The 57,671-nt window shown below is 33.3% G+C and carries 54 protein-coding genes, 1 tRNA gene and 8 pseudogenes (1 of these 63 running past the window's edge); 40 read left to right on the forward strand and 23 right to left on the reverse strand.

Annotation, left to right across the window (positions count from 1 at the left end):
* The first annotated feature begins 683 nt into the window (after positions 1 to 683).
* The 3 genes and pseudogenes from OR571_RS16195 (at position 684) to OR571_RS16205 (ending at position 2,991) form a co-directional block, all read left to right on the forward strand.
* Positions 684 to 1,235, forward strand: a complete 552-nt coding sequence (locus OR571_RS16195) for a sigma-70 family RNA polymerase sigma factor (protein WP_282244241.1) — start codon at positions 684 to 686, stop codon at positions 1,233 to 1,235.
* A gap of 3 nt (positions 1,236 to 1,238) precedes the next feature.
* Complete coding sequence (locus OR571_RS16200; RefSeq protein WP_282244243.1) at positions 1,239 to 1,661, forward strand: PadR family transcriptional regulator; 423 nt, start codon at positions 1,239 to 1,241, stop codon at positions 1,659 to 1,661.
* Positions 1,658 to 2,991, forward strand: a pseudogene (locus tag OR571_RS16205) (FtsW/RodA/SpoVE family cell cycle protein). Before OR571_RS16200 ends, OR571_RS16205 begins: the two are co-directional and overlap by 4 nt.
* A 235-nt stretch (positions 2,992 to 3,226) precedes the next feature.
* Here OR571_RS16205 and OR571_RS16210 read toward each other — a convergent pair.
* Positions 3,227 to 4,066, reverse strand: a complete 840-nt coding sequence (locus tag OR571_RS16210) for an STAS domain-containing protein (RefSeq protein ID WP_282244245.1) — start codon at positions 4,064 to 4,066, stop codon at positions 3,227 to 3,229.
* A 757-nt stretch (positions 4,067 to 4,823) separates the two neighbouring features.
* On the opposite strand from OR571_RS16210, the gene OR571_RS16215 reads away from it, so the two are divergent.
* A complete protein-coding gene (locus OR571_RS16215; protein ID WP_282244247.1) occupies positions 4,824 to 4,967 on the forward strand; it encodes a hypothetical protein in 144 nt (47 codons plus the stop codon).
* Positions 4,968 to 5,282: 315 nt separating this feature from the next.
* Here the strand turns inward: OR571_RS16215 and OR571_RS16220 are convergent.
* Positions 5,283 to 5,354 (reverse strand) — tRNA-Asn (locus OR571_RS16220).
* 129 nt (positions 5,355 to 5,483) lie between these two features.
* Positions 5,484 to 5,678 carry a histidinol-phosphatase gene (locus tag OR571_RS16225; RefSeq protein WP_282244249.1) on the reverse strand — a complete coding sequence of 65 codons (195 nt, stop codon included), beginning with the start codon at positions 5,676 to 5,678 and terminating at the stop codon, positions 5,484 to 5,486.
* A 209-nt stretch (positions 5,679 to 5,887) separates the two neighbouring features.
* Here OR571_RS16225 and OR571_RS16230 point away from each other — a divergent pair, with 209 nt between their 5' ends.
* Positions 5,888 to 6,151: a hypothetical protein gene (locus OR571_RS16230; RefSeq protein WP_282244251.1), complete on the forward strand. Its 264-nt coding sequence runs from the start codon at positions 5,888 to 5,890 to the stop codon at positions 6,149 to 6,151.
* A 132-nt stretch (positions 6,152 to 6,283) separates the two neighbouring features.
* On the opposite strand, the gene OR571_RS16235 is transcribed toward OR571_RS16230, so the two are convergent.
* Entirely contained in the window at positions 6,284 to 6,796 is a 513-nt protein-coding gene (locus tag OR571_RS16235) for a DUF3231 family protein (protein ID WP_282244253.1), read from the reverse strand.
* Between the two features lie 295 nt (positions 6,797 to 7,091).
* Between OR571_RS16235 and OR571_RS16240 the strand changes: the two are divergent.
* A pseudogene (locus tag OR571_RS16240) lies at positions 7,092 to 7,456 on the forward strand (transposase); the annotation flags it as partial.
* Positions 7,457 to 7,579: 123 nt separating this feature from the next.
* On the opposite strand, the gene OR571_RS16245 reads toward OR571_RS16240, so the two are convergent.
* The gene (locus tag OR571_RS16245; protein WP_282244255.1) at positions 7,580 to 8,734 is read right to left on the reverse strand and encodes an MFS transporter; all 1,155 of its coding nucleotides are present in this window, start codon (positions 8,732 to 8,734) and stop codon (positions 7,580 to 7,582) included.
* An 82-nt stretch (positions 8,735 to 8,816) separates the two neighbouring features.
* Here OR571_RS16245 and yeiL point away from each other — a divergent pair, with 82 nt between their 5' ends.
* The gene (yeiL, locus tag OR571_RS16250; protein ID WP_282244257.1) at positions 8,817 to 9,488 is read left to right on the forward strand and encodes a transcriptional regulator YeiL; all 672 of its coding nucleotides are present in this window, start codon (positions 8,817 to 8,819) and stop codon (positions 9,486 to 9,488) included.
* A gap of 1,118 nt (positions 9,489 to 10,606) precedes the next feature.
* On the opposite strand, the gene OR571_RS16255 is transcribed toward yeiL, so the two are convergent.
* A complete protein-coding gene (locus OR571_RS16255) occupies positions 10,607 to 11,254 on the reverse strand; it encodes an FMN-dependent NADH-azoreductase (protein ID WP_282244259.1) in 648 nt (215 codons plus the stop codon).
* A 196-nt stretch (positions 11,255 to 11,450) separates the two neighbouring features.
* On the opposite strand from OR571_RS16255, the gene OR571_RS16260 reads away from it, so the two are divergent.
* The gene (locus tag OR571_RS16260) at positions 11,451 to 11,960 is read left to right on the forward strand and encodes an RrF2 family transcriptional regulator (RefSeq protein ID WP_282244261.1); all 510 of its coding nucleotides are present in this window, start codon (positions 11,451 to 11,453) and stop codon (positions 11,958 to 11,960) included.
* 630 nt (positions 11,961 to 12,590) lie between these two features.
* Positions 12,591 to 13,439 (forward strand): DUF2935 domain-containing protein, encoded by an 849-nt coding sequence (locus tag OR571_RS16265; RefSeq protein WP_282244263.1) that lies wholly within the window; start codon positions 12,591 to 12,593, stop codon positions 13,437 to 13,439.
* 907 nt (positions 13,440 to 14,346) lie between these two features.
* Here the strand turns inward: OR571_RS16265 and OR571_RS16275 are convergent.
* Entirely contained in the window at positions 14,347 to 14,679 is a 333-nt protein-coding gene (locus OR571_RS16275; RefSeq protein ID WP_282244266.1) for a D-alanyl-D-alanine carboxypeptidase family protein, read from the reverse strand.
* Complete coding sequence (locus OR571_RS16280) at positions 14,649 to 15,221, reverse strand: D-alanyl-D-alanine carboxypeptidase family protein (protein WP_282244268.1); 573 nt, start codon at positions 15,219 to 15,221, stop codon at positions 14,649 to 14,651. Before OR571_RS16280 ends, OR571_RS16275 begins: the two co-directional genes overlap by 31 nt.
* Before the next feature lie 183 nt (positions 15,222 to 15,404).
* Here OR571_RS16280 and OR571_RS16285 point away from each other — a divergent pair, with 183 nt between their 5' ends.
* The 7 genes and pseudogenes from OR571_RS16285 (at position 15,405) to OR571_RS16315 (ending at position 21,199) form a co-directional block, all read left to right on the forward strand.
* The gene (locus OR571_RS16285; protein ID WP_282244270.1) at positions 15,405 to 16,100 is read left to right on the forward strand and encodes a response regulator transcription factor; all 696 of its coding nucleotides are present in this window, start codon (positions 15,405 to 15,407) and stop codon (positions 16,098 to 16,100) included.
* Complete coding sequence (locus OR571_RS16290; RefSeq protein WP_282244272.1) at positions 16,090 to 17,250, forward strand: sensor histidine kinase; 1,161 nt, start codon at positions 16,090 to 16,092, stop codon at positions 17,248 to 17,250. Before OR571_RS16285 ends, OR571_RS16290 begins: the two co-directional genes overlap by 11 nt.
* A 325-nt stretch (positions 17,251 to 17,575) precedes the next feature.
* Positions 17,576 to 17,842 (forward strand): CD3324 family protein, encoded by a 267-nt coding sequence (locus OR571_RS16295; RefSeq protein WP_282244274.1) that lies wholly within the window; start codon positions 17,576 to 17,578, stop codon positions 17,840 to 17,842.
* 135 nt (positions 17,843 to 17,977) lie between these two features.
* Positions 17,978 to 18,465, forward strand: a pseudogene (locus OR571_RS16300) (GNAT family N-acetyltransferase).
* Between the two features lie 327 nt (positions 18,466 to 18,792).
* Complete coding sequence (locus OR571_RS16305; protein ID WP_282246252.1) at positions 18,793 to 19,203, forward strand: VOC family protein; 411 nt, start codon at positions 18,793 to 18,795, stop codon at positions 19,201 to 19,203.
* Between the two features lie 643 nt (positions 19,204 to 19,846).
* Complete coding sequence (locus OR571_RS16310; protein ID WP_282244275.1) at positions 19,847 to 20,071, forward strand: DUF3953 domain-containing protein; 225 nt, start codon at positions 19,847 to 19,849, stop codon at positions 20,069 to 20,071.
* Positions 20,072 to 20,530: 459 nt separating this feature from the next.
* On the forward strand, positions 20,531 to 21,199 hold the full coding sequence (locus OR571_RS16315; RefSeq protein WP_282244278.1) for a DNA alkylation repair protein: 669 nt from the start codon (positions 20,531 to 20,533) through the stop codon (positions 21,197 to 21,199).
* 397 nt (positions 21,200 to 21,596) lie between these two features.
* Here the strand turns inward: OR571_RS16315 and arr are convergent.
* Positions 21,597 to 21,965: pseudogene (gene arr, locus OR571_RS16320) on the reverse strand (NAD(+)--rifampin ADP-ribosyltransferase); the annotation flags it as partial.
* A 585-nt stretch (positions 21,966 to 22,550) separates the two neighbouring features.
* Here arr and OR571_RS16325 point away from each other — a divergent pair.
* From OR571_RS16325 to OR571_RS16345, 5 genes are all read left to right on the forward strand, one after another.
* On the forward strand, positions 22,551 to 23,480 hold the full coding sequence (locus OR571_RS16325) for a bifunctional helix-turn-helix transcriptional regulator/GNAT family N-acetyltransferase (RefSeq protein WP_282244280.1): 930 nt from the start codon (positions 22,551 to 22,553) through the stop codon (positions 23,478 to 23,480).
* 469 nt (positions 23,481 to 23,949) lie between these two features.
* Positions 23,950 to 25,137 carry a VanZ family protein gene (locus OR571_RS16330; protein WP_282244282.1) on the forward strand — a complete coding sequence of 396 codons (1,188 nt, stop codon included), beginning with the start codon at positions 23,950 to 23,952 and terminating at the stop codon, positions 25,135 to 25,137.
* 127 nt (positions 25,138 to 25,264) lie between these two features.
* On the forward strand, positions 25,265 to 26,032 hold the full coding sequence (locus OR571_RS16335; RefSeq protein WP_142540968.1) for an ABC transporter ATP-binding protein: 768 nt from the start codon (positions 25,265 to 25,267) through the stop codon (positions 26,030 to 26,032).
* Entirely contained in the window at positions 26,019 to 27,932 is a 1,914-nt protein-coding gene (locus OR571_RS16340) for an ABC transporter permease (protein WP_282244284.1), read from the forward strand. Before OR571_RS16335 ends, OR571_RS16340 begins: the two co-directional genes overlap by 14 nt.
* Positions 27,933 to 27,937: 5 nt before the next feature.
* Positions 27,938 to 28,297, forward strand: coding sequence for a YxeA family protein (locus OR571_RS16345; RefSeq protein WP_142540966.1), 360 nt, complete (start codon positions 27,938 to 27,940; stop codon positions 28,295 to 28,297).
* A 41-nt stretch (positions 28,298 to 28,338) separates the two neighbouring features.
* Here the strand turns inward: OR571_RS16345 and OR571_RS16350 are convergent, their stop codons facing one another.
* Positions 28,339 to 29,778 carry a sensor histidine kinase gene (locus OR571_RS16350; RefSeq protein ID WP_282244286.1) on the reverse strand — a complete coding sequence of 480 codons (1,440 nt, stop codon included), beginning with the start codon at positions 29,776 to 29,778 and terminating at the stop codon, positions 28,339 to 28,341.
* Between the two features lie 5 nt (positions 29,779 to 29,783).
* Positions 29,784 to 30,485, reverse strand: a complete 702-nt coding sequence (locus tag OR571_RS16355; RefSeq protein WP_142540964.1) for a response regulator transcription factor — start codon at positions 30,483 to 30,485, stop codon at positions 29,784 to 29,786.
* 560 nt (positions 30,486 to 31,045) lie between these two features.
* On the opposite strand from OR571_RS16355, the gene OR571_RS16360 reads away from it, so the two are divergent.
* Complete coding sequence (locus OR571_RS16360; RefSeq protein ID WP_282244291.1) at positions 31,046 to 32,443, forward strand: DUF1565 domain-containing protein; 1,398 nt, start codon at positions 31,046 to 31,048, stop codon at positions 32,441 to 32,443.
* Between the two features lie 368 nt (positions 32,444 to 32,811).
* On the opposite strand, the gene OR571_RS16365 is transcribed toward OR571_RS16360, so the two are convergent.
* The 5 genes from OR571_RS16365 to blaOXA all read right to left on the reverse strand — a co-directional run bounded on the left by OR571_RS16365 (position 32,812) and on the right by blaOXA (position 35,347).
* The gene (locus tag OR571_RS16365) at positions 32,812 to 32,994 is read right to left on the reverse strand and encodes a DUF1272 domain-containing protein (RefSeq protein ID WP_282244294.1); all 183 of its coding nucleotides are present in this window, start codon (positions 32,992 to 32,994) and stop codon (positions 32,812 to 32,814) included.
* A gap of 33 nt (positions 32,995 to 33,027) precedes the next feature.
* A complete protein-coding gene (locus OR571_RS16370; protein ID WP_282244296.1) occupies positions 33,028 to 33,585 on the reverse strand; it encodes a cysteine hydrolase family protein in 558 nt (185 codons plus the stop codon).
* A 403-nt stretch (positions 33,586 to 33,988) separates the two neighbouring features.
* The gene (locus OR571_RS16375; RefSeq protein WP_282244297.1) at positions 33,989 to 34,252 is read right to left on the reverse strand and encodes a hypothetical protein; all 264 of its coding nucleotides are present in this window, start codon (positions 34,250 to 34,252) and stop codon (positions 33,989 to 33,991) included.
* The gene (locus OR571_RS16380; protein WP_282244298.1) at positions 34,249 to 34,380 is read right to left on the reverse strand and encodes a VOC family protein; all 132 of its coding nucleotides are present in this window, start codon (positions 34,378 to 34,380) and stop codon (positions 34,249 to 34,251) included. Before OR571_RS16380 ends, OR571_RS16375 begins: the two co-directional genes overlap by 4 nt.
* 181 nt (positions 34,381 to 34,561) lie before the next feature.
* A complete protein-coding gene (gene blaOXA, locus OR571_RS16385; RefSeq protein ID WP_481900418.1) occupies positions 34,562 to 35,347 on the reverse strand; it encodes a class D beta-lactamase in 786 nt (261 codons plus the stop codon).
* Between the two features lie 134 nt (positions 35,348 to 35,481).
* Here blaOXA and OR571_RS16390 point away from each other — a divergent pair, with 134 nt between their 5' ends.
* The 9 genes and pseudogenes from OR571_RS16390 to OR571_RS16430 all read left to right on the forward strand — a co-directional run bounded on the left by OR571_RS16390 (position 35,482) and on the right by OR571_RS16430 (position 45,575).
* Positions 35,482 to 36,831, forward strand: a complete 1,350-nt coding sequence (locus OR571_RS16390; protein ID WP_282244300.1) for an aminotransferase-like domain-containing protein — start codon at positions 35,482 to 35,484, stop codon at positions 36,829 to 36,831.
* A gap of 201 nt (positions 36,832 to 37,032) precedes the next feature.
* A complete protein-coding gene (locus tag OR571_RS16395; protein WP_282244301.1) occupies positions 37,033 to 37,689 on the forward strand; it encodes a nucleoside/nucleotide kinase family protein in 657 nt (218 codons plus the stop codon).
* Positions 37,690 to 37,913: 224 nt separating this feature from the next.
* Positions 37,914 to 38,645: a class I SAM-dependent methyltransferase gene (locus OR571_RS16400; protein WP_282246256.1), complete on the forward strand. Its 732-nt coding sequence runs from the start codon at positions 37,914 to 37,916 to the stop codon at positions 38,643 to 38,645.
* A gap of 132 nt (positions 38,646 to 38,777) precedes the next feature.
* Positions 38,778 to 39,650, forward strand: a complete 873-nt coding sequence (locus OR571_RS16405) for a GNAT family N-acetyltransferase (RefSeq protein ID WP_282244302.1) — start codon at positions 38,778 to 38,780, stop codon at positions 39,648 to 39,650.
* A gap of 211 nt (positions 39,651 to 39,861) precedes the next feature.
* Positions 39,862 to 40,845: an alpha/beta fold hydrolase gene (locus tag OR571_RS16410; RefSeq protein ID WP_282244303.1), complete on the forward strand. Its 984-nt coding sequence runs from the start codon at positions 39,862 to 39,864 to the stop codon at positions 40,843 to 40,845.
* A 776-nt stretch (positions 40,846 to 41,621) separates the two neighbouring features.
* Positions 41,622 to 41,828, forward strand: a complete 207-nt coding sequence (locus OR571_RS16415; protein WP_282244304.1) for a S16 family serine protease — start codon at positions 41,622 to 41,624, stop codon at positions 41,826 to 41,828.
* Between the two features lie 292 nt (positions 41,829 to 42,120).
* Positions 42,121 to 42,654, forward strand: a pseudogene (locus OR571_RS16420) (DMT family transporter); the annotation flags it as partial.
* A 365-nt stretch (positions 42,655 to 43,019) separates the two neighbouring features.
* A complete protein-coding gene (locus OR571_RS16425) occupies positions 43,020 to 44,015 on the forward strand; it encodes a glutaminase (protein ID WP_282244305.1) in 996 nt (331 codons plus the stop codon).
* Between the two features lie 684 nt (positions 44,016 to 44,699).
* The gene (locus OR571_RS16430) at positions 44,700 to 45,575 is read left to right on the forward strand and encodes a GNAT family N-acetyltransferase (RefSeq protein ID WP_282244306.1); all 876 of its coding nucleotides are present in this window, start codon (positions 44,700 to 44,702) and stop codon (positions 45,573 to 45,575) included.
* Between the two features lie 273 nt (positions 45,576 to 45,848).
* Here OR571_RS16430 and OR571_RS16435 read toward each other — a convergent pair whose 3' ends face one another.
* From OR571_RS16435 to OR571_RS16450, 4 genes and pseudogenes are all read right to left on the reverse strand, one after another.
* On the reverse strand, positions 45,849 to 47,156 hold the full coding sequence (locus OR571_RS16435) for a hemolysin family protein (protein ID WP_282244307.1): 1,308 nt from the start codon (positions 47,154 to 47,156) through the stop codon (positions 45,849 to 45,851).
* A gap of 97 nt (positions 47,157 to 47,253) precedes the next feature.
* Positions 47,254 to 47,658, reverse strand: a complete 405-nt coding sequence (locus OR571_RS16440) for a MerR family transcriptional regulator (protein ID WP_348775082.1) — start codon at positions 47,656 to 47,658, stop codon at positions 47,254 to 47,256.
* A gap of 875 nt (positions 47,659 to 48,533) precedes the next feature.
* Positions 48,534 to 48,996: pseudogene (locus OR571_RS16445) on the reverse strand (STAS/SEC14 domain-containing protein).
* A 1,251-nt stretch (positions 48,997 to 50,247) separates the two neighbouring features.
* Complete coding sequence (locus OR571_RS16450) at positions 50,248 to 50,646, reverse strand: multidrug DMT transporter permease (protein WP_142540503.1); 399 nt, start codon at positions 50,644 to 50,646, stop codon at positions 50,248 to 50,250.
* A 785-nt stretch (positions 50,647 to 51,431) separates the two neighbouring features.
* On the opposite strand from OR571_RS16450, the gene OR571_RS16455 reads away from it, so the two are divergent.
* The 5 genes and pseudogenes from OR571_RS16455 to OR571_RS22985 all read left to right on the forward strand — a co-directional run.
* Complete coding sequence (locus OR571_RS16455) at positions 51,432 to 52,046, forward strand: CPBP family intramembrane glutamic endopeptidase (RefSeq protein WP_282244308.1); 615 nt, start codon at positions 51,432 to 51,434, stop codon at positions 52,044 to 52,046.
* Between the two features lie 159 nt (positions 52,047 to 52,205).
* The gene (locus OR571_RS16460; RefSeq protein ID WP_282244309.1) at positions 52,206 to 52,454 is read left to right on the forward strand and encodes a helix-turn-helix domain-containing protein; all 249 of its coding nucleotides are present in this window, start codon (positions 52,206 to 52,208) and stop codon (positions 52,452 to 52,454) included.
* Between the two features lie 193 nt (positions 52,455 to 52,647).
* Positions 52,648 to 52,863 carry a hypothetical protein gene (locus tag OR571_RS16465; RefSeq protein WP_282244311.1) on the forward strand — a complete coding sequence of 72 codons (216 nt, stop codon included), beginning with the start codon at positions 52,648 to 52,650 and terminating at the stop codon, positions 52,861 to 52,863.
* A 41-nt stretch (positions 52,864 to 52,904) separates the two neighbouring features.
* Positions 52,905 to 53,132 (forward strand): annotated as a pseudogene (locus tag OR571_RS22980) (IS3 family transposase); the annotation flags it as partial.
* Positions 53,030 to 53,245, forward strand: a pseudogene (locus OR571_RS22985) (IS3 family transposase); the annotation flags it as partial. The pseudogenes OR571_RS22980 and OR571_RS22985, both read left to right, overlap by 103 nt.
* A 133-nt stretch (positions 53,246 to 53,378) precedes the next feature.
* On the opposite strand, the gene OR571_RS16470 reads toward OR571_RS22985, so the two are convergent.
* Positions 53,379 to 53,744 carry a hypothetical protein gene (locus OR571_RS16470; RefSeq protein ID WP_282244313.1) on the reverse strand — a complete coding sequence of 122 codons (366 nt, stop codon included), beginning with the start codon at positions 53,742 to 53,744 and terminating at the stop codon, positions 53,379 to 53,381.
* Between the two features lie 85 nt (positions 53,745 to 53,829).
* Positions 53,830 to 54,117 carry a hypothetical protein gene (locus OR571_RS16475; protein ID WP_282244315.1) on the reverse strand — a complete coding sequence of 96 codons (288 nt, stop codon included), beginning with the start codon at positions 54,115 to 54,117 and terminating at the stop codon, positions 53,830 to 53,832.
* Positions 54,118 to 54,656: 539 nt separating this feature from the next.
* Between OR571_RS16475 and OR571_RS16480 the strand changes: the two genes are divergently transcribed.
* The 4 genes from OR571_RS16480 (at position 54,657) to OR571_RS16495 (ending at position 56,851) form a co-directional block, all read left to right on the forward strand.
* Positions 54,657 to 54,842 carry a hypothetical protein gene (locus OR571_RS16480; RefSeq protein ID WP_282244317.1) on the forward strand — a complete coding sequence of 62 codons (186 nt, stop codon included), beginning with the start codon at positions 54,657 to 54,659 and terminating at the stop codon, positions 54,840 to 54,842.
* Positions 54,843 to 55,334: 492 nt separating this feature from the next.
* Entirely contained in the window at positions 55,335 to 56,117 is a 783-nt protein-coding gene (locus tag OR571_RS16485) for a hypothetical protein (RefSeq protein ID WP_282244318.1), read from the forward strand.
* A gap of 47 nt (positions 56,118 to 56,164) precedes the next feature.
* A complete protein-coding gene (locus tag OR571_RS16490) occupies positions 56,165 to 56,332 on the forward strand; it encodes a hypothetical protein (protein ID WP_282244320.1) in 168 nt (55 codons plus the stop codon).
* A 54-nt stretch (positions 56,333 to 56,386) separates the two neighbouring features.
* The gene (locus tag OR571_RS16495) at positions 56,387 to 56,851 is read left to right on the forward strand and encodes a GNAT family N-acetyltransferase (RefSeq protein WP_282244322.1); all 465 of its coding nucleotides are present in this window, start codon (positions 56,387 to 56,389) and stop codon (positions 56,849 to 56,851) included.
* 257 nt (positions 56,852 to 57,108) lie between these two features.
* Here OR571_RS16495 and OR571_RS16500 read toward each other — a convergent pair whose 3' ends face one another.
* Positions 57,109 to 57,671, reverse strand: partial view of a hypothetical protein gene (locus tag OR571_RS16500; RefSeq protein WP_282244324.1) — the 3' portion only. The gene runs 16 nt beyond the window's last position; only the last 563 of its 579 coding nucleotides appear in the window; its start codon lies beyond the right edge, outside the window; its stop codon occupies positions 57,109 to 57,111.

Genomic DNA, 57,671 nt, shown 5'->3' on the forward strand with positions numbered 1-57,671 from the left:
TATCACTAAGTTCAATGTTGGCTAGTATAGCATTATTCATATACAGTCTTATATTTGAAGATAAAGTTATCGAAGCACTTTCTCTCCTAATAAGTGTATCCATAATCATTCTACATCGACAAAATATAAAGAGAATTGTAAATGGAACAGAGAACAAAATAGTTAAAAATTAATGTTACTTGTCAAGCTAACGGGTGCTTTAGCAAAATCTGGCCATCAATTCGATGGTCTATTTTTATGTTCAAAACATTAAGTTGATCGCAGATATGTATTGTGAAATGTTACACTTAAACTAAAGGTGCAGGTTAGTTGAAGAGTGTTGTTTAACTTGTGTTAAACAATAGGGCCATATTGTTTAATAACAATTATTATACAAAGTAAGTATTGTGGAGGTTTACACCTTAACTATTTGGTAACGGTAAATGCAGATTTACAACAATATGCAATTTTGGTTAGAACTGTTGTAATTACATTTCCTTCTGAGAAATTAGGGATCATTAGTCGAATAAGTAGTCTTAAAAGCGACCTGACCTACCTACAAAATTTTTTGGAACAATCTGATAAGAGATTGTTCCTTTTTCTACGTATACTCTAGAATACAGACGGTCATAAAAAAATATATTTTTTTCAAACCGAATGAAGGATAGCCTCGTCTAAGATATATGAGGGGGTGACACAACGAGATGAATGAACTAAACCAATTGGCGGTGACAGATGAAATGATGCTGGATGAGCGTGAGCAGATCATTGATCAATTAATGCGTGAATATAGCGATGATATCCTGCATCTTGTATATACATATGTAAAAAACCGAACTATTGCAGAAGATTTAGCACAAGAGATATTTATAAAGTGTTTTGAAAAATTAAATCAATTTAATCAGCAGTCAACAATAAAAACTTGGCTATATCGCATTGCGAGCAATCATTGCAAGGACTATTTAAAAAGCTGGCATTATCGCAAAATAATGCTTAACAATAAAATATTTGACCATATCCCTTCTAAGTTGAAACAGGTGGAAGAGGAGGTTATCAAGCATAGTGAAGAAAATAGCTTAACGAATGCCGTCATGAATTTGCCTATAAAGTACAGAGAAGTCGTATTTCTCCATTATTATGAAGAACTGTCTTTAAAAGAGATAAGCAAAATTACTTCAGTAAATATAAATACATTAAAAACGAGATTAAAGCGTGCGAAGGAATTATTAAAAGACAAGATGATAGAGGAGGTATAGAAGATGAATGATCCGTTAAAGAACCTGAAGAGTTCGATGGAAAAATCAATTTTCAAGGATTTTTCTTTTTCTAATGAAAGAAAAAATGCAGTGCGAGAAACCATTCGTACGAATCAGCAAGCACAATTTCATATAGAGACCATAATAGCTATATTAGAATCTGTTCAGTATGAATCAAAGGATGGCTACAATATTTCCGTTCAACTTTTTCAAAAAGATGAACGTACTTTCCAAAAAAATGAAGGGCAGCTTTATACACTGCTGCATCTATTAGAAAATAAAGAAATACTTACTTCAAATTGGTTAAATAACAAGAAATATTATTCCCTAAACTCTAAAGGAAAAAAATACTTAGCTACTTATAAAAAAGATACCGATAAACAGGGGTTATCCCTTAATCCCTTCATAACGGAGGCGTCCTTATGAGCTCAATCAAATTTGAAGAATTTTTAAGTAAAGTCACTTCCAAAGTCAAATCTACGGAAGCCCACAACAGGATAAAAAAAGAGCTTACTCATCATCTGCGAGAGTTAAGTCAATCTTATAAAAAAAGAGGATGTTCTGAAGAAGATTCAGCTGAAAAGGCCATTCAAGAAATGGGAAATCCATTTATCATTGGAGAGAAATTAAATCAACTTCATAAACCAAAAATGGATTGGATGCTTATTGTTTTATTTGTTATCTTTGCTAGTATCAGTTTTCTCCCGCTAGTTGGTGGAATTCCTGAGATTTCATCATCAATCACCCAAATTATGGGGCGACAGGCTATCTGGTACTCCTTAGCTGCACCTGTAATTATTGGGTTTCTTTTCTTTAATTATCAAAAATCAAAGAATTGGTGGATGTACTTTTATGCTATCGGCTTGTTCATTCACTTATATCTCTATTTATTTGGATATACGGTCAGCGGTGCTAAAAGATGGATTTCACTTCCAGGCCTAACGGTCGATGGCACTATATTAAGCTTATTCTTCTTTTTCCTGGCTTGGGCCGGTATTTTCAACAAAATAAATGAGTTTCATAGTTGGAAAAAACAAGGTTTTCTTCTTGTTTTATTTTGGATTCCCATCTTGCTCTACACGATGGTGCCAAACTTTATCGTTGGGGTCAGTTACTTTTTTTGTATACTAGGAATGTTTACATTTGCCCGAGTCCATAAGAAATTAGCAATCAACCTAGTCGTATCGAATCTAGTGGCTGGTATCGTCTTCATCATTATGATTATTACTACGACCTCACACCAAAGTTATTTTCTTTCAAGATTATCTACTTTTTTAAACCCAGATGCCGATCCAAATGGAGCCGGATATATGTATATGGTCGTTAGGAATATCCTTGCAGAGGCCGGATGGTTCGGTAACGGACTTAATAATGATTTGAAATTTCAATTGTTGCCAGAATCACATACAGATTTTGCTTTCCCCTTCCTCGTCTATTCTCTTGGTTGGACATTCGGGATCGGTCTTTGTTTGGTACTGCTGATATTTATTTCAAGAATCTCAAAAATGCATTTAAAACAAAAAATCTTTATGGGAGATTAATCGTAATCGGTGGTGCTGTATTATTTGCCGTTCCTACAACTTGGAATATATTGATGGTCTTTGGAATCGTGCCCATCATGGAAGTTTCCCTGCCGTTTATTAGTTATGGAGGCAGTGCAATCCTCTTTTACGCTGCTGTTTTAGGGTTCATTTTAAATGTTTATCGAAGAAAGGATATTGTAGAATCCACGATAGCAGATGATATAAACATTTAAAGTCAAAAATCTGAATGATGATAAAAAAAGGGCGACAGCTAAATAATAGTTGTCGCCTTTTTCTTAATCTCGAAGTACCGGTAAGTTTATGAAATAATTGGTTTTATTGAGAAGAAATTTAGTTATACCATAAAAGGGCACGATTGTGGAATAAAGTTTTTACAATATATTGTAAAAAATTCCAATAAACAAAATTCCAATAAATCTATTGTTTATCCTAATTAGATAAGCTTCTTCAATAGTTAATTTTATTATCTATTAAAAATTCATTTAAAGCTTGTTGTAAAGTACCAAAAGTTTTTGTTTCTTTATCGAATTTAATACCTAAATTAATCGTTTGTCTAACAACATCGGGCCGCAAGCCTGTAATAATTGTGCGACATCCCATCATTGAAGTACCGTAAATAGTTTTCATTAGGTGTTCAATTACTTTGTTTTCCATTTCGGCTATACCCGATAAATCAATAATTAATGTTTGAATATGAAGTCTATTAATCTCTGTTAAAACCTTTTCCTCTAAAACAGTTGTTCTAAATGAGTCCATTGTTCCAATTAAGGGCAGTATACATATGGTTGGAGTTATAGGGATAATTGGAACTGATAACTTTTCAACCACTTCTCTTTGAGCTAGAATCAAAGAATCCTTAAAGGTAGAATAGTTTATAAAGAACGAATTTAAAAAGTCATCAATTTTATTATTTACGTGTTTTTCCAATAAGAATATCGCTTCTAAATTAAACTTTTGTGTTTGGTTGTTAAATTTCTGCAAGAAGTTCCAAAGGGTCCTGCGAATCGCTTGTACCCATTCCAGTTTAAAGGATAAAGTTAAAGAATGTGTAGCCCACGCTATTCCTTCTTGTTTAGCAAATAAACGAAGTTCTGTCTGTTTATCACCATCAATTATGAAATTAATGAGTTTGTGTGCATTATTAATGAGGTCAATTTCTCCAACCCTTAGGATATCATCTATTTTATCTCTAACATTCACAGCTTGATTTAATAAATGATTTTCAAAATCTTGTTTATGACTCTTAAAATAATGTTGAAAATCCTCATCTAAAAATACCTTGTCCAAAATATTTCCCCCTTGAATTATTTATATCCTCAACGATTCTTTATTCCCATTATAAATCTTCTTTAAACATAAATAAAAAAGCTCATTTAACAGGCGAGCCTCTCTTTGAATTATAATAATTTTGTTAAGTTTGATTGAAGTCTGCCGTTTCCTTCTATAACTTCAAATTAACTTTATATCCCAAATACCCTTCATATGATTAAATAGACGCAAATGCTCAAAATAGTATTGATGAAAATATTATTATTGCAGATACAGACTATAATATTATTTGGTTAAATTCATACGCTAGACAATCACTTAATTAAATAGCTCCTTTATATGGCTTTTCCAACTCAGATGACTTAAATGGCTTGAGCTAGGATTTCTTTCATAAAGAACCTTCTTACCAGCGCAATGAGATAATCCTAACTGCACTTTATTCTAGTATTTTTTATTCAACTAACGGGTGCTTTAGCAAAACATGGCCATCATTTCGATGGTCTATTTTTTTGTTCAAAACATTAAGTTGATCTCTGATTTACAAGTAGAGACAGAACACTAAAAATGTTTAAATTATATCCTACAGGTATTCTTTATATCGTATGGGGAGAATATGAAGAATTAAAACTTAAAAGGAGAACTAATAGATAGTCTTCTTCAACTAACGGGTGATTTCTTCAAGAAGGGGTAAAGCCATAAAGGGGCAGGTTAGTGAAGAAGATATTATCTATTAACGAAATACTATCAGCAAGTAAACAAGGAGGTTATAAGTTTTATGGCACATCCGTATGAAATATTTGAAGGAACACCTTTATGGGACATTATTCATAAAGGAATTAAAGACCTTGTAGAAAATAATGACATAGAAGAAACGACAAAGAGAATATATCGTTGGCTATCTTTGCAAGTTAATAAATGAATTAGAAGCAGAAAAATGAGTGGTCCTTCTTCAACTAACGGGTGCTTGAGCAAAACATGGCCATCATCTTGATGGTCTATTTTTATATCGAAAACATTAAGTTGATCACAGATATGCCTTGTGAAATGTTACACTTAAACTAAAGCAGCAGTTTAGTTGAATAAGAAGGTTTTTTGGCGATTTTGTTGTAAAAGTTAATATATGCAAATTATTGTACAAAAGAGCTAGAAAATGTTTGGATATATAATTGCCGATTAATAAAAAGAATGGTTGATCGTGAATATTTCACGATCAACCATTCTTTTTTGTTAATAACTCCGGAGGTAGGACTTGAACCTACGACCAACCGGTTAACAGCCGGTTGCTCTACCACTGAGCTACTTCGGAATAGAGATATCTTACAAAGCTTATTATGAACTGATAGTTTTTAAAATATACAACACCTTAATAATGTAAAGGGAACAGTCATCCCTAAAGTAATAATTAGGAATGACTGTATCAACCCATTAAGTATTACTAGTTATTATTATTGTTGTTGTTGTTGCGTTTATTGTTTCGCTCATTATTATTTTTGTTGAGATTTTGCTCATTATTGATTTGTTCGTTTAAATTGTCAAAGTTGAAATCCTCACCGAATTCAGCTGAATTATTTTGGTTGTTGTTATTATTTCGATTTTTATCGTTATTGCGGTTGTTGTTGTTATGCACCATTACTGTTCACCTCCTTGACCATATTAGTGTTGCCTAAAAGGCTAGAAAAATACTCGATAGTTATAAAAAACAACTAACACAAACGGATGGCGAACTGCAATTTTGAAATTGTATATCTAGACAAAAAATAAATTGGATACTTCCACACTTTTATTATCAAGCTAATCAGTATAGAAGTCAGAGGCTTTTGGAATATGAGGAGTGTTCACATGACAACAAAACCATACGGTAAATCAGCAAACAACCTAGTCCATATTAATCGAATGACGATTGCTGAGTTAGAGATAGCAATTGCTGATTTAGAAGCGAGAGGTTATGAGCTTGTAAAACGTGATGATATAGAAACGGTTAGCGATGTGAAGGATTATCATTACCGCGATAATATCGGTGCTAAATGGAAATTTAGTGGTAGCTCAGAAAGTTTGAAACGATGTAGTGCGACGATGAAACGGGCTGTACCTTATGTGAAGTAGTTTTATGAAGAATGCAAAACGAAAATTTGAAAGCCGCTGTTAAATTAAAAGTGGATGGAGTACAACAGAAACATATAAAGTGTAATAAGAAAATTAAAAAGGGCATTCAAATATAGAATGCCCAGTGAATTATTACTCTTTATTTGGTGAATTTAAATGTAGTGGTGGTGGAACAAGCCAACCCTTCTCCTTGTTTAGTCGCAATAGTTTTGCACCTAATTGTGCTTTGTTCAAATGGAATTGACCGTACATCAAAGCAATATCTTCTCTGATGCATTGTCCCATTGCCTGACTACATGCGACTAAACCAGCCGCGCTATCAATCGAGAGAGCAGCACTGATTTCAGGATCGTTAAATCGTGCGCCAACAGGTATGTCTTCTAGATTTGCAAGTGGACGTTCTGGAGGTGAGGGTGGTAGTCCTATACCATCAGTTTTTAATATCCCTTCAATCTGTTTATTTTCGTCTTTCATACATTGAATCGATTCTTCAATAATCTTTTCTAGATCTTTATCTCCAGTGTGATTAGCGAAGGTTTGATATGCAGCTATTAACCCGTTGTTTGTAGCTAGATTAGTCCATAATGCAAATACTTCGCCGTAATGTAACGGATTGTCCTTTGGATTACCATTTAAAATTCCCATAATTGAACTCCTTATCATCAATAATATTTTCTTAAACAAAACTATTATGCGTGAAAGTAAGAAAAGTATTCGTATTCGGGTGGCTGTAAACAATAATTAATGTACCGCCATCGAAAAAGCGACGTTATCAAAAAAGACCTTTTTCAAGGTCTAGTTAGTCTTATTTCACTATTCACATATTCGCGTATGATAAGTAACTCAATTATATCTTGAGATGAATTTGAATGAGGGGAATGATCAGGAAGAAGATCATTAAACTGCCTAACTAAGTCATTAGGGGTTTCCACATAAAATTGAATTAGAAGATTACAAGATTGTCCATTCGATTCCAGGAATCGGAGAAAAAATCGCTGCCACGATCATCTCTGAGATTGGTGAAATCGATCGGTTTAGTCATCCGAAAAAGCTAGTTGCTTTTGTCAGAGAGTGGATCCTAGTGTCATCCGGAAAGTTTACTGCAACAAGCAAACGTATTTACTAAAAAGAGGTTCAAATAGATTACGCCATGCTTTGTATCTTGCCGTATGGTTCGGTATCAGAAGTACATGAAACAAGAAACTGAAAGAATTCTATGATAAAAAGAAATCAGAAAGAAAGCCTGCAAAAGTGGCGATAGTAGCCTGCATTAACAAACTGCTTCATTGGATTTATGTAACATAGAATTAATTATAATTTTAAATAAAAAGACTGACATCCTATTAGCTAGTTTAGTAAGAGAAAAGCATCAAAATACATGGAGCTTGGAGAAACATTTCCTCGCTCATTTTTTATATGCTTTTTAAATTAACCTTTACGTTCTAGTTTTCGATATACAAGCGCAATTAACATTGCTGGCAGGGTACAAACTATCATGCCGATAAAGGCATATCTTGGCTCAACTTCGTATAAATAGCCTCCTAAAATGGTAAACAGTGCTGTACTCCAGCTAAGTGCAAGCGTTGAATATATGCCTTGGGCTTTCGAAACTTGTGCTTGTGAGATGTTGTTGATAATGTATCTCATAAAGGCATAATGCGCCATAGCAAACGAGAATGCATGCAAAATTTGTGCGACACTGAAAACAATTACATTTGGAAAGGCAAACACTAATATCCAGCGAATGGAAGAACCAATAGCTGCTAATGTTAATAAAGTGCCAACTGAAAATTTGCTAAATCGTTTATCTGCTATTGAGAAGAATACAATTTCTGAAATCACAGCAATGTTAATAATGAGACCAATTAGGTATATTGGTGCGTGAATATCTTGTAGAAAAATATAGCCATAATTGTAATAAGTGGCATGTGCTGCTTGCAGTAAAACGACAATCATGAGTACTAAACCAAAATGTTTGATACGGAATAAATGTAACATGCCGACTTCTTGTGTTTGGTCTACTTGCGGTTTTTCAGATAAAATACCAGGTGCACTCATAAAACCAAGATACACAAAACCAATTATCCCAAGAAATAGTGCCCAAAAAATAACTCCATCCCCAAACATCCCCGTAAAAATGGTTAAAATCAAGCCGACTGAGACAAAACCAATAGATCCCCATTGACGACTTCTTCCATAGTGTCTTAGTTGTTTACTTTGCAAAAGGACACTGGCAGCACTTTCTAAAGTAGGCATCAGAGCTGGATAAAATAAGTGTAAAAAGATGGTTACTATTAGTAGACCAGCAAAGGAGCTTGTCGGAATATAACAAAGAAGTGCAACCAGTGTGCCGATTCCAGCCATTATTAATAAGATTTTACTGCTAAATCTCCCCGATAAATAAGGAAATGCAAATAATGTGGACATGCCTCTTGCAATTAAACCGAAACTCATAATCAAGCTAGCTTGTGACACGGTAATTCCTTTTGTATAAATCATCCACCCTGACCAAAAAGGTAGAAAAATGCCCCATGTCAGAAAAAAACTAAAAAAACGTATACTCATCCAGCGTTGTGCGTTCATTTTTATTCCCCCTCGTTGAATACATGGTATCATGTAAAGAAATATGAATAATATGAGATATCTCATATTTTCGAGGTGGAATATGGAAGTTTACAAAGATGAAAAAAAAAGAATATATTTGGAAAATAACTCAATAGCATATTTATTTGGTTTTCAAGTTGATGAATTTATAGAGGTACATGAATATCAACGAGGTGAATGGATTATTCAAGAGGGAATGAGACCGGATTTTTTATTTTATGTAATGGAAGGAGCAGCTAAAATATATATAACACATCAAAATGGGAAAGTATCCTTAATTAATTTTATCAGTGCCAATGATTACATTGGGGAAATGGAATTATTAAATGATGTGTATTATACAAAGGGGATTCAAGCATCAACGAAGACCATTTGTTTTGCACTTCCATTTTATCGATATCGCACACAATTAATGGAAGATGCAAAATTTTTACGTGAATTAACCAAATTTTTAAGTGTAAAAGCTACACTTAGGGCAGCAAAGTATTCGCAAAGCCTTGCTTTCCCGCTTGAAAATCGGCTTGCGGATTTTATATTGCAAACTGCAGATGAAGGGATATATAAGGAGAAACACATAACTGTTTGTGATTATTTAGGTGTATCCTATCGCCACTTATTGCATGTACTTAAGCAATTTTGCGATAAAAATTACTTGCAAAAGGAAGGGCGTAACTATCAAATTATACATTACGATTCCTTGTATAAACTTGCCGAGGTTTTGAAGCATAATTGACTATTAAACATAATTACTATAGGTTCTTCTTCAACAAACGCGTTGCATTGATTCAACAAGAGATTAATGCCCATTTTGTTGCAGTTATTGAACTAACGTCCTGCATATCATATTAGCGAGAGTATCTTAATGGAGAATCCATCATTCGAATTGATAATGAAATTTCGAACAAGAAGACCGGATATATCACTTATAAAATATTCAATACAAATCTTTTATCAAGTGCTGAATATTTATATGATGTAGCAGACTCAATTTCAGGTGACGAAGTATATATCATAGAGAAATTTCTAGAATGCTCGGAAAAAAATAAATTAAGTTTAAAAAACAAAAAGATTTTATCTTTGATACAATTAAGGTTCAAAGAAAGTACCGTGGCCAAGGGTATGGTCGTTCGGCAATGACCGACTTGATTAAATTATGCATAGTATTAGAAGGATTATATTGTCTTAAAACCAGCACCTATTGAAGGGAAACTAGGATCTCGGAATAGGAAAGCAATGATTCGATGACTAATAGGCTTTTATAGTTTGCTTGGCTTTCAAAATTACCAAATAGAAGATGAGGAGTCGATTATGTACCTCGCACTTGAAGAAATTGATTATCCTAATTATTAATGAGAATAAATTGAGATAGCTAAAGGCTTTCATTAGATTCAACTATTTGTAAAAGAATTAGAAAAGGACGGAATGAGTATACAAATTTATTGTTACATTTAATTATATTCTTTATGTTTTAGTGTCCAACTTTATAGTAATTCCATAATTGACTTAAGCGTAATAATGCGTGTTATGGGCAACTGTAGTATACATCTTTATTGTCATTTCACAAAATTTTGTACAGTTACATTAAAGTAGGTTACTGTAATTTATAAAAGAGTGTTAAAATCACCTCTCTAGTTTAAATGAGAGGTGATTTTTTGTTGGATGCCTATGTTAAAATAGCTATAGATTGTGAAGGGTTACACTTAAACTAACGCGGCAGTTTAGCTGAATAAGAAAGTTTTTAGCTTCTTCCACAATCGGGTCAGATTGTGGAAGAAGGAATAACAAATTAAGTGAAAAAAAAACATCCTATAAAGGATGTTTTTAATTATAGTGTAATTTAATTTGATGCTTTTATTTCTTCGCTAATTCAGAAGCAACCTTTTTAGCTTCTCCATATGCTTTTTGTAAAATCTTATCTCTATCAGCACCTAGTAAATCAGTTCCCTGCACTCGAATAATGTCGTAATCTTCAAGGCCCATAAAGTTGAACATTGATTTTAAGTATTTGTGTGAGTATTCAACTTCGGTATACCAGTCGTTATTGGTATAGATTGCGCCGCTTCCTTGTATCACAACAATACTTCTTCCGTCTTTGAGTAACCCAACTGATCCTGTGTCAGTATATTTAAATGTTTCCCTTGCAATCAAAATATTGTCCATATAGTCTTTTAACTTTGATGAAACATTAAAGTTATGCAATGGGTAAGCAATAACATACTTATTTGCGCTTTTGAATTGTTTTAATATCTCATTCATACGCTCTGTTACTTCTTGCTCTTGGTTAGTAAGCTCTTGTCCATTTCTTAATTTTCCCCATGCGGTTAGAACACTTTCATCTATCATCGGTACTACTTCACTGTACAAGTTAATCTGTTCAATGATTTCATCATTAGAATGTAGCTCTTTGTAGCTTTTCATAAAGTGTTCCAGAACATTTAAACTTACTGAAGAAGTTGAATCAACTATTGGATGTGCGTTTATTACAAGAATTTTACTCATAGATGTATTCCTCCTAGATGAATTGTCAGTATAATTGATGACTATATAAATCGTCGATTAACGCTGTCTGTAATTGGAGCTTTATTAATATACATCGAATAGTAGTTTGTGTCAAATTAAAAAATATATGTACCTTCTAGTTTGTGTTAATATACAAATACACTTACTATCTAGAATAATAAAGCAGGTGAACTAAATGAAATATAGTGTAATGGTTGAATATGCTTTGCATAGTCTTGTTTATTTAATTGATGTTCCTTCAGATGAAAGCATAGGTATAAAAGATCTTTCAGAATTTCAGGGACTCTCAGAGACATATCTATCTAAAGTTTTCGGTAAATTATCTAAGGCTGGTATCGTAAGTTCTATACCTGGGGTAAATGGGGGGTATAAATTGGCAAGAGCCCCTGAAGAGATATCTTTTTGGGATGTAATACGAGCAGTAGAAGGAATTAAGCCTATTTTTCAGTGCCAGAATATTTTAAAGAATAGTCTTATGTATGTAGACAAAGAAAAGTGCTCTTCTTGCACTTCAGGTAATTCTGCTTGCACCATTAATTTAGTAATGCTAGAGGCAGAACAGCAAATGTATGCGTTTCTAAGTAGTAAGACTATTTCATGGTTAGATAAAGAACTCGAACAAGTGCTTCCAAAAGAAATAAGAGTAGGTTCCCGAGAATACTTTAAAAGAAATGACTCTATTTAGAACCTTTACTTTAAACTCATTTATGTTAATAGCATCTTCAACTAAAAGACCATCATTTAGATGGTCTATTTTTACGTTTTAATAATTAGGTAAATTTCAGCTATCCATCGTGAAATGTTACACTTAAACTAACGAAGCAGTTTAGTCTAATCAGGATTGACAGTAGGGCTGCGAGGTACAAAAGCGCTGGAGGCTTATTCAGCCACAGCATTGCATGGAAGAAGGAGTGATGCAGTATTGTAGAGTTGTAGTTGAAATAATGCCATAGGTGTACGAATCGGTGAATTATCCTCATAAAAGAGGAAGAATAAAAGAGTTAGTCCAGTGTGGAGACCACATGCCCAGGCACTAATCCTGCCCAGCGGAAACTTAATACCGAACAGTTAAAACAAGCTACGATGCATTGCTCCAGCACAACACGTAGGTGTACATCCGACTCTAATTGCGGGTCGGCTAAAGTAAGTTTATGTCAGTCTAGTAATAACACCCAGAACAGTGCATACCGGGTAGAAAAGTGAGTGTCCGAAGAATAGCAAATGACCATATTCAAAAAGTTACCTACATAAACCCTTACAATCTAGTTTATGTGGGCTGTTTTGCATTGATCGCTTTTGCAAGGCTGTCATTAAAATGCTCTTCCTTGAATACAATGGGGATGTTAACTATTACGTAGGGAGTGAATATCCGATTCCGACATTTGTAACGCAATCGTTAGAGGAGATTCGATTTTGGTCACGGATAATGAAAGAACATGCTTTCTTTTTAAGTATCGGGTTTACAGCTGATCAAACAGAACTTGTTCAAGAAGCAAGGCATTTTATTCCAATATTTGAACAAATTCAAGAACAAGCAAACCTCTACAATGAACATACAGATCCTGGGGTCATTCAACAATTTAACATACAAGTGTATCAAGCGGTTGCTTCTATTTATGCTTTTAAACGGAAAGTACTGGGATTGATTTTGAGTTGTAAAATTGTTCAGAATAACATTCCATTATTAGTTGATCATACGAGTCGTGAAGCATATTATTTCGCAAAACGATTAAAGGAACTAAATGAAGGTAAACTAATACCATTACCAGAAGCAATTATTAAAGAGAACGTGTTTTTCTTAAAAATAATGGCAGACCACTCAAAATTTATTGGCCATTTGTTAGACCCTTCAGAACGAAAACTCGTTGATCAAGCGCGGGAGTTCAGTCATGATTTCGATCAACTTCTTTTTCAAGCGCAAGATTTAGATCATATGAGACCAGAATCAGAAACTCAACCACTTTTAGAACAATTTCTTGACCAAAATCGTGTTTCTGTCGTGTCGTTACGCGACTTCAAGAAAACAGCAAGAGACTTAATTGAAGCATGCAAAATTAAGAGCAATATACCGGCTCTTCTTGCTGATCACGTTTTCCGTGAGGCGGATCACTTCCTTCATATTATTGATGCATTTGATGCGTACCTTATGGAACAAAAGCCTTAATTCGTCTTTAGGCAGCAAAAAAGATCCGTCTCCCGATTTATCTCATTCCGAAGTCAGTTTTTTTACTTTGTAGGTAAATTCGAGGTGACAGAATAGCGTCCGATTTCAGTGTCTTTCAGAAAAGTTGAGTCCTTCTACAAGGAAAGTTGTATCACAACGATTTGGAAAATTGCTACTAGTGTTCAATTATCCTTTTCTTCATTGATTATAGAAAAAAAATCTAACCTATCGATTTTTCATAAAGGAAAAATTGAACTGATTGTGGAAGACAATAGAATGTATTGAGTTTTTCTTAAAGTGATTTTCACCCTTATCCATAAACTCTATTATTTTATCCAATTTCTTTTCAAGTTCATTAAGTTGATGCTCTTTTGCCTGTTGATTCAAGTGTAATCTTCTTATAAACAGGTGAGAGATACTACAAATAAAACGAAAAGCCCCGATACTATAACCTGATAAATCATGTCTCCCACATTAAACACTAAAACATCTCCTTGTATATCAAACACAACTGAACATTATCTCTCACAATCGTAATTTCCTTATTTTTTCATTTTTAATTGATAATAGAGTCTTTTTAGACAATAGTTGAGAATCATTTCACTTAAACTACGGGTGCTTTACTTTTAAAAAAGTAAAGCCTTTTTTCTTCAACTAACGAAACAGGTTTGTTGAAGAAGGATGTTATCAATTAAATAATATACGATCTGACTTCCATAAAGCACAACGAGGAAATTGTTTGACAACTTTATAATCAATAAAATATTAATAGGCAGTTGGAAGTAAACAGTTTACTCCAACAGAATCTTTTAGTTTTCTGTATCTTATCAATTTCAAAAATGCTCAAATCCAAATGAGAGTAGCTTACGAGTCTCAAAGAAACGAGCGTCATCACTTTTTGTACCCATCACAACCGAAATAAGTCGTTTATCCCCCTTTTGTGCAGTTCCTGTAAAACAATACCTGCAGTTTCCGTAAAACCTGTTTTTAATCCATCTACAGGATTAAAATATAAATCCTGATTATCGGGGTCTAGCATAGCATTTGAATTCTTTAAGGTTGTCCCATCGTATGCTAATTTGTATTCAAGAAGTTTGGTTGTTTCGATTACATCAGGGAAATCACGTAATAATTGGTTGGCGAGTAATGCAACGTCTTTTGCTGTCATAATATTTTCTGAACCATCGGTATTATATAATCCAGTTGAGTTTACAAAGTTTGTTTTGGAAGAAAGGCCCATTTTTTAGCTTTATCATTCATTAGCTTAGCAAATTTTTTCTCTGATCCTGCTATGTGCTCTGCTAAAGCTATCGTAGCGTTATTAGCAGAATAAATGACCATCGCACTATATAAGTCCCGAACTGTTAAAACATCATCGTCTTTAACATAAATTTTAACTGCTCGAGGATCCATATTGTTTGCACTGTGAGACATTACAACCGGGTCATCCCATTCTATATTTCCATTTTCAATTTCCTCCAGTACTAAATACTCTGTCATCATTTTGGACATGCTTGCGACTGGAAAAGGAATATCTGCATCTTGTTCCATTAATATTTCTTCTGTAGATGCATTCAATAAAATTGCTGAGTGACCTTTTATGGTAGCCTCTAAAGAGGAATCTATGTAGGTTGTTGAGGGTCCAGATACCTCAATTATCTCGTTTATAAAACCTTGAACCTGATGACTTTGGCTGAAATTGTATGCTCCTGTATAGCACCCTATCAAAATGATGAGAATAATTAGTAATTGACTTTTTCTTTTTAGCTTCCTGCGATTCATCTTCTTTCCTCCGTCTCTTTTTCTCCTAAATCCTTATTAACATATCCTTATTGTAGTTAGCGAATATTAAAAGAAAGGAAAGAAAAGTTAAAGAATTTCTTAAGATTTCGGTGTAGATAGTTTTTCGAAAGTATCTATGTTTATAATATAAGAAGAATTTAGAAAAATAGGTGGAGATGTCTGATGAAAGCAGCTATTTTAATAATAGATGACGATAATGATATTACGAATTTATTACGGATTTATTTAGAGGCGGAACACTACGAGGTTCATTTAGCCCATGATGGGGAAGAAGGCTTAAAAATGTTAGCAATGCAATCAACCGACTTAATTATTCTAGATGTGATGATGCCTAAAAAAGATGGTATTCTTGTTTGTCGTGAAATTCGACAAGATAATCAAACTGTACCGATTTTAATGTTAAGCGCAAAAGCAGAAGATATGGATAAAATATATGGACTTACGACGGGGGCGGATGATTACCTTATTAAACCCTTTAATCCATTAGAGCTTGTAGCACGAGTAAAAGCATTGTTAAGACGATCTGGGTATTTACAAAGAAATACAGAATCCTCTAAGGAAGGTTTAATCTGTGGTCCTTTAGAAATAAATAAACAGAATCATACTGTGCTTATTGGTGATATCCCATTGAAATTGACCGCAATTGAATTTGATATTTTATGCCTGCTTTGCAGTAAGCCTGGTCGTGTATTTAGTTCGGAAGATATCTTTCAATTGGTATGGAATGAGCAGGAAATCTATTCAAGCAAAACGGTTATGGTTCATATAAGTAATTTAAGAGCAAAACTTGACCGCGCATTAAATGGTGATAAAATGATTGAGACTGTTTGGGGAGTTGGTTATAAAATTGGTTATTAGATCCTTACTAATAGAAATTGGACTTTTCTCAAAGTGGCGTCTTGTCACTGGAATAATCCTGTCCGCTATTTTATCAGCAGTCTCTTTATTCTTTATTAAAAATGCGGTGGTAGGCTTTGTTAATACTTCAGTAGTTGGTAGTGGAATGGTTACTGAATTTATTACTTTATTCGGTAAGAGGAGAGTTTATAATATCCTGTATTCTCCTTGGCCTTTCCTTCTTAAACAGTTAAGTTTTTTTATAGTCTTCATGTTTTATTTTTTCTTATTTTACCAACATGAAAAAAGAAGACAATTTTTAAAATCCCTCAATCAGCTGATTGCTGATACTAAAAAATATGTTAGCAATCCAGAGATAGTGTTTGAACCTGTTTATCAAAACAAGTATTTGTTGCAATTAACAGAAAGTATTAATATGATCATTAGTAAAATGGATACCCTGATAGAGGAAGAACGAAATGCCCAGAGAACAAAAAACGAGCTAATTACGAATATCTCCCATGACCTTCGAACTCCACTGACTTCTATACTTGGTTACTTGTCTCTTATTACGGAAGACAAATATAGAGACGAAGTAGAACTTAGGCATTACATTGATATTGCTTATGAGAAATCAACCCTACTGCATAGGTTAATTCAGGATTTATTTGAATATACGAGAGTACAAAATCATCAGCTAAAAGTAAAAAAGGAACCGCTTAATATAAAGGAAATGCTTGGGCAGCTTGTTGAACACTATCGTATCGAGTTAGTGCAGAGGCAGTTCGTTTGTAATGAGACATATAGTTCTGAACCACTTATTGCTGAAGGAGATGGGAATCTACTTATTCGTGTTTTTGAGAACCTGTTATCGAATGCTTTAAAATACGGAATAAAGAAAAAACAAATTGATATTTTCGCTACTTTAGACAATAAGTGCATTTTAGTAGAAGTTATAAGTTACGGGAATACGATCCCAGCTACGGATTTACCTCATATATTCGAAAGATTTTATCAGGTAGATAAATCACGTAGCATGTATTCTGAAAGTTCTGGATTGGGGCTTGCTATTGCTAAGAGCATTGTTGAAATACATAATGGCGAAATACATGTGGTAAGTGACGAAGAAAAAACCGTTTTTTCAGTTTATCTTAAGCGCCTTAAAAGTTGAAAAAGTTATTGAGTTTATGAGAGAAGCTTATAGAAAGAATACCGTGTTGATTGAAGTTAAATATGACCATCATTTCGATGGTCTATTTCTACGTTCAAAACATTGAGGGGATATTTAATTGGAGTTGTATTACGAACAGGAAGGAAATCACTATGACAAAAATTAGGAGAAGTTTAAAGATTAGCTCTATGCAAAGTTTTCACTATGAACAACGGCGGTTGTTTGTATAGAGCTAGAAATTGGTTTCCGCCGAATAGTAACCATTGTTTGTAGGAATGACTTTGCTGCCTTAAAAATTTAATCTATTTTAAGGAGCGTAGCTAACATGAAATATGTAAATGCAAAAAGCATCTTCCCAGTAGAATTATTAAAGGAAATACAGAAGTATGTAAATGGAGAAATGGTTTACATTCCTATTTCTAAGGAATCACACAAGAAATGGGGGGAAAGCTCAGGGGGTAAAAATTATTTGAACAATAGGAACCGTGAAATCCGTCAACAATTTTCCGAAGGTATGACTATAGACCAACTTTCTGATCAATTTTACCTTTCCCGTGATAGTATTAAAAAAATTGTTTACTCAAAAAAATAGATTTTATATGTCACATTGGATTTTATCTTTTTTTTGTAAAAGATAGTTTATAGTCGTTTATTATATATATTTATTGGACTGCCTTTTATTACAATTACAGGTATAGAATTGATAGTTGGAAAGGTGTTATACATGATGTCTGTTATTCTAAAGGAAGTTTTAGAAATTGAAAAAACTATTTTAAGAAACCTTTACTCTTTGTATCTTCATGACCTTTCAAAGTTCACTTCAATGATTGACATTGGGGTAGACGGTTCTTTTGAATACGAGAGCCTGGATAAGTTTTGGGACATAGATGGACTTTCCCCATATTTTATTATATTGGATGGTAGTATTATAGGTTTTATATTACTATTGGAGCGTCCGTTTTTGACAAAGGAAAATGATTTAGGAATAAATGATTTTTTATACTTAATAAGTACAAAGGTAAAGGATTGGCCGCTAAAGCTGCGGTAAAATTGTTTGAAGAGAAACAAGGGCTTTATTTTGTAATGCAGGTTATTGAAAACAAACGTGCTGTTTCTTTTTGGAAAAAGTTATATCAGGAATTAAATATTGAGATTAATGAAAGACAAGAGTTAATTGATGATGAGCAGTGTTTAATTCAAACATTTAAGATATGATTCACTAAAAGCAATCCTCAAGAGGTAAGAATTGCTCATTTGTTAATTAAATTAAAGATTTGAGTTAGTGAAAGAAGGGTAAGTTGAAGTCCAGTCAATATTATAAGGTTTGTGGAAGGTTTGACTTAAACTAGCGGGTGCTTTACTTCGAGAAGGAGTAAAGTCTTTTTTCTTCTTGAACTAAAGCGGCAGTTTAGTTCAATTAGGAAAGCCGTTCTCTTATGTTGGATAATGGATTTTGTAAAAAAAATTCATTTTTTGAAGGAATTCATTTATACAATAGAGAACTATAGTGTGAATGACAATACTAAAGTAGAGGTGAGTAACATGGGGTTTCAGGCTGATAAGATATTCGTAAATTTAGCAGTTAAAGATTTAAATAACACTAAGGCATTTTTCTCTAAATTGGGGTTTGAATTCAATGATCAGTTTACCAATGAATTTGCAGCAAGCATGATTATTAATGATAATATATTTGCTATGTTGTTAGTTGAAGAACATTTTAAGACTTTTACAAAAAAAGAAATCACCGATTCTACAAAAAGTAATGAAGCAATCTTGGCACTATCTGTTGAAAGTAAAGAAAAAGTCATTGATATTGTAAACAAAGCTTTAGACGCAGGCGGAAAACCTTCTAAGGAACCACAAGATCATGGTTTTATGTATGGGTGGAGTTTTGAAGATATTGACGGTCATCTTTGGGAGCTTTTTTACATGGATGAAAGTGCAATAAAATAATTTTTCCTAAATATAAGTAACCCACAATAAAACGATGGAGGAAGCTAGCACAAGGTGTTGGCTTTTTTTGTACGTTATGAAGATTAGGTGGAACAGAGTGAAAGTTGCTTATTCAACTAGCAGGTCCTTTAGTTTGAGTTCATTGAGTTGCTAAGGCAGCTCTTTTTCTCATTGCGCTGACGGGACAGGTTAGTATTATGTGAAATATCCTTCTGTTCTTATGATAAATAGTATAAATGAATAGTGGCTTGGAGGTGGATTGACGAAACGTACATTAGGAGAGTTTCATATTATTCAAGCCCTAATAACTTACTTAATTTTTGTTACTCTTGTAGATAGGGTTTATCTCCCTGTTGTAAATGAATTAACAAATCTTCATACTACAGTATCATATAAATGGACGTATTCACTAAGGTACGCAACGAGAATTTTGAACTAAAGGGCAGTCTAGTTGAAGAAAAATGTATTTATGCTTATCTCTAATGGAAAATTTAATTAACTGGAACTTCTATTTGTTTCTAACGTATTAAAGTAAAGCAACAATATAGTGGAAGAAAGAATTTGATTTTCACCATAATAAATAGAGTTCAAAATGATGTGATTTAACAAGAACTTGTACTGTGATTGAATGGAGGGAGAAAAAATGCTGAAAATATTAAGAATTATCTCATCATTTATTACTTTCGCATTAGCAGGATATAGCCTTATTACTAAGAACTTTGAATTTATGCCATATATGCTTTTGTTCTTATGTGTGTCTGTTTTCGTTACGGGGGTTTTGGAGCTAAAAGCAAAACGGAAAACAAGGGCGATAATTTCTTTCCTTGCAGTAGCATTTGCATTTTTTGTCGTCATTTATGCTTATTAAGCTAACGAGTGCTTTAGCAAAACAAGTGGCTGCCTATAAGGGTAGCTTTTTCTTATTGAACTTACAGTGCAGTTTAGTGGAAGAAGGAATTTTTGCCGATGGGAGAAAAATCATATGATAGGAATGTAAATGAATCTAGGGGAATAAGTTTTATGATTAAAGAAATTGTTAGACTATATGAACGGGATGATTCAATTCATAATTTATATAACAGGGGCGTTTTTCTAAAAAGGAATGCTTTTTTCGAATCCAATTAAAAGGAAGTAAATGTTAATATTATATTAAAGATGGTTGTTCTTCTATTATGGTGGAGAAGGCTTTAATACGATATATTACAATATTAAAAAGGTGAACTTTGGAGGCCCACCACTGCAATAAGGCTTTATCGATATTAAGTTCTTGATATATCCCATCAAGGACATATTATGAATCAGTGCTTTAATAAAGGAGTTGTATCAAATGAATGAAAATAAAGGTTCAGAAATAAAACGCTCTTCAAAAGCTGAAAACATTCTACCTCAGATCGATAGTAAAACTAAGCTAGGCGACTTACGAAAAATCGCGAAGGACATTAAAAAAGATCACGAACTAGCTATGGAACTTTGGTCAACCAAAGTGTTTTTGCCCAGACTATTAGCAATCTTAATTATGGATAAAAAACTTCTTTCACAAGAAATGCTAAATAAGCTTGATAAGGATATGCAAACTCACACTTTTGATGAGCGAAATAACTTAATGGATTGGTTGATGGCTAATCAGCTCACCAAAGACAAGAAGAGTATTGCATTGATGGAGTCATGGGAAAATAGCCCTTCTGCTCTTCAAAGGCGAGCCTTCTGGTATTATCAAGGGCGTTTGAGATGGACTGGACAAACACCGCTTGATAACACCGCAGTCTTACTATCTAAATTAGAAGCTAATATTACGCAGGAAGAACCCGAAGTTCAATGGGCTATGAATTTCACCGCAGGCTGGATAGGCGTTTATGATGAAAAGAATCGTGCACGTTGTATTAATCTTGGTGAGAAAACGGGTCTTTACAAAGATGAAATAGTAGCAAAAGGATGTACACCCAGCTATTTACCGGAGTTCATTACGATTGAAGTTAACAAACGACATAACAATTAGTTACCTTTGAAAAATTTATTAAAGTTTAATGCAAAAAATAGAGGAATTCAAAGCACCAATACGAAATTGTAATAAGCGATTGCTCTAATTCAAAAAATAAACTAAACATTAGTGAAATCTGCTACTCAACTAACAGGTGCTATACTTCAAGAAGGAGTAAAGCTTGTTTGCTTATTGAGTATAAGAAAGGGTTTTACATTAGACGTCGAAATTTTCTCTATTAATTTTGCTGCTTATGTTAAACTAAAAAAAGTGCCCCCTTAAGGATTGAGGGGGGGATTTCGATATTAATTGTCCAGTTTTTTAAAAAATTGACGGGTTCGGAAAGCGTGCAAAAGTAAATTGATTTTTAATTTTATAAATCATTACCTTATAGATAGTATGAATCAATCGTATATTATATTTTTCCTTGTTCACTTAACTTTTTTAAAGATGTAAGCATATGATTTACTTCATCGTCTGAATGTCTTTCCCAAGAACTTAATTCAGCTATTATTTTCAAAGGAGATTTAGACCGATAAGAACGTGTTGGGTTTCCAGGAAATCTCTTGTCAGTTAAGTTAGGATCATTTTCAAAAGTACCTAATGGTTCTACAACATAAATTCTTTCTTTTGATTTAGATTTTGCTAATTCAGCACCCCATTTAGCAGCATCTAATGTTGCAGTAAAATATATATAGTTAGATTTTTTATCTTGGTAATTTGATAAGTGTTGGGCTTCTAATAAATCTCCAATTTTTAGTTCTGCTTTAGTACCATGAAAAAAGGACCATTATCTAGGACATCTGTTTTGTCATTCATACTGATACACTCCTTATATTTTTAGAATTGCGTATAACAATAACAGTATAGTAAGAAAATTGTAGAAAGTGTAGTCTATAAATAACCTGTAAGTAATGGTATAATGTAATTAGAGAGAATGATATTGAACAACAACCACCTATTTTTCCGTTTTAATTAGCAATCCCTTTTTAGTGGGAAATTATACTTAAACTAACAAATGAATTAGTTAAACAAGACCATCAAAATGATGGTCTTTTTTTATATACCATTTAAAGTGTTACATTAAACTCATTATCTCCATGTTTGCATCAAGTTTTGCTGCTTGCTCGTGTGATTCCAGCCTTTTTTCATCCAATTTATTGTTTAATGGCTTTGATAATAGCGAATACGTCCGTTAGTAAGAAAGAAGCTCCAAAGTCTGTTTCTTAATGAATGACGGCTCAAAGGAGGTCACTCTACGTAAAATACTGCCCGCTATAGACTAAATTATTTTAATTAATTGACTAAGTCAACTAAATGTCGTAATGTATTGTTGTTATTGAATATTCTGGATATAAGGGAGAAATAGATGAAAAAGACTCTATATATAGAAAAAATACGGAAATTTAATCGGTATTACGCAAATATCTTAGGAAAAATTGACCAAGATATCTATAATAAACCGTACCCATTAACAGAAGCTCGTATTATCGCAGAACTTTATTACAATAGTGGTTGTACATCTAAAGAAATAATTGAAGTACTTGGTGTTGATCGAGGGTTTCTAAGTCGCATTCTTCAAAGGTTCGAAGAAGAACAAATTATTACTAAAAAACAATCGGCAGAAGATAAAAGACAATTTAATCTGTATTTAACAACTATTGGTGAAGAAACGTTTCGCAAAATGGAGATAGATGCTAATAGCGAGTTAACAAAAATATTTCAGCATTTATCTGAACCCGAAATGGCTGCTCTTGTATCATCAATGGAAAGAGTTGAGTCCATTTATACAAAAAACGAAAAAGAAAAACCCACAGTAATAATTCGACCATTTCAATTAGGTGATGTTGGGTATGTTGCTCAACTTCATGGTGAATTTTATGGGAATCATCATGGATTTTTTCAAATTTTTGAGTATTACGTAATGAAGGGTCTAACGGAATTTGTGTATGATTCTTCTGGTGGGGAGTTATGGATTGCTGAAGTAAATGGTGAGCGAGCAGGTTCTATTGCAATCGTACAAGATGACGCAAATGCTGCACAGATACGTTGGTTTATCCTAGATAATCACTATCAAGGTCTTGGCATTGGAACAAAATTATTTGAAACAGCCTTCAACTTTTGTAAAGAACAAAATTATAAACACATTTATCTGTGGACAATTAGTATGTTAAATGCGGCACGTCATTTATATGCAAAATACGGATTTACGTTGAAAGAGGAAAAAGAAAACAGCGTCTGGTGTGGTGAAAGACTAATCGAAGAACGATGGGATATAGAATTATCCGATGAAAAGTAAAATAACGGAATGCTTTAGTTAAATCAGACCATCATTTCGATGGTCTATTTTTGCGTCCAAATATTAGGTAGATTACAGCTATCTATTGAGGGTGGTACACTTAATTTAACGGGGCAGTTTAGGATAATAATATATTTACATTTAGAGGTGTAGTTTATGCTATTAATGTGCTGATAACTCCATTAGTTCAACTATAATCTGGTTGTATTTGTCCTTCTATAGCACTTTTATATGCGACATTATGTAGAGTAAACCGAAAGAGCAAGCACGCGAATAAATTCTAATGAATTAATTCTATCTATATTTGTGAGATAGACTGATTCATAATAATTCTCCTTTTTAGTTTTATATTACATTTGAAGGTAAGTATCATTTCAGAAGCCTACATTATATTAATAGCAACCTTACAGCAACCTTAAGTCCAACTTTTAGGTCGGGAATTATATTTCATAGAAAAGCACATGTTATAATGGATGGCATAAATTTTTCAAAAAGAGAGGGAGAGAAATTGTCAGCTTATTCACAGCCGATTTATGTGGCAGCGATCTTATTTGTAATATTAGCGTTGTTATTATTTGTTCCATGGCTCGTTTATACATATAGAAAATATAATTACTTACCGCTTTCAATTACAGTAATTACATTTTCGTTTATTTTTTATTTTCTAGCAGCGCTTTTTCTAGTATTACTGCCACTGCCAGAAGTACGTGATACTTGTTCAATACAAAAACCTGATACACAGCATTTTTCTCTAATACCATTTCAATTTGTGGTGAATACTTTTAACAATAGTGGTATTGTCTTGTCACAACCAAGTACTTATATGCAGTTATTTAAACAGCCTTCATTTTTTCAAGCACTTTTCAATTTCTTACTATTGTTACCATTTGGAGTTTACCTGCGTTATTTCTTTCAAGAAAAAAAGTATTGGAAGAAAGCTTTGGTCTTTACCTTTCTTCTAACGCTATTTTACGAAGTCACTCAGGTAACTGGCATATATGGGATTTATAATTGTGCTTATCGAATTTTTGATGTAGATGATTTACTGTTAAATACGACAGGAGGATTACTCGGATTCTTTATTGCTCCTGCTGTGTTATCATTATTTCCGTCTAAGCAGAAGGTTAATGAAAAAGCAGATGGACTATTAGCCCATGATGAGGTAAAAACGATGTCTGTGTTATTGGCATTTATTATTGATTTATTCATTACTAAAATAATCAGCACGATAATTATTGGCTTGTCTTATAATAATGAAATTAGTGACTTTGTTGTAAATACAGTAGTATTGTTTGTGTTATTTTTTGTCGTACCATTGTTTTGGAGGGGAAATACTTTTGGTACGAAGGTTATGCGGTTTCGCTATGAAAGTAAATTTTCTAAAGCGGAAACAAACAAACGATTGTTTAAACGTTTTGGTGCAATTTACGTTACCTACTTTATAACAGGTACTGCAAGAATCCTGAATAATTTAGCAGTTCCCATGGACTTTCCTTATTATAAAGCATCTGTATTTTTGTCGCTTGGAGCATGGGTTATTTATTTTATTTTAACAACGGTCCTACTCTTTCACATTTTGTTAGTCCTATTTAGTAAAGGAAAACGTCGTTTTTATTTCGATGAAGCATCTGATTTATATACAACTAGAAAAAACTAATAAAACCCCGATTTCCTTAATGGAAATCGGTTTTTTCGATTTAAGCTTACTGTAAGGTTGGCATAAAACTGTTGTAAGGATGAGCATTTATAGTATTCATATCGACAAAATTGAAGGGGTGGAACCAATGGAACCGTTACTAAGAGTAGAAAATATAAGAAAAACATATGGCAAATCCAATGCAGCATACACGGCATTAGAAAATATATCATTCGATATTCAGAAAGGAGAGTTTGTAGGGATTATGGGGCCTTCTGGAGCAGGTAAGTCTACTTTACTTAATTTGTTAGCAACAATTGACTCACCGACTGAAGGGAAAATATATATGAACAATACGAGTATCCACGATATGAAAGAAGACGCATTAGCGGATTTCAGACGTGAAAATCTCGGTTTCATCTTCCAAGACTATAATTTGTTGGATTCACTCACTGTGAAAGAAAATATACTATTGCCCCTAGCAATAGCGAAAACACCAGCTAAACAAATTAATAACTTGGTGACTCAAATTGCTAGCGTATTTGGTATCGGAGATTTACTAGGTAAATATCCATATCAATTATCGGGAGGTCAAAAGCAAAGGACAGCGGCAGCTAGAGCACTTGTGACGGAGCCTATGATGATTCTGGCAGACGAGCCTACGGGTGCACTTGATTCCAAGTCAGCGACAGATTTACTGGTAAGCTTAAGTAATTTAAATGAAAACAATAATTCAACCATACTGATGGTGACACATGATGCATATGCAGCCAGCTTCTGTCGTCGTATTATTTTCATCAAGGATGGTACACTTTCTACAGAAATTTATCGAGGAGATAAGACACGTAAAGCTTTCTTTCAAGAGATTTTGGAAGTCCTTGCAACAATTGGAGGTGAGGTAGATGACGTTATTTAGTCTAGCGAGAAAAAACATAGCACGAAACTTTTCCAAATACTTTTTATACATCGCATCGATGGTTTTTAGTATCGTTATCTATTTTACATTTGTGACATTAAAATATAGCGATACGATTGCAAAAAAAACGTCTTCCTCTCAAAAATTAGATTCTCTAATGAGTGGTGCTGCTGTCATTCTACTACTTTTTGTTGCCATATTTATTGCTTATTCAAACTCGTTCTTTATGAAGAAACGAAAAAAAGAAGTTGCGTTATATGCATTACTAGGTGTACGTAACCGACAAATTGGTCTCATGCTCTTCTTTGAAAATTTATTATTAGGATTGTTTTCACTAGTAATTGGGGTTATTCTTGGATTTCTTTGTTCAAAAGGATTTATGACGATTTTGATCCATTTGATGGGCTATGATATCATCGCGCCATTTACATTTTCAAGTTCGGCAGCCTTAAATACTGCAATTGTGTTTTTAGCGATTTTCTTAGTGACATCATTCCAGGGATATCGCTTAATTTATCAGTTTAAACTAATTGATTTATTCCATGCTTCGAAAAAAGGGGAAGTGGTTCCAAAGCCTTCTATGGTGGTAGCTATTCTTGGAGTGTTACTAATATCGATTGGTTATTGGTTGGCACTTCAAGATATTTTTACTTCAAAAGTGTGGTTAGCAGTCGGTTTTTTAATAATAGCATTGATTATTTTAACCACAGTTATTGTAGGTACGTTTTTATTGTTCCATAGTGTTACTGGTTTTGTTTTAGTTGTGATGAAGAGAAATGAAAAATGGCTGTGGAGAGGTCTTCATTTAATGACAATTTCCCAACTGGTATATCGTATCCGAGGGAATGCACGTACATTGACCGTCATTGCAATATTAAGTGCTACAACCGTAACAGCAGGAGGAGCAGTGTATGGTCTTTATTACAACATCAAGGATCAGGTCATAACAGCTGATCCGAATACTTTCATGTACGAGCAAACCGATTCAAAATTCGATCAACAAGTCAGCAGTGTGTTGCCGAATGTAAAGTACGATGAAAATATCGAAGCATTGTCTGTCACCTTTCATACGGAACAATTAAACTCAGCATTCAATAACTCTGATAAAAGAATTTATACGATTATTGATGAAAAAACATATAATCAATTAGCAACAATTCAAAAAAAGGAAAAAATAGATGTTAATAACGCAAATGCTGTGATTTTAGATATTGGGTATGACGAAAGGTTTTCACCGAAATACAAAGGTAAAACTATCTTAACTGAGGATAATACTATACTCACATTCCAAAGCTTTCAAACTCAAAGTGTATTAAATACTGGCACAGCAGGTATTACAGTAGTAGTTTCAAATGAATATTATAAAGTGCTCAAAGAAGATGGGGAGGTATTGAACTACCGGGTCATTGGTGTAGATAAAGCTTCTGCGGAATTGTCCGAAAAAGTTGCAAAATATTTACCGGAAAAAGTTCAATTTTCAAGCGCTCCACAAGACTTGCAAACAGGTATCGAAAGTGTAGGATCTCTGCTGTTTATTGGGGGTTTCCTTGGCTTAGTGTTTTTAGCGGCAACTGGCAGTATCATATACTTTAAAGTTTTAACAGAAGTAGAGGAAGATAAGTACCAATATAATATGCTTCATAAAATGGGTGTTAGTGCAAAAGAAATGCGTAAAACCATTGCATCTCAAGTTTTTGTCATCTTCTTTGTGCCACTAGCAGTAGGATTATTACACAGTGCAATCGCTTTAAAAGCTTTCTCTAGTTTACTAATGATGGATTTAGTAAAACCAGTCTTAATCTGGATGATTGCTTATACAGTTATCTACGGACTGTATTATATCTTAACAGTATTTTCTTACGGTCGAATTATCACACAAAATAATAGAACAGAAGGATGAGAGAAATGAAGAAATTTCTAATAGTAGTGGGTATTTTGTTTGCACTAGGAGTGGTAGGGGTCTTTGCAATCACCAAAATAGACTTTAACCGCATGAATGCGGACAATTATTATTTGCAAATCACAGAGGATGGCATACCACATGACTATAAACTGGATGATGGTTCTGTAATGACTACCTATTCTTATCAACTAGATGCTACAAATGCGGATGGTAAAACAATTCCACTTAAATTCACAGCACAAAAAAATCTTCGTAAAGACGCTTACTTGAAAATGTACGTAAAAAAGGACGATCAAGTATCGTCATATGATGAAGTAGAACTAGAAGACATACCAAATAAAGCACAAAAACAATTAAAATAGTAGAAAGGCTGTCTCCAATATAGGGAGTACAGCCTTATTTTCTAAAGAAGTATTGTGATGGTTGTTCCTTTGTTTTCAGAGCTCGTCAAGTCTACTGTTCCGTTATGGGCTATAATAATATCTCGTGCAATCGCCATTCCTAAGCCTGTCCCATGTGCACTAGTAGTATTTGTACCTCGATAGTAACGTTCGAAAACTTGATCTAAATCTTTTGAAGGAATGCCACGACCATTGTCGGAAATTGTAATTTTTGTATGATATCCTGTAATGGAGGATATATTGTTTGATTTTTTTAGTTGTATAAAATGTTGATTAACACTATCAATTTGTATTTTTACAGCAACTTGTTTATCGTTATGCACAAGTGCATTGTAGATAAAGTTAACAATTGCCCGTTTCCATAATCTTTTATCGACTTTATGAACCGCTTTGTCGACATTAGCCACAAATTCAATATCTCTATCGCAAAATTGTTGATCATTTAATAGTTCAATCGTCATTTCACGTATAAATGCGGTAATATTCACGTCTTCTAAGTGCATAGGAAGTTTTTGATTACGCAAACGCATCGTTAAATTTAAATCATCTAATAGATCACTCATGTACTTGGATTGTCTATTGATAATAGAAATATATTCATACAACTCTTCTTCTGATAAATCTTTGGCACTATCTTTCATTAATTCTGCGTATCCATGAATAGAAGCGAGTGGTGTCTTCATATCATGCGAAACATTGCTAATCCATTCCTCACGGAGTTGGTCAAGTTGATTACGTTGTTTCTCATATTGATCTAGCTTTAACGAAAGTACATTCATATTGCGAAATACATCTTCGTAAACACCGTGTGGTATCGACATCTTTATAAATCGTCTTTCGCGTAGTTGTTGGATTCCATTTATTAAAATGTGAAGGGGACCTGTTAATCTTTTTCCAAATATAGAACCCACTATTAATGCGATGATAATATCGACGATTAAAATTAGTAAAAGCAAGATATTAATGGTTTTAAACATTTTTTCATAATCATAAGTTAATACATAACGTCCTATTTGCTTATTCTTCACCCCAATTAAATAACTAAAGTTATGTGCCTCTCCAACAAAAACGGTCGTCCCGGCCTCTACTTCTTGATATTTATACGTTTGAACAATTTCAATAGGAGAATACTCTTTTTGGAGATTTTCAGGTGTATAAAAAACTGCTATTTGTTTCCCCTTATTATCTAATAATTGTATCCACGCATTCATTTCTCTTAATTTTTCTAATCCAACTTCATTGACCACTGGTTTGTCATTTTGTAGTTCTATATATTGTGAAAAAGTTCGGCTAAAGGTTTCTGCTGATACTTCTTCTGTTTCGATATTATTAATTGATCGATAGACGAGCAAGGATAACAGTAGAACCGTATTTACAATTCCTACAATTACCACAATAATCACAACAGATCCTAAGAAGCGCAGTGTCAATTTCCACTTCATGTTCCTCACCCTTTGGAATGTAGTTTATACCCAAGTCCTTTAACAGTTAATATAAACGAAGGGTTGGAAGGCTCGGCCTCAATCTTTTCACGTAATCGACGGATATGTACCATCACTGTATTATCAGAGCCAAAAAAGTCATCACCCCATACATGTTCAAACAATGTTTCTTTGCTTAGAATCTGATCCGGATGATGCATAAAACAGCTCATAAGTCCGATTTCTTTCGCTGTGAGTTCAAGCATTTTTCCATCCTTCTTCAATTCTGTTTCATTCGGACTAAGCTCAAAAGGCCCGACCTGTAAAATTTTTGGAGCCTCTTTTTCCTCTGCAAAACCTGCCCGTCTTAACTGTGCCTTTACTCGGTAAGCCACTTCTTTCGGGCTAAATGGTTTGGTGATATAATCATCTCCGCCTATTGCTAGCCCCAAAAGCTTATCAATCTCCTCATCTTTAGCCGATAGGAATAATATCGGAACTTTCGAAACCTCGCGAATTTTTTTGCATAAATCATAGCCTTCTCCATCTGGCAGCATAATATCTAACAATAGAAGTGAGGGATTATAATACTGAAATTTTGTCCAACCATCTGCCACAGTCCCAGCTGTTACAACATTGGTAATACCTTCTTTATGTAAAACTTTCTCTAGGAGACGTGCTAAGTCTTCCTCATCGTCAATGATTAAAATCCACTGCTCACTAGCCATTTTTCTACCCCCGTAACGATATTCCTTCTCTACAGTATAGATTATAGTCTGATCCTGAAGCAAAAGGTAAGGTGAGACTGCCAATCGCTAAAAATAGATAAAATTAAAAAGGAAACGTTGAATTCGACTTGTTCGCTTTTATTACATCATAGCTAAAGACGGCACATTCCTAAAGGTTTTTTTGTTAGATTTAAGATGGGAAGGGTGGAATGAATATCTTTTAGTAAAGAATTACATTTTTGCAGAGACCGTTGTCAAAGAATAGTTTCAAAGTTGGATCTATGAAAAGAACGAATCGAAAGAGGCATATAAGTTCAAAAATACTTTAAGTATGATTTTGCTCTTTCAGTAACTAAATCCCATCTCAGCATAACCTTCTTGGCACATACACATTGTTAGTTGTAACGAATGATTGAAAGTTTGAGATGATAAGCTCGTGTGTTGACAATGTGTTTAACGAACTATAAACCTATTGCCGCCCAGTTCCATACTTTTCATTTCTTCGTTATACTTAATTTATCTTAAGATTATTATGAAAATATTCAACAAGGAATGATTTAATGAAAAAAATCTGTTTTATCCTCTTAGCTGCAACTGCTATCATGATTATTTTTATATTAAACAATATATATAATAAGCAGGATCAAGCTATTTACGTAGCTATAAATGGAAATGATCAAAATGCTGGTACAAAAGCAAAACCATTTCGCACACTAAAAAAAGCGGCGTCAGAGGCAAATGCTGGTACTACCGTCCTCATACGAAAAGGAACTTATAATGAAAAGCTTGTCATTAAACATAGCGGCACAAAATCAAAACCAATAACTTTTAAAGCTTACAACAAGGAGATGGTAGTTCTTAGTGGAAAGGGCCTAAATGAGGCTGAAGGGGATACCTCCTTAGTTACGATAAATAATAAAAACTACGTGACAATTAGTGGGCTAATTATACAGGATTTGTCTACTGATCTAGCAGATGAAACTGTAATGGGGATTTATATAACAGGCTCTAGCAACCACATTACATTAGAAAATAATAATGTGCGGCGGATTGAAACCCATGCAGTTGAGGGGAATGGCCATGGGATTGCTATATACGGTACTGGCACAATGAAAGATATAAATATTTTAAATAATACGTTGGAAGATTTAAAACTCGGTTCAAGTGAATCTCTAGCTCTAAATGGAAATATTGACGGTTTTAAAGTGGAAAATAATATAGTTCGTCGAAATGATAATATCGGAATTGATTTGATTGGTTATGAAGGCACCTCCAATGATAAAAAAGTGGATTATGTACGAAATGGTATAGTAAAAAATAATCAAGTTTATGAAATTTCCTCTTATGCAAACCCGGCTTATGGAGAAGATTATTCTGCTGGCGGAATTTATATAGATGGTGGAAAGAATATAACCATTGAAAAGAATACCATTTATAAAAGTGATATTGGAATTGAAGCAACCTCTGAGCATGCTAATAAATACGCTGATAACATTAAGATAATAAACAATATAATTTATGACAACTATTACACAGGAATATCGATTGGTGGGTATGATGGGGATAGGGGAGGTACGATCAATTCTACTATCGCTCAAAATATTCTTTATCGAAATGACACGAAGGGTCTAGATGGGGGACAGCTATTATTACAACATGATACAAAAAACAATGTGATAGAAGGAAATATCTTAACCGCTGGACCATCGCGAATTTTTATCTCCAACTATTTTTCAACCAATCAAGAAAATAAACTACAAAAGAATGTATTTCATAAAGAAAGAGGAGAAATGGGTATTTGGATATGGAAAGAGGAAGAATATACATCTTTTAATAATTTTAAGAAAGCTTCAAAAAGTGATGAGAAATCCAGTTATTTAGATCCAAAATACCAAAATGCAAACAAATATGATTTTAGGCTAAAAAAGGATTCGCTTGCTAAAAAAATTGTAGACTAACTTTGTATCCTAGTAATTTAGATCTTTTGATAGATCTAAACATCAACAAGTTATTGGACTCGTTTTGTCCTTATTTATAGCATGGTGACTAGGACAGGTCATTCCATAATAGGTCTAGCTCAATTAACCATTGCTGTTGGTGATGGTGGTTAAGCTGATTTAGTAATAAGAATTTCTCTAACATCGGAAAGTAAGAGAAAGAAAATGAGGAAATAGGAAATCTAAAATATTGTTGTGAAATGTAACACTTAAATTAACGGGGCTGGTTAGCTCAATATAGTTCAGATTTTAAACTCTAATTAATTTATTTGGATATGAATTAAAATAAAAAAGCAGGGAATTTACCCTGCTTATTCTGAAACTAAAGTTCATGTATTTAATTGTTTTCTTGGTCTTCTAACAAGTTCGCCGCCACAGTTGGGGCATACTTCTTTCATATCCTCTGTACATGGTTTGCAAAATGTACATTCATGAACACAAATAAAAGCAATTGCATTCTCACTTAAAAGAGAATTACAACGTTCACATTTATCTCTCACATCTAATGTCATCTAATGCAACTTCCAATTGTCCTACTTTTATTATTACCTGTATGAGTCATGAGTTGGACGAAACAAGTCTTCCTCTGAATTCCTGACAATTGAAAAGTTTTCAACATTGTAATGACCGTGAAGAGTTTCATTATGGTGCTTTATTATTTGTTCTGCACTTAAAAAATCACTAGCTGTTGTTGAATGGGCATCACCGACTAATGTTACATCAAACCCACTAATAGTAGCTGTTCTGACTGCACTATCTATACAATGTTGTGTTTTGCAACCCGCAATAACGATATGTTCAATTTCTTGTGTTCTTAGATGGTTTAGAAGTCCTGTTCCATGAAAGGAATTGGTTGCCTTTTTATCAAATAGTTTTATATCAGTAGGCACTTTAATTTCATCGTGAATTTGAAACCCTTTTCCTATCCCTTCAGCAACATCTAAATCCCTTACAAATACAACTGGAACATTTGTTCCCCTTGCTTTTTCGATGAGTAAATTAATATTGGTGATTAGTTGAGCTTTATTAAAAACTGCACTTTCTTCTTGATTCCCATCAATTAATTCTTGTTGAGCATCAATGACTAATAATGTTTGATTCAAATAATTTTCCCCTTTCAAAATGTGGGGAACCACTAAACTATTTAAATAGTTAGTAGGAATCCCCTTAAAATTTTAAAGCTAACATTTCTATTGTTTGTCATAATATCTACCTCCAAAATAAAGATTGTCTAAAATAATGAAAATAATTAGACTATTGAATCATAACATATTTTATTTGGTGTCTGTCAATAGCAGTTGAGATATTGTGGCATTTATATTTTCACTAACGGAGTACTTTAGTGAATATCGTTGAGCTGTTCAAACAGCTCTGTTTCTTATTGAGCTATGCAGCAGGTTAGTTGAAGAAGAAAGCGGGAGTTTTTATGTCGCATTATACTCATTATGTGTAATGGAATAAAAGGCGAAAAAATTACGCCTGTATCTTAAATAGTAAAAAATGTTTTTATTGTTCTGGGTGAAGGATATTGCAGGCACTTAACCAATTTCCAGAAGGATCTTTAAATCCAAAACCACCAAATTCTCCTTGTAAATTTAAAGGACCTACTTTAACTTGTTTTCCTTCAAGCCAGTCATATAATTCTTTTAGGGAAGGAGTATAAAAGTCAATAATGCTATGAACGATATCAGTATTTGTATTTCTGAATGATAATCCATTTATCTCTTCAGTCTCAACCAAGAAAATCGTTGGAACTCCTTTTGATTTCATAGTAAGCATTGCATTTTTTTTTGAAAGTGGACTTCGGCCCCAAGGATATCGATATAAAACCTTAAAGATTCTTCTAAATTAGTAACTGGTATTTCCAGTGTAGCGATATGTGAAATTAAATTAGTCATAGTAGCCTCCTATTTTTTGTTTGCACATATATTTTTTCTATGCTCAATTAAGAAATCCTCTTAAGTTTTATTAAAAAAGGAAAATAATTTATCACTAATTTCATGAAGTATGTCATATGGGTGGACAAAATACGATTAATATCTTAATATAACATCTCTTTGTTTAATGAAAATAGATCATTTACTTGATAATCTCTTTTTCTTTTAAAGCTTCAATCGCAATATTTTTAGCTTCACTGCCACTTCCTTTTAAGTTTACTGCAAATAGCCACACATTTTTTTCCGTTTTAACAAAACCCACAAACCATCCAAGTCCCATATCTGAAAGCCTCGTGCCTGTTTTCCCATGAAGGACATAATCATCTTGTTCGTCTAGTATCATCATTCTTTTAACAGTTTTTTGAAGATTTTCTTTGAATGGAAGGTCTTCTTTTACAAGCTGTTCCATAAAATCTACTTGTTCAATTGCAGATATTTTTAAGCTGCTGTCGAGCCAAAATTGATCAATTCCTCCACTCAAGTCTTTATTGCCATAGTTTAATTTAGAAAATTTCTCTTGCATCCTCGAAAAGCCAATTTCTCTTACCATATCCTGATAAAACCAAATAGCTGATTCTCTCATAGCTGAACCTAAAGTATGGTCTCTGTTCCAAGTCTCAAACTGCCTAACTGTACCATCCCATCTTTTGACTTCATATTCATCCCGGACAGCTTCAGCTTCCAAACCAATCAACGCATTAAGTACTTTGAATGTAGATTCTGGTGTCATTCTTTCTAAACTTCTTGCTTTATTAAATACGTATGTTTGCTCATTTCTCATGTTCTTCAATACCATTGTTCCTTCTTTCCCATCAAATAAATGAGCAATTTCTAAGTCTTTTACAGGGGCTTCAGCTGCTGACATTGGAGAAAACCATCCTATCAATAGAACCATAGAAAGTAAGGTAATTAACATATTCTTGTAAATCGTCATTTTTATTCCTCCTTTTTCCTTTAATGTTTTTAGAAAATTTGTTATTTTTACTATACGGGATACATGAAATAATAGAAGTACATAAAAATCCCTTGTGTACCCATACAGAGTGATGGAGTGGAGAGAAAATGGATACTAAATACGAAGAAATTATCAAAGAAATTCAGCGAAGGATAGCCGAAGGTCGATTACGACCGGGAGGGAAACTTCCCTCCATCCGAGCTTTTTCCAAAGAGTTCTCTTGTAGTATTAATACTGTAGTACGCGCCTATAGTGAGTTGGAAAAGGAACATAAGGTGTACTCAGTCCCTAAGAGTGGATATTTTCTTCTAGAAAATCGTCCCGCTGAAATGACGAAAAATAATGATGTGATAGACTTTGTAACAGCAGGACCAGATATACATAATATGCCGTATAGGGATTTCCAACACTGTATCAACCAAGCAATCGAGTATTATAAAGAAGATATGTTCCAATATTCAGATCCAATGGGGTTACCAACGCTACGCACTCAGCTTTCGAAACAACTTCAAAATTTGCAAGTTTTCGCACCACCTGATAGGATAGGGGTCGTTTCGGGGTCTCAACAGGCATTGGATCTCTTAGTATCTCTTCCTTTTCCCAATGGAAAAACAGAAATCTGTGTTGACCAACCCACTCATTTCAGTTTTATAGATTCCTTAACAACAAGGGAAATTAATGCAATTGGAATAGAAATGACAAGGGATGGAATCGATTTAAAATATCTTGAAAAGATCTTTCGGGATAAACCCATTAAGTTTTTTTATACAGTATCAAGATTCCAGAATCCGACGGGCTATAGCTATTCCAATAAGGAGAAGAAAAAAATTGTAGAATTAGCTCAAAAGTATGATGTTTTTATTGTCGAGGATGATTATATGGGTGATTTAGATTCAAAGAAAAAAGCAGATCCTATGTTTTCTTTTGATCCATCTGGAAGAATAATCTATACGAAAAGTTTTTCTAAAGTGTTGTTACCCGGTTTAAGGTTAGGGTTAGTGGTATTACCTAGTGAGTTGGTTCGTTCTTTTACAAAGGTGAAATTTGCTGCAGATGTACATACACCTGTGCTGACACAAGGAGCATTGGAGATTTACTTACAAAGCGGGATGTATAATGCGCATATTGAGAGATTAAGGAAAAAGTATAATGAAAAAGCAAGAACTCTAAAGCAGGCTTTTCTAGATTACTTGCCGTCCGAAGTGACTTTCTCAGGTGCCGAATCTGGTTTTTACTCGACTATTATATTGCCAGCCCATGTAAAGGCAGAGTACCTAGTTAATAATCTAAAGAAAAAGAATATTCTTGTACAAAATGCTACAGAAATGTTCCTTCCTCAATATCGTAAAGAAAATATCATTAGACTTAGCATTTCTCAGATTGAAGAATGTAAGATTCGAATTGGGATAAAAAGAATTGCTGAGGAAATTTGTTTGTTGTTAAAAGTTGTATCTTAAATCCGAAATGGAATGTTGCAATACCTTTCCTTTCCGTTTTGCCACCTGTTATGATAAAAAACTCTGTAGATATGCCATACAGTAAAAAGAATTTATTTACTATTGTTGCTCTAATATTTGGATAGAGACAGCAATTCCTTATTTAACTATTGTTGCTTTAGTTCAAGTAGGAAAAAATATGAATGGAAAGTGGGAAGCTAGATGTTAAGGAGTGAACTTATTTCAGATATAGCATATAGAATAATATGTCTAAAAAGACTACATCCAATTAGAGTAGGGGTTAGTGGAATAACTTCATCTGGCAAGACAACGTTTGCTAATGAGCTTATGGAAGAACTTCGAAGTAGAAAGATGGATGTAATCAGGACTAGCATAGACAATTTTCATAATCCAAGAGTTATTCGATACAGACAAGGTAAGGAATCAGCTATTGGTTATTATGAAGATGCTCATGATTATAATTCTTTTAAGCATAAACTTTTAATACCTTTAGGTCCTGAGGGAAACCTCCAATATCAGACAAATTCATTCGATTTAACAAAGGACGTGTATGTGAACCCAGAATTAAAAATAGAAAATATAGATACGATTTTCATTATTGATGGAACTTTCTTATTTAAAAAGGACTTATGTGACCTATTCGATTTTAAAATATTTGTTGAAACGGACTTTGAGTTAGCCAGGAAAAGAGGGGCAAAACGAGAAGAACTGGCATTTGGAAGTTTTGAAAAAGCAGAAGAAATGTTCCTTAAGAGGTATCATGTTGCTTCGAAACTCTATTTAGCCCAACACTCCCCGCACCTTATTGCAGATGTAGTCATTAATAATAATGAATTAGATAATCCGTTTTTTGTTTAAAAAAATTTATTCTTCAACTAAATGGCGCTTTACTTCAAGAAGGAGTAAAGTCTTTTACCTTATTAAACTTACGCCGCAGTTTAGTTCGATAAGTACTGTGTTATAGTATGTATACTTAATTTTAATGAGGTGAAAGAAATGATTAGAAGGAGATAGGTAGCCTCCTGAATTAGATTTTGTTTTAATTTTGGAGGCAATCTTAATATTTAGGAGTTGTATAAATGATGAAGCAAAATAAATATGATGATGTTAATTTCTTTAATGCATATAAAAAAATGGCACGGTCAGTCAAAGGACTTGAAGGTGCAGGAGAATGGCACGTATTAAAAGAACTTTTACCCGACCTCCAAAATAAAAGCGTACTTGATTTGGGATGCGGTTTCGGCTGGCATTGTCGTTATGCTAGTGATCAGCAAGCGAGGTCTGTTATTGGAGTAGATATATCTGAAAAAATGCTTCAACAAGCTCGTGAAATGACAAATGATTCCTTAATTTCATACATTAATATGCCAATTGAGGACATTGATTTTTCAGACTCTCAATTTGATGTTGTCATCAGTTCATTGGCAATTCATTATATTAAATCTTTTGAAGCATTCTGTAAAAAGGTCTATGATTGTTTAAAGCCTGGTGGCTCTTTTGTATTTTCGGTTGAACATCCAATTTTCACTTCTCGGAACGAACAAGATTGGTATTATGATGATAAAGGGAATCGACTGCATTGGGCAGTTGACAATTACCAATCGGAAGGATTACGTGAAACATCATTCCTAACTGAATATGTAATAAAATATCATCGTACATTTTCAACTTATATCAATGACTTAATTACTGAAGGTTTTAATATAAGAACAGTCAAGGAACCAATTCCCTCTGAGGAAATGTTAAACAGTATTCCTGAAATGAAAGATGAACTACGTAGACCTATGTTCTTAATAATTTCAGCAGAAAAGTAAATGTTTATAATACGTTCCTACAATAAGTAGGGGCGTTTTTCTTATTCTACTTGAACTAATGCGGCAGGTTAGTTGAATAAGGTCAGTTAGGAAATTATGCTGAGAATAGAAAGAAAACTGGGGGGATTTCTATTGCATATAGATAATGAAATAGCATTAGAATTAATGGAGTTTGGTAAATATGATCTTTTGGGTTTGGCGGAACTTTCCAGCTCAGTTGGCTGGGACTATGATGAATATGAAATCAGAACTGTTATGTCATCTGGTAAAATATTCGGACATAAAAATGCTGTGGGGAAAATTATTTCAAGTGCTGCAATAATACCTTATGATACTGATTTAGCTTCAATTGGTATGGTAATTGTTAATGACGAATATAGAGGTTTAGGTTTAGGAAAAAAAGCTACCCAGAAATGTATAGACAGTGTTTCTCAAAATACCACTATAATGTTAATTTCAACTGAGGATGGAAAACCCTTATATGAAAAATTGGGCTTTATTACAGTCGACTCTGTACATAAGTATTTAACTGATAACTATATTCCATCTAAAATGTTTAATAATCAACTAGCAATTACCATAGAGACATACCGTGAGAATGATATTAATGAAATTATTGAATTAGATTCGGCTGCATTTGGTAATAAGAGAAGAAAATTACTAATTAACAGAATAAATCAATCTAAAAAATGCTTAGTTGTTAGAAATTTAAAGGGGAAGATTATTGGATTTGGATTATCCATATTAGGTCCAGTAAATTTATTGATAGGACCTATTATAGCACCAGATGCACAAACAGCTTTTTTAATAATTAATGAGTTAGTTCTTAATCATCAAGGAAAACTAAGGATTGATGTGCCATCCAGTAATGATGAGTTAATGTTGTTCTTGGAGGAAAGTGGATTTGTAAACGTTAGTAATCCTCCAGTAATGATAAAAAACGCTAATAATATACCAAATAGGAATAAAGAGTTGTTTGCTATAACTGCACAAATCTTTGGTTAGGGATAGCAATATCCTTATTCGGCTGCTTTAGTGTAAGAAAAATAAATAAGAAAGGTCGATTTTTATAGGAAAAATCGATCTTTTTAAGTTAAATTTAGTTTAATACGCCTCAAGACCTAGCTCAATATAATTCTTAGGTTCATTACTAGGAATTCCTCTACGCACTAAGATGGAATCAAGAAGTATAAAGGTTATAGGAGGGGTGAAAATAATGAAAATAAAAAAGAGGTTTAGATTTTGGATTGTTTTAAGGAATATTTTATTAGCCATAGTCGCAGCACTCGTTATTTGGTTCATTTTCAATAACGTTATGACTACATATGAACAAAAAAAGTATCCAGCAATAGGGAAATTAGTAGAAGTAGATGGTAACAATATGCACATCTATACAAAGGGGGATGGGGATAATACTATCGTTTTATTAAGTGGTCTTGGAACTGCAGCACCAGCACTAGATTTTGAACCTTTGATAAATGAAATGGCAAAGAATTATAAAGTAGTAGTGGTAGAGCCGTTTGGATATGGATGGAGCGAAACAACCAATAAGGAACGAACAGTGGAAAACATAGTAGAGGAAATAAGAACTGCTCTCAAAAAATTAAACATAAAAGGTCCATACATATTAATGCCACATTCAATTTCTGGAATCTATAGTATGTATTATGCCAATACGTACCCAGAGGAAGTTAAAGCCATCATAGGAATAGACCCTACTTTACCAAAAGCGTTGGAATATTTTGATGAAACAGCTCCTATTATGCCTAATTATTTGAGTTATGTGGCACCAATTGGAATTGCAAGATTGGCAATGTATTTGATTCCAGATAATTTCCTTCCTATAGCTGAGGAAGGTGTTTATACAGAAGAAAATCTAAAGATGACTAAAGTTATCACTGCTTGGAAAGGCAACAACAAAAATGTGGTTGATGAAGCAAACGAAATAAATAGTAATATCGACAAAACAATTAATATGGAATTCTCCTCTAATATGCCAGTCTTGTTATTCACTACGGTAGAAGATAAGGTAACAGAAGGTGGTAAAAACAATGTAACTTTTTATGAAACGCAGGTAACTAATTCTCATGCTAGTAAAATTGTTACTTTACAAGGACATCATTATCTTCATTGGACTCTTTATAAGGAAATGAGCAAAGAAGTTAATGAATTCACAAAATCAATTGCAAATGATTTATAAAACCCAATAGTAATATCTTTTTTCTTCAATATAGGATACTTTCGTAAAACGAGATCATCATTCCGATGGTCTTTTTTTATTTGAAACATCAAGTAGAACTCAGAAATCCATTGAGAATTATTACACTTAAAACTAACGCAGCAGATTAGTTGAAGAGAAATGTAAAATTGCTCCTATAAAAAAAAGCGACCGCTGTATTTAATTGGAAGGAGTAAAGAAATGTTTGGAACTCAACAATTAGTTATAAATAATCTTGAAGAATAGATAAGAATATTCACTTATGCGGTTAATGGAAAGCTTAGCCAAGAAGAAGACTTCATTTTTGCGAATACAGAAATACCCACTGATACATTTAATGTACTTTTGCCGAAATCTTCACATATAATAAATGCTTTTATTATTAGAAGTAGCATCGAAAATATCCATTTTGTAAGTTGGATTCTTACTCAGGTATCCTTCTTCATGTGACCAACAAAAAAATGATCTCAAAAAGCGAATATGATGTGCAAGACTTGCTGCTTTTAAATGCTTGCAGGATTTTGCAAGATACTTCTTTAGTTGATTTGAATCCAGCAATTCTATCTCTACATCCTAAAAATAACCAATTAGTAGTAAAGACTGTAACTGATAGGCCATCAACGTTTGCGGCGAAAAGCCTTCTATTCGTTTATCCGCTTCAAACGAAGCCCATGTTTTTGACAGTAGCAATTTCATTCCCCTTTAAATTAGTAATACTAAAAGGATTATGGCCAACTTAATAGAATTATAGACATAGGATGTCTGGGGAAGTAAAGGAAATTGGCTTGGTAAAGGAAAAAGTATGGATTGCTAATGAAAATGACTTGCCATATATTATCCTTCCACTTGGAAACCTTTCTGAGGCCAAGGATGTCAAAAAGGTGCTGAGTCTTGAAATCCAATTAATTGGGGTTCATGATGTCGGGGAAGCCGTTCAAATCATTGAAGAGTTGAATAATAAATAGTGCAGGACGAAAACAATTAAGAACGCAACTGAGTATTTTATCATTTAAGGAGAAAATTCTTCTTCTTCAACTAACAGGTGCTTTAGTTAAACAAAAGCATTAAAAAAATGATGGTTTGTTTTATATACCTTGTGAAAGGTTACACTTAAACTAGGGTGCAATTTAGTTGAAGAAGAAATTATGTAAAATCCTTTAAAGAAAATTGAATATCTATGTTAGTAAAACCTCTTTCTACAATAATGTATGTTTAACTCATTTTGTGCTGACATACTAAACATAGCGAAAAAATACTTTCAAGGAGCGTTTCAGTAAAGGAGCTATAATGGGCTTTCTTGTAGCGATTGCCGGAAGTATTGTCATTGGATGGCAAGATTTTCAAATTAGTGGACTAGCATTATTTGGCGATATACTTGCTCTTATTGCTGCAGGTATCATAACAGCTTACTTCTTCATTGGGCAGCATGTTCGTAAAAGGCTATCTCTTATCCCATATTCAGTTATTAGTTACGGGAGTAGTACATTACTTTTAGGTTTGTTTGCTCTCTATCAGCAAACACCCTTCTTTAATTATTCTGTACAAACATGGTGGTCCTTTATTGGATTAGCTGTTATTGCAACAATTTTAGGGCAAACAATTTTCAATTGGTTGTTGAAATGGCTAAGTACTTCCATTATTTCAATGAGTATATTAGGAGAGACAATTGGAACATGTATACTAGCGTATTTGATTTTGGATGAAGTCATCTCTTTACAACAAGGTATGGGTATCGTACTCATCTTAATCGGTCTAGCATTATTTTTACTACAGAATAGAAATAAAGAATAAATAATAGAGTTTAATTGGCGGTAGGAGAATAGATTTAATTGAAACACATTTATTAGAATAATATCTTTTAAAATGATTTCCTTGTTTAACTATCGAGAACTATTTTGGAATATAACTTAGATTCTAATGCATTTATTCTTAAACTGATTGATATTAGCTTTAAATAGTAAAGAGATCCTTATAATATGAAAAAGAAGCGTTCTATTGTCTTCGACTACTATTTCTATAAATAGAATTTATACCTTCCCTTTATAAGAGTAAATGTATTTAGATTTCTTGGTTTTTTTGTGGTATATATGTATGTAGTTACTATTCCATTTAAGCCAGCCACTATTATGCACTAGATACCGAAAGGAAGAAAAGATATGGAAGTTGGACAGCAAAGTACAAAAATTAGATTTGATAATCATGAACATTTCCACAAAATACAAGCATGGGTACAAGATAGCAGACCTTATGCGAACTTAGGGAAATGTGCAAACTATATACCAGCTTTAGAAAGAGCAAATCCTTCACAGCTAGGTATTTGTATCATTGGTTCAAATGGTTCGATGGTAAAGACAGGTGATTTTGATGCCGCTTTTACCTTACAAAGTATATCGAAGGTAATTGGCTTTATAGCTGCATGTATAGATTATGGTATATCTTATGTGTTAGAAAGGGTGGACGTCGAACCAACCGGGGATGCTTTTAACTCGATTATTCGTCTAGAAGTTCATAAACCTGGAAGACCTTTCAATCCGATGATAAATGCTGGAGCAATCACTGTTGCATCATTACTAGGTGGACGAAATCCTGTTGAAAAAGTCGAATCTATATGCCTATTAATAGAAAGAATCGTAGGGAGACGTCCAACTATTAATGAGGAAGTGTTTCATTCTGAGTGGCAAACGGCTCATCGAAATCGAGCTTTAGCTTACTATCTAAAAGAGATGGGATTCTTAGATTGTTCTGTAGAAGAAGCTATAGAGGTATACCTAAAGCAATGTTCAATTGAAGTAACTACAGAAGATGTAGCAATGATTGGCCTAGTCCTTGCAAATGACGGATATCACCCTATCCGTAAGGAGCAAATCTTCTCTAAGGAAGTGGCTAGATTAACAAAAGCGTTGATGGTAACATGTGGTATGTACAATGCTTCTGGTAAATTTGCTGCATCTGTAGGTATTCCTGCAAAAAGTGGAGTATCGGGAGGTATATTGGCAGCAATTCCTCCGCGAGGTAGATCTAATGTTTCCCCATTTATGGATGGCTTTGGAATAGGGATTTATGGTCCTGCCATTGACGAATTTGGAAATAGTGTTGCAGGAGTTATGCTTTTACAGCAAATATCTAAAGAATGGGATTTTAATATTTTTTAAATGTGGTGGCTATCACAACAATGGAATAATAAATCCAAAAGAAAAAATTGTTAACTTATTCTTCAACTAACGGGTGCTTTAGCAAAACATGGCCATCATTTTGATGGTCTATTTTTATTACCATAACATCAAGTAGATCTCAGAAATCCATTGTTTTTCCTCCGTTTTTCATAGTTATCTATGTCCTTAACGTAGAAAGTTCTTATACCGTTAAGAAAGAAGAATTGTTGGTACATCATGTTCAAATAATGGAGAAAACATCATATTAATCATCGCCTTTCCAATTACATTTTTTTACTATATATTAAATTTAATAGTTTTAATATCAGTGATTTATTATGTTTAACTGCTAAAGAATACAGAATATGCAATGAAAGGGAAGTTTATTATTCAACTAGCGGGTGCTTTACTTCAAGAAGGAGTAAAGCCTATTTCTAATTTAACTAAAGCGGCAGTTTGCTTGAAGAAGGAATAATTAAATCATTATTGAATATGCATAGGAGGATTCAATATAAGGAAGGGTGATAATTGAATGTTTGTTGAAAAAAGGCAGAGTTTAATTTTTTAGGGACAGTTATAGCGGTTAGCTAATGATGATTAAACATAATCTTTTTCAGGGGAGGTGGGAAGAATATCAAAAAGGAAAGTTACAAAATATCTGGAAGAATCGAGGAGATTAATTAAATGAGTATACCCATAATTCGAACTTATAAAGATTCAAATGATTTAAAACGGATGCAGAAACTCACACAAGCTATATGGTCACTGGAACCTAATTACCATATTGGCGATCTAGCTTGGCAACGCTACCGACACGCTGGACGCGAGGATGATTGGGATACTGCAATTTGGGAAATGGATGGGAATCCCGTTGCTTGGGGATGGATTCAAAAACCTGGTGAGTTAATATGTCAAGTTAATCCCGACTTTCCTGTGGTGGCCAAGGATGTCATTGACTGGTTTGATAAAATAACTAAAACCAATGAGCAAAAAGTGAATGTCCTAGAAACGGAGTCGCATCTTATTTCAGCCTTAGAAGATTTTTTATTCAACCCATTAGCAGAAAATCCAGAAATCCTCACAAAAATTTCATTGGATAGTTGTTCATTCCCTGTTAAATTGCCAGATAAGTTTAAAGGCCGACATATCAAAGGTTTTGAGGATATAACAAATCGTGTGGCAGTACATAAGGCTGCATTTCATAAATCCAGAGTCACAGAAGAAAGTTACTTGAACGTTATGAATACCTATCCTTATGATTCTTCTCTTGATTGGATAATAGAATCCCCAAACGGTGAGTTCGTAGCATCTTGTTTAATTTGGTTTGATGAAGTTAACAAGGTGGGGTTACTGGAACCTGTTGGAACGGATGCGAGATTTAGGAGAATGGGGTTAGCCAGTTCAGTCTGTAAGCTTGCTCTTAATGCGTTGAGTGAAAAGGGAGCAAAAACGGCAGTTGTTGTTTGTACTTCCCCAGATGCATTTGAGCTTTACAAATCGATTGGTTTTGAAAAATTCGCTCAAACAAAATCATTCCATCGTCTTAAAAATACCAAATAAACTTCGCTTTTGTTCTTCAACTAACGAGGTGCTTTAGTTGAATTTTCGACTTCCGAAATAATTAATCTTTAATAATAGCAACAAACAGGTAAAACCTCGTATTTTGAACAAACTTTGTTCAAAATACGAGGTTATTATTTTATCCCAATTTCAACACCGTCCAAATGAATGGTGTTGCACCGGTGAGAATAGTGTAGAAAAATACTAAAATGATAATTATTTCACTGTAAAGAGCCTAACTTAAGGCTCCTAGGAGGTTTACTTTACTTCAATTCATGCAAAAGTAGTAGTTTTTTTCACTTCAATAAAACTTAATTGATTATCTTCTTTTTCATAAATCGAAAATAGATAGCCATCTTTTTCAATATGGTTATCTACTGCTAATTCAATATCTTGCGAGTAATACCAGCCGCCAATTGTATCTACATCAGAATTCTCTAGGTCAATCCTTAACAATTTTGCTACATCGTTAAGCAATACATTTGTATGGATAAGATAATGGTCTTCCTTTAATTTACGAATGTCTGCGATCTCATCATAATCGTATTCGTCACGAATTTCTCCAACAATTTCTTCTAAAATATCCTCTACTGTGACAAGTCCTGAGGTACCACCATACTCATCTAAAAGAATAGCTATGTGTGTGCGTTCTTTTTGCATCTTCAATAATAACTCATTAATTGGAGTTGACTCAATTATGTTAATTACAGGATTCATAAATTTTTCAATGTCAAAGGATTCTGCAGTAATTCGATTGTTAATACCTTGCGTTAAAAAGTCTTTAATATTTATAAAACCAACTATATTGTCGCGATCCTCTTTATAGACAGGATAGCGTGTATAGCGTTCTTCTGAAATAGTTGTTAAAATATCATTGAAAGTGGCTTTTATTTCAAATCCAATGATTTTAGTACGTGGCACCATTATTTCACGAGCTATACGATCATCGAATTCAAAGACATTGTTAACATATTTTAGTTCGTTCTGATTTATTTCGCCACTTCTATAACTGTCTGCTAGCAAGAGACGAAGCTCTTCCTCAGTATGCGATAACTCATGTTCCGAAGCTGGTTTCATACCAAATAGACCAACTAATACCCGTGCGGATCCATTTAGGAACCAAATAAATGGATACAAAATTTTGTAGAATATCATAATAGGCTTTGCAAATACGAGTGTCACTGCTTCGGCCTTTTGAATCGCCACCGTTTTAGGAGCCAATTCTCCGACAACTACGTGAAGAAAAGTTGCAATTGCAAATGCTCCGCCAATTGTAAAGTAGTGAATATAATCTGTACTAATACCAATGGTTTCAAATAAAGGATGTAAAATAAACTCGAATGTTGATTCACCTACCATACCGATACCAAGAGCTGTTACCGTAATCCCTAACTGACAAGCCGATAAATATTCATCTAAATGTGTGGTTACATGTTTTGCGGCAAGTGATCCCTTTCGACCTTCCGCGACAATTTGGTCAATTCTTGATTGTCGTACTTTTACAATCGCAAATTCTGTTGCTACGAAGAAAGCTGTTAGTGCTAATAAAATGACGAATATGGTTAAGTTCAATGCGGTCAATAAGTTGTCTTACTATATTAGTAAGACTTCACCTCCTAAGTGATGAGTAATAGTAATGATTGCATTAAGGCAACACTATCTGAAGAAATATTTTGCTTTATAGTATGCTGGGTAGTTTCCTCTTTGTTATTAATTTGTTCAAGCAAGGTAGATACTTCTTTTCTAAATATTGCATGTGTAATCGAATTTCTTGGATATCAATCTCTTCTACATTTTCTTTTTCTAACTCGTGTTTAATTTTTTCTAAAGACATGCCTTGTTCTTTTTTCTCTTCAATTTTTTGCAATCGGACAATAGCTTCCTGAGGATAGTAACGATAATTTGAAGTAGAACGTTCGGCTTTTAGTAATCCAAGATTTGTATAATAGTCAATTGTACGTTTTGTAATGCCGGTTATTTCAGCTAACTCACCAATTTTTAATTTCTCTTTCCCAACTAAATCGCTCCTAACCGTAACGTTATAGTTTTTAGTATATAGGTTAATAAATTTATAAGCAACTATTACTTATATAAATATCATATGTTTCTATATTGATTCCGTAATAAATCGAAGGTGCTGCTTTAATCGGAAGGATATAAATAAAGGATTAAGACTTAATGTGTCGAAAAGGTACCCGTTTAGAGAATATTAGAATGGTAGGGAATTAAATTGAAATTAAAGATGCTTACTATTAGAAAATATAAAGGAATCAAGAGGCTTAGCTTAAACATTGAAAACATATTTATATCATTACAGTTAATCAATAATAGAATAATTCATTCTTTTATATTATCCAATGAAAAAGGACCCTTTCTAGAGGTCCTATTTTGAATGCCTCATAACTAAAGTACAGTTTTTCAACTTCTCTGATGATTTTTAATAAAATATTTGAAAGCTCAAATCCTCTATCCATTTTCATTCGGTGCTGCATGAATGGCTACCGGGTGCCGACACATAATGTGTATTAAAAGAGAAGGTGCTTCTTAAACTCCCATGAAAATTAAAATCTTTAATTTAGAATAAAAGACAATACGAAATCAGACTCGGCTAATTTTTATAAAAAAATTCACATACATTTCTTGCGTGTTAGGAGGTAATAGGTGATTCTTAAAATGGCATGTGTGATTGATAGCCCTGCACGCTTTTAAACCTTTCTTGATGCAGTATGCCTGGGCTCCCAAATAGGTTTTGGATTTTTTTACAGAGCTAGCTACTTCAATTAATGCCGATTTCAAGTACTTGTTTCCTTTTTTCTTAGAATTGCACAAGCAATTGGACAAGAAACTGCGGAGAAAAACAAAGTTGTTGGAAGCTTGCAAGCGAGTGAATTTTAGGACAACAGCAAAATTGCGACATAAAAAACCAGTCGATTTAGAGCAACTGGTTCAATAAAGGCTTTATATTGGATTTTCATTCAACCAAATTAATGCTTGTTCATAATTATCGAAAAATTTTACGGATTCTTTTGTATTAGACTGCTGTAAATAATTTATTATCTCTCCTTCCTCAAGGAGAAACGCAATTGCCATACTATGATTCAAAATGGTTTTATTGAAAAACTTATCTTTCCATGCTTTTTGAACTAAAAAGTGATCTGGGGTGTACCCTTTTCTATCCACCAACAATTTATAGTGCCTACCTTCGGAAATGAATTGCTGACAAACCTGCTCAAAGCCATTAAACCATTCGTTAACATCATCTATTTTAATCTTACCAATCAGACGGGTAACAATTAAATCTCCTGAAACTGTTGTGCTGATATTCTCTTTACTCAACTTGGAATCATCTCCCTTCGTTACAATTATGCTTAATAAAATTTATAAATTTATAAAATCAATTTAGAATGAAATTTTCACGCAATAAAGCAACATTATTTACGAAAAGAGCCTAACCGAAAGATTGATATGTATGTAAGTCAATAACTTAAATAATTGTTGTCCTATTTTGAAATCATAATGGGCAAACCAAGAGCTAAAATCAAGAAGTATATGTACAAACAAAGCAATAAAACAGCAGTAAATTTTATCTTTGTTGTTTCTTTTTTTGTAAAAAGTACAAACTAGGCCAACGAACATGAGAACAATTAAGTGAAAGAAAATAACTATACCTTCAGGTAGAGTATTTAACTTTACAGATAGCGAAAAAATTTTTTTTATGATTAATATGCAAGGGCGATGCTTGAATAAAGGCACCGCTTTTTTGCTTGGCCAAGCTGTGGTAGAAGCTAATTACTAATCATTATTCTAGTAGCTACATAAATATTTGATTGTCATACTGGCAGGGATGTTTGGAATTCTGGGAATTGTATCTGGGATTATTTTTAACTGTGCTTATTTTGCAAGTATAAACACGTTTGAAAACATAAGAGGAATGATTAATACTGAATAATAGTTTGTATGTAATCCTAATATATATTTTAACCCATTTGGGACTCGTGTTCTTCCTTTATCCAGGTGATATTATTGCAAGTACAGATCAAGGTCACTGGCTTCCTATCTTATTAGGTATTATCATACATTTTGGATTGATTTTATTATATATGAAATGGTTAAGCTTTTTTCCGAAAAAAGATATTGTCAGAATTTATTCAGGAATAGGAAAGTGGACAGGGACTTTTGTTTTAATCCCTTTATTGTTTTATTTGTTTATGATTCTATTGGTGAATCTAAAGGGAATACATATCTCCAATCGAAATTTTGAAATGAAATAAAAAGGTCATTATTACTACGTGGAGAAAAAGAATAGCTATAATAATAACACTTCCATGAGGCAATAAAGGTGGATAGAGACAATAATAACATTGTAATCCCCCATATAGGAGTTTCTGTTAGAAAAACGATGCTAATGATTTCTGAATAACCTCGATCCCATCTCTTTAAAACAAAGGGAAAAGCTTGAAAATATTTATCATTATTTAAAAAATTATACCGTTAGATACCGTGCAATCTTTAACTTAAATTCTCCTAATGGAATAAAAAGAAAAATTCCTTCTTTCAATATAAAAGTAGGAATTTTTGTCGTTTTAATATACTTAGGGTTGCTCAAAAGACTAGTTCAGCATAGTGAACTTAAAAAGAGAGACCCCCAATATAAATTCCCGTTTACTATGCGTTAGACAGACATTTTTGATTGATTGCTTAAAGGATTCGAACGCAGAACCAATGTAAACCAGACGGCAAATCCAAGATAAACTACTGTTAAAATAACGAATATGAAATGAAACTGCTCCGCCAACTGCCGGAATAGGGCAAAAAAGACAACGATGCAATGTATTAGATTTCCCAATACGACAGGTTTGTTATAGATGCCGCCGAACAGGGCAGAACGTGTAAACCAGTTCAACATCGCGAACCCTAAATATAGTCCTCCGATGATTTGCAGAAGAATCAGAATAACAGGTGAAGGGTCAATCCCTAATATCTTTGAAATTTCTTCGGGAATAAAGGTTCCTGCCAACCCCAACAAACCCATCATCACGGCACTACTACTCAAAAGCCATTTAGTTTTCATTTTTTCCCTCTTTTCATCTAATCTTGGAATTTTATAAACAGCAACCAGAGAATTCTAGACAAGGCATATGTTAGCTTCAAACCGCAATAAACCACGAGTACAGTCCTAAGAAATTTAACAGGCTTTCGTTAAACGGCATCCTAGAAACATAAAATTTCCACCCTTTAGGAGATCGATGAAAGTTTTAGACTTTTGGACGAGGGGGTGTGACATCTAGTATTCATTTCCAGTTCTTTCTTTTATCCATAAGAGTATTTCTCCACCAAACACAACAATCGTTACATTAACCTTTATGTAACATCTGGATAGGTTATTTATTATATTCGACGAAACTCCACTTATTACCTTTAAGCAAGAGCTATCTTCAACAAAATTTGATGTTCCCTAATTTAGAGCATTTCAGCAGCAAGAATGACCTATTTTTTTCATGTTATAGGCCAATTGTTAGGCCTATAAAATCAATAAGTAATAACCCAAAATCAGATATATAACTATCCAACTACAATATTTGTTCTTCAACTAGCGGGTGCTTTACTTCAAGAAGAGTAAAGCATTTTTGCTTATTGAACTAACGGGGCATTTTAGTTTAAGAAGGATATTTCTGAAACCATATAGAATTATATACTAGATACAAACCTGAATTCTGAAAGAGTATATAAAAGTAGTTTCTATATATTTTATTCAACTAAAGGGGGGGAGTTAATAAATTTTCTACGATATAGAGATTATTTTATAGGACAGGAGAGTTAAAGCTGACTAATATAAAAAAAGTATGTTTATTAGCAATGTTAGTTATGACTGCTGTTTCATTTACAAATCTTTTAGGATTTAATATTGCTGGGATAACTATTATTATTGGTATTGCATTTTTTTTTATTAATAGTAAATTGGAAAAAAATATCTCTGCTGATAATGGACTAAATGCAAAAGCAATTGGAACGAGTCTGAAAACCAAAACAATTTATTTTTGGATTGTTTTACCACTGATTTTGAATGTTGTTTGTATTGTGTTGGCAAAATTAATTTTGCCCGAATACATAGAACATCTTTATGGAAGAACAGAGTTTGTTGTTTCGTTAGATAAAATAATGTTTCTCTTTCTTCAACTTGCTATTTTAGCATTGGGTGAAGAAATTGCGTGGAGGGCTTTTTTTCAAAAGCAATTGAGTAAAGCACTGCCAATAATACCTACCTTAATTGTTACATCCATAATATTTGCATTTGGTCACATTGTGGAGGGGAGTCTTATTGTAGTCGCTTATGATATTTTTTTTATCTTTATAAATAGTGTTTTATATGGAGTGATATTTTATAAAACAAACAATGCGTGGATAAGTGCTACTTCGCATTTTATTGCTAATTTATTTAGCATTATTTTAATATCATGTTTGTTGGGATAGTGACTTTGAGATAAAGTATAAACCTATTTTGATTTCATTCTATCAAGAGAAGTTAGACAGTTTCTTATTAAGCTAACGGTTGCTTTAGTTAGAAAAAGACTATCATGGTGCTGCACCCCAAAAGTAGAGTAATAAATCTAACTTTTGGGGTGTTTTTATATGGCGAAATATAGCCAAGGTTTTAAATTAAAGATTGTTCAAGAGTATTTAAAAGGGCACCTGGGATACTTATTATTAGCACAAAAATATGGTATTCCATCTTCAACGCCAATCAAACATTGGGTCAGGGCTTATAAAGCTTTCGGAGAAGAAGGGTTACGCCGGAAAACAAAGAATGAAGAATATCCTGTTCAATTCAAATTAGATGCATTAAACTTTATGAAACAAACAGGTGCTTCTTACCTATAACAGCGATTCGATTTAACATGAATCATCCTAGTTTAATCGCCACTTGGAACAATAAGTTTTTAAAAGAAGGAGTAAAGGGCCTGAAACATGCGAAGGGAGGGCCATCTATGTCTAAAAAAACAAAAGATACAGCGATTAAAGTAGAAAAAACAATGTCTCGTGAGGAACAGTTAGAACGTGAAAATGAACTGCTTTGTCTGGAGGTTGCGTATTTAAAAAAGTAGAAGGCTTTTCGAGAGAACCCGGATGCCTTCCTCGAAAAGCACAAGCAGAGATCGCCTTTGAACTTAAAGAAGAAGAATTCCGATTAAAAGATATTTTTAAACAAGTTGATATTCCGGAAGCAACTTATCATTATCATATCAAGCAAATGAAGCAGGTGGATCCAGATCAAGCTTGGAAAAAGTAGATTTTAGAGACATTTGAGCAACATGAAGGTCATATGGCTATCGTCGAATTCATGCGGAATTAAAAGTACAAGGATATAAAATCAATCATAAAAAAGTACAGCGAATCATGAATGAATTGAATTTAAAGTGTGTAAAATTCGTACGTAAATCTCGCTATAAATCCCTCGCAAAGCAACCTGTGCAGACAATGCGGCAATGGAGAACTTCTTTGGCTTACTCAAACAAGAAATGTATTATGGAGAAGTATTCGTTCCCTATAAAGCATTAAGGGAAAAAATAGAGAAGTATATCGATTACTATAATAACGATCGAATCAAACAAAAATTGGCCGGCATAAGCCCCGTAAAATACCGAACTCACGCCAGCCAATTGGCTGCATAAATAAAACTCTAACTTTAAGGGGTCACTACCTCGATGGTCTATTTTTTTATCCGAAACATCAATTAGTACTCAGTAATGTTTCTCCAAATGGTCTGAGTTACAAGTTATAATTATGTATAGGGGAATCTAAAAGTTAAATTCCCCAGTTATTATTATATCTAATATTTTGCTTGTTTTGCTTGTTTTGCTTATATTCATCTAATATTTTTACATTATATACATTATTTTTTTCTAATCTTTTTGAATTTCGATTAGTTAATTCTTCCATTTTTCGAATTGCAGTTTCAAACTCGTCATTTGTCATCTTTTTAGTAGCTAACATTGAACATAAGTATGCATATGCTATTGAAGTTGTGTCAATATTCACATTTACATTTACATCAACGTCAGAATTACCACTTTGACCAATTGAGGATTTGTTTGTATCTATATCAGAAATGAAGGAATTAGTTTTAGATAATTTTGATCTAGATAATATTTTCCTTGGATAGTAGTCCATTAATTTGTTACTCCTCTCTTCTTAACAATGAGTGGGATAGCTATTAAGTCTACTATCCCACCAATCCAAAGATTTTAGTCTACGCCTAGCTTTTTTCTTGGTCATAATCAGCATCGGATTCTGCTCTAACTTTTGAACGGGAATCAGAATTTACATTAATATCTACCCATATTTTAGCATTTCCACTATTAATAACTTTTGCTACGTTTATATTCTTATCTTCATTTCTTAAGTCAGTGTCTACATCTGTATCATTGTTATTTCGTAATTTTTTGTCGTTTTCTATGTCATTATTAGAATTAGTACGACAGTGAGATTTTGAGTGGTTATTTCTATTTGAACAACATCTATTTTTTCTCCATACACTACTCATTTTTATCACCTCTCTTCTATTATTAGTTTATTCACTAGAAAATAAATAAATAGACATATAACTAGAAACTAAAATTTGATTGGTTTATAACACTTATTACTATCTCTGTTTTCTATTTTTAAAAACTCATGTAATCAATTTGATGTTAAGTCAAAAAGATAAGCGCTTGTGAGTACCGCTCAGAAGGCGAGTGTAATACTGTTATATGAGTATGACTAACAGACATAGATATAAGAACCAAATTAGCTCTTATAGTCTATGTAGATAGAAATAATTGATATAGGATTTAGGACCCGCTAGATGAAAATAAATTGGTAAATTCTTCTTCAACTAAAGGGTTCTTTAGCAAAATATGGCCATCATTTTGATGGTCAATTTTTTATGTTCAAAACATTAAACTGATCTCAGATATGCGTTGTGAAATGTTATACTTCAACTAAAGATGCAGTTTAGTTGAATAAGAGGAATTTTAAAACTAATAACGAATTATTAAATTACAAGGATATTCAACTAATTCGTTATCTCATGGGAGTTGTAAAATGAAATTAATAGGTACTTTACTTGGTTTTCTCATAATTTTTGTTGGTTTATTGTTTTTAAGTACCACCATTTTGAATGAACCTGATAAAAACGTAATGGTTAAAATAGTAGGAATAATAGTGCTTTTTTGTGGGATTTTTGTTTTGAAAAAAATTGCTGATTTTGGAAAACAAAAGCCATCTTAAACTTAAAAAAACATAGGGAAACTGCATTTGACTTAACCATAGAAGAATGGAATGCAACCTATACACTTCTTCAAGATGTAAAAAATTTCTTGTATGTTAGTTGAAGAAGAAAATGGGAGTGAAAAATAGATGATCAATAGTATTTTTAGATTTATTGGTTTACTTTTAATGGATAGTCCAGTTCTCCTGTACGGACAAATTATAGTTGGCGAAAACAACCAAAAAGTAATGTGTTAGTAGGAGGAAAACTATGTTTTACTATGAAATAGTTTGTTGTAGTTGTAGATAAAAATTCAGAGTATATGAAGGTTCACTAAAATTAAACTATACAAAGAAGAACGAATAAGGTCTTTCATTGTGAAGACTGCAATTCCAAAATACGCATGGATGCAATTAAAAACTTCTTTAGATACTTAAACTAACGGGTGCTTTAGCAGAACAAGGCTGGCAGCATACAGCATTTATTCTTATTCAACTAAAGGGGCAGGTTAGTTGAATAAGATAACAAAAGGGGTGTTTTTTTTGGAAAACCAATATACATGTCGTTTTGATATAGATTATAGAAACGGAGATGCTGAAATTAAATTAAATGGAAATGGTCAAGATATCTATTTTAAATTTATGATTGCATTCGTTTCAATACCTTCGTTTTTCTCTGTACTTTTACAGCTATGGAATGGAAAAACGAACAAAACTGAAATAGACGGGTTCGGTTTTGCGGTGAGATATTATTTAACTGTAGAGGAGAAAAATCTATGTATTGATCGTCTTACTTTTAAAAATGGGCAACCCATTTTTTACAATTATAAATTTGATTTTGAGAGATTTGCTAAAGCATTAGATAAAGGATTTTCTGAGTATCTTCAAGAACAAAGGAATAAAGGAATACTTCCTCTTAAAGTTGAAGAACATACTCACCCCTTATCGAAGCAAGTAATTAAAGAATATGAAGAATTCTCGACCATCTTCAATGAGGGTAAATTAAATACTATTAGGATATTGGGATTAGAGGAGGCGGAAGGTAATATTTTGCTAGGTGATTCTCATGCAAGTTTCTTTCTAAACTCTGAAAAGGAAGGTATGCAATTTATCATAAAAAGCGATTACAAAAGAGATTATAAACTGGGTATGTTTGTTATATGCTACCGTGGAGAAGGAATAGAAGAAACAGTAGTACAAACAGTATTTGAAGATATGGTAGATGCGATTAATTGTGTAGAGTTACTGGTTCACAGCTTAGAAAATGGTTATGGTAAAGATACATTAGGTCTTTAAAAGAGGAGTAAATTTCAGTTTACGTGCGGATAGGTAGGATGAAATTATTGTTAAAACTAGTCCAAATAGAAAAGAATAGTGAAAGATTAAGAAGACATAGTTCGATTATTATGTGTAATAAAAGAGAAGTTGCTTATCAAATAACGGGTGCTGAACTTCCAGAAGGAGTAGAGCATGCATTTTTTCTTATTGAACTAAAGCAGCAGGTTAGTTGAACAAGGTCAATTCAATATAATAAAGAAATATAACATAAAGGTAGGGGGATTAGAATGGATATTGATTTTTTATTAAACCATCCTGATAAGATAAAAGAAGTTTCTGAAATGATTTATAAGGAATTTGTAGTAAAAACGGGAAGTGGTATGAGTTTTGAAGATGTTGTTAAACACTTTTCAAATACGAGGGACAATACATTTCCAATTACACTCGTAGCTTTAGAATACGGGGAATGTTTAGGAACTGTATCAATATTTGAAAACGATTTAAAGATAAGAGATATGTATAAACCTTGGCTAGCATCTCTATACACGAAGCCTGAGTACCGCAGTAGAGGTATTGGGCAAGAGTTAGTAGCCAAAACAATAGATGTAGTCAAAGAATTGGGGTTTAATGAACTTTATTTAAGAACAGAAGATACGTCTGATTATTATAGAAATAGAGGATGGACTTATGTTGAAACTGTTTCTGATGATAAATACGAAAAAATTGATGTATTTAAAATGAAGTTTATTTGATTTTATGAAAGATACTCCTTTATCCTTAACAAACTACATTGTGAAGGATTGCACTTAAACTAACGGGTGCTTTAGTAAAAAACAATATCAAAGTAAAATGAGCCAGGAGAAAATATCCTAGCTCATTTATTATGTGTATTTAAAATTATCCTTTACCTTTAACATAGCTTTTTATTAATAGAATTCCAGAAAAATATTTCTCGTTCTTATATAAGTTGTTGTTTATAGAAAAAAGACCATAAGGTCTTTTTTAGTACTTAAGGTAAATATTTTTCTTCTATCATAAACAGTTTATTAGCATCGTCATAAAGAAACGCAAAAAGCGTTCCTTTTTTATTTGCTATATTTTCAATTGAAGCAACTGATAGCTCAGTTCCGTTCAACACATACAACTGAACATTATCATCCACAATGACTTTATCTTTCCCTACTTCTTTATTAGCAACATAAAAACCAACATCATGTGAGTTATCCATAACAAATTCAGCAAAGTCCACTGTTAATTGGTTTCCAGCATTCGTTTTTTCGATGTTGGTAACGTACCCCACTTTTTCTGCTGAATCATAATAAGATTTAAGGTAGTCCTCTTCTGAAATGTCATCCATCGGTTCACCATCTTCTACGCTACCTGTAGCTGGCGTCACTTCTTTTGGTTCATCTTTTGCTACTTCCTTCGTCGCACCAGATTCAACAGGTGTTGTTTCTTTTGGAGTTTCTTTTTCTACCACCACTGCGTCCTCTTTTTTATTGCTTTGTTCTACCACTTCTACCGTTTCGTCACTACAACCTGCAGCAATTAGTAAAACCATGGGTATAACCA

The organism is Psychrobacillus sp. NEAU-3TGS, assembly GCF_029955155.1.
Classification (GTDB): domain Bacteria; phylum Bacillota; class Bacilli; order Bacillales_A; family Planococcaceae; genus Psychrobacillus.

Excerpts from the sequence above, each read along its gene's own strand:
- OR571_RS16195 (WP_282244241.1), top strand. The coding sequence starts at position 684 with ATGAATGAACTAAACCAATTGGCGGTGACAGATGAAATGATGCTGGAT.
- OR571_RS16200 (WP_282244243.1), top strand. The coding sequence starts at position 1,239 with ATGAATGATCCGTTAAAGAACCTGAAGAGTTCGATGGAAAAATCAATT.
- OR571_RS16215 (WP_282244247.1), top strand. The coding sequence starts at position 4,824 with ATGGCACATCCGTATGAAATATTTGAAGGAACACCTTTATGGGACATT.
- OR571_RS16225 (WP_282244249.1), bottom strand. The coding sequence starts at position 5,678 with ATGGTGCATAACAACAACAACCGCAATAACGATAAAAATCGAAATAAT.
- OR571_RS16230 (WP_282244251.1), top strand. The coding sequence starts at position 5,888 with ATGACAACAAAACCATACGGTAAATCAGCAAACAACCTAGTCCATATT.
- OR571_RS16235 (WP_282244253.1), bottom strand. The coding sequence starts at position 6,796 with ATGGGAATTTTAAATGGTAATCCAAAGGACAATCCGTTACATTACGGC.
- OR571_RS16245 (WP_282244255.1), bottom strand. The coding sequence starts at position 8,734 with ATGAACGCACAACGCTGGATGAGTATACGTTTTTTTAGTTTTTTTCTG.
- yeiL (WP_282244257.1), top strand. The coding sequence starts at position 8,817 with ATGGAAGTTTACAAAGATGAAAAAAAAAGAATATATTTGGAAAATAAC.
- OR571_RS16255 (WP_282244259.1), bottom strand. The coding sequence starts at position 11,254 with ATGAGTAAAATTCTTGTAATAAACGCACATCCAATAGTTGATTCAACT.
- OR571_RS16260 (WP_282244261.1), top strand. The coding sequence starts at position 11,451 with ATGAAATATAGTGTAATGGTTGAATATGCTTTGCATAGTCTTGTTTAT.
- OR571_RS16265 (WP_282244263.1), top strand. The coding sequence starts at position 12,591 with ATGCTCTTCCTTGAATACAATGGGGATGTTAACTATTACGTAGGGAGT.
- OR571_RS16275 (WP_282244266.1), bottom strand. The coding sequence starts at position 14,679 with ATGGGCCTTTCTTCCAAAACAAACTTTGTAAACTCAACTGGATTATAT.
- OR571_RS16280 (WP_282244268.1), bottom strand. The coding sequence starts at position 15,221 with ATGAATCGCAGGAAGCTAAAAAGAAAAAGTCAATTACTAATTATTCTC.
- OR571_RS16285 (WP_282244270.1), top strand. The coding sequence starts at position 15,405 with ATGAAAGCAGCTATTTTAATAATAGATGACGATAATGATATTACGAAT.
- OR571_RS16295 (WP_282244274.1), top strand. The coding sequence starts at position 17,576 with ATGAAATATGTAAATGCAAAAAGCATCTTCCCAGTAGAATTATTAAAG.
- OR571_RS16305 (WP_282246252.1), top strand. The coding sequence starts at position 18,793 with ATGGGGTTTCAGGCTGATAAGATATTCGTAAATTTAGCAGTTAAAGAT.
- OR571_RS16310 (WP_282244275.1), top strand. The coding sequence starts at position 19,847 with ATGCTGAAAATATTAAGAATTATCTCATCATTTATTACTTTCGCATTA.
- OR571_RS16315 (WP_282244278.1), top strand. The coding sequence starts at position 20,531 with ATGAATGAAAATAAAGGTTCAGAAATAAAACGCTCTTCAAAAGCTGAA.
- OR571_RS16325 (WP_282244280.1), top strand. The coding sequence starts at position 22,551 with ATGAAAAAGACTCTATATATAGAAAAAATACGGAAATTTAATCGGTAT.
- OR571_RS16330 (WP_282244282.1), top strand. The coding sequence starts at position 23,950 with ATGGATGGCATAAATTTTTCAAAAAGAGAGGGAGAGAAATTGTCAGCT.
- OR571_RS16335 (WP_142540968.1), top strand. The coding sequence starts at position 25,265 with ATGGAACCGTTACTAAGAGTAGAAAATATAAGAAAAACATATGGCAAA.
- OR571_RS16340 (WP_282244284.1), top strand. The coding sequence starts at position 26,019 with ATGACGTTATTTAGTCTAGCGAGAAAAAACATAGCACGAAACTTTTCC.
- OR571_RS16345 (WP_142540966.1), top strand. The coding sequence starts at position 27,938 with ATGAAGAAATTTCTAATAGTAGTGGGTATTTTGTTTGCACTAGGAGTG.
- OR571_RS16350 (WP_282244286.1), bottom strand. The coding sequence starts at position 29,778 with ATGAAGTGGAAATTGACACTGCGCTTCTTAGGATCTGTTGTGATTATT.
- OR571_RS16355 (WP_142540964.1), bottom strand. The coding sequence starts at position 30,485 with ATGGCTAGTGAGCAGTGGATTTTAATCATTGACGATGAGGAAGACTTA.
- OR571_RS16360 (WP_282244291.1), top strand. The coding sequence starts at position 31,046 with ATGAAAAAAATCTGTTTTATCCTCTTAGCTGCAACTGCTATCATGATT.
- OR571_RS16365 (WP_282244294.1), bottom strand. The coding sequence starts at position 32,994 with ATGACATTAGATGTGAGAGATAAATGTGAACGTTGTAATTCTCTTTTA.
- OR571_RS16375 (WP_282244297.1), bottom strand. The coding sequence starts at position 34,252 with ATGAAATCAAAAGGAGTTCCAACGATTTTCTTGGTTGAGACTGAAGAG.
- OR571_RS16380 (WP_282244298.1), bottom strand. The coding sequence starts at position 34,380 with ATGACTAATTTAATTTCACATATCGCTACACTGGAAATACCAGTTACT.
- OR571_RS16390 (WP_282244300.1), top strand. The coding sequence starts at position 35,482 with ATGGATACTAAATACGAAGAAATTATCAAAGAAATTCAGCGAAGGATA.
- OR571_RS16395 (WP_282244301.1), top strand. The coding sequence starts at position 37,033 with ATGTTAAGGAGTGAACTTATTTCAGATATAGCATATAGAATAATATGT.
- OR571_RS16400 (WP_282246256.1), top strand. The coding sequence starts at position 37,914 with ATGAAGCAAAATAAATATGATGATGTTAATTTCTTTAATGCATATAAA.
- OR571_RS16410 (WP_282244303.1), top strand. The coding sequence starts at position 39,862 with ATGAAAATAAAAAAGAGGTTTAGATTTTGGATTGTTTTAAGGAATATT.
- OR571_RS16415 (WP_282244304.1), top strand. The coding sequence starts at position 41,622 with ATGTCTGGGGAAGTAAAGGAAATTGGCTTGGTAAAGGAAAAAGTATGG.
- OR571_RS16425 (WP_282244305.1), top strand. The coding sequence starts at position 43,020 with ATGGAAGTTGGACAGCAAAGTACAAAAATTAGATTTGATAATCATGAA.
- OR571_RS16430 (WP_282244306.1), top strand. The coding sequence starts at position 44,700 with ATGAGTATACCCATAATTCGAACTTATAAAGATTCAAATGATTTAAAA.
- OR571_RS16450 (WP_142540503.1), bottom strand. The coding sequence starts at position 50,646 with ATGAAAACTAAATGGCTTTTGAGTAGTAGTGCCGTGATGATGGGTTTG.
- OR571_RS16455 (WP_282244308.1), top strand. The coding sequence starts at position 51,432 with ATGTTAGTTATGACTGCTGTTTCATTTACAAATCTTTTAGGATTTAAT.
- OR571_RS16460 (WP_282244309.1), top strand. The coding sequence starts at position 52,206 with ATGGCGAAATATAGCCAAGGTTTTAAATTAAAGATTGTTCAAGAGTAT.
- OR571_RS16470 (WP_282244313.1), bottom strand. The coding sequence starts at position 53,744 with ATGGACTACTATCCAAGGAAAATATTATCTAGATCAAAATTATCTAAA.
- OR571_RS16475 (WP_282244315.1), bottom strand. The coding sequence starts at position 54,117 with ATGAGTAGTGTATGGAGAAAAAATAGATGTTGTTCAAATAGAAATAAC.
- OR571_RS16480 (WP_282244317.1), top strand. The coding sequence starts at position 54,657 with ATGAAATTAATAGGTACTTTACTTGGTTTTCTCATAATTTTTGTTGGT.
- OR571_RS16495 (WP_282244322.1), top strand. The coding sequence starts at position 56,387 with ATGGATATTGATTTTTTATTAAACCATCCTGATAAGATAAAAGAAGTT.